Below are 57,115 nucleotides of genomic sequence, written 5' to 3'. Positions count from 1 at the left end.
CGCCAGCGCTCCACCGACCGCTCGCTCACCCGCAGCGCGGCCGCGATCTCCCGGTTCTTCGCGCCGCTCTCGAAACGACCGACTGCCTCCAGCCGGACCCGCTCCCTCGCGGCCCTCTTGGCGTCGGTCAAACCGCCGCCCTGCGCGTATCTCACACCCCACAGCTACCGACCCGACTCAGCCGCTGTCAGGCGAACGGCCCGACATCACCCAATCAAGTTCAGTAGCCACTGTCCGCACGTACCGTGGCTACTCGCTCGCCCGGTACACCAAGGCCCTCGAACGAGTGGCGGCCTTCCTGGCCACGGCGCCATCGTGTGGCGGCGCGAGAAGATCAGCTGGTGGGAAGCCGGCGCAAGGCCCGAACTGTCTCCCAGTACGTCATGGCCGCCCTGCACGAGGTCGACCGCGAGCAAGTCCTGGCGAGAGGATGGCCCGGTTGGCTCCTACTCGCCCTGGCTCGGACCCGATGTCCAGGCACCCTTCACACCGGAGGCCATGCTGTCCGCCCTCGACGACCTGGCAGCCGACCCCTCACGCGCCGACAACGCCAACATCCCCCTGCTTCCACGGGAGATCCTGCAGAACCTCCCCACCCGTTGGACCGCACATGTCCAGCAAACCATCGAGGCCGGATACAACGGCGCGTACGTCGGCGTCGGGGTCTCCTCCGCCATCAGCGCCCGCCTGACCGCCCTATGGCACCAGCGGGCCCTATGAACGAGCACGACATCCCCGGCCCCGTCTGGTTCGAGCCCGACCCGGAACTGGAGGCCACCGAGGGCGGGCTTCGCTTTCTCGCCGCTCTCCGTGAGCGGGCGGAATCCGGCGCGTGGTCCTGCGATCCCGACGACACCTTCGCGAGCTTCGCGGTCTTCGAGAACCGCACCGAACTCATGGTCACCCTGGAGCTCTACGATCCCGATTCCGATCCGGAAGCGCACATTCTCACCGTGGGCGCGTTCTTCACCGGCTCCCGTCTCGTCGGAGGCGAATTCCGTGATCAGCTGTACACGCTGGAGCGGAACCCGGAAACGGCGATCGAGAGTTCTGGAACGCCTGAGTTCCTCGCGGAGCGCGCGGCGGAGTGGTTCACCCGAATGCTCGAACTTCCCGTCCTGCGGAACGAGTTCGAGGTCGGTGGCCGGGTCGTGAACCGGCAGTGGGTGCTGGCCGGCACGGATCGGGAACTGACCTCCCAGTTCCGCGTGCAGCCGGGTGACCCGCTGGCCCGTACGGTCCCGGTCCGGGGCGGCCGCGCGGCAGGGGCATAGTGGCGGCAGCGCTGTCAGAGATACAAGCCCTGTTAGGTGAACCCGACGGGCAGTTGAAATGACCGACGCAGCCCCATCATCCCATGGTGGGGCTCCCGCCACGTCCCACAAACCCGATGAGCGCGCCGGCCAGGATGGTGTTGAGGCGCCTCGTGCGGCGCAGAGAGGCTTGTTGGCTGCGCCGACTGGCTTCGATGAACTCGGCGATATCGCTGGGTAGTCCGCGTTTCCCGGACCAGTACACTCCTTCGGCGAGGTCGGTGCACGTAGATCGCCTCAGTCACTGATGAGGATGTCGTGGATGAGTTCGGCAACCAGAACGGTAGGAGGGCCCGGGTTCGCGCGCGTGAGTGGCGATGATCCGGTGGTCAACGAGTACATCTAGTACAGCATCAGTGTCGCCTTGGTGGAGGGCAGCTGCCAGGTATCGATTGGGCCGTGCGTTCTGAACATGCGCGGCGCCTTTGCGGTCTCTCGTGCGGTCTTCGGGCTGTTGGTCCCGGCGCTACTGATCGGCATGGTGCTGATGGGGGGCGGAGCCGACGGTGTTCGGGGAGAACGACATGGTGTGTGGCTGAGGCGTTGCCGCCGGGACCTGGGGTGTGGGGCCGCAGCGGTGAATCCACAGGAGAGCTCCTGCCAGCAGGACGGTGCCTCCCAGCAGCCAGGGCAGCGGGCCTGCCGGAAGGACACCAATGATCAAGCCGGTGAGAGCTGCCACGAGTTGCAGGGCGAGAGATTGGACGGACAGCGCGGTGGCCCGGCCCGAACTTGCAACCCGGCGGTGCAAGAGGTCGTTCTCACTCGGCCCGGCTGCGCCGAGCCCGAGGTAGACCAGTCCGTAGCCGATGGCCGCGAGGACCATGGAGCCCACTCCCGTGAACGCCGCGGTGATGCCGAGGAGAAGCAGGCCGCTCGCGCTCGCGCCGAGGCTCACCATGACCGCACGCTCGCCACTGCCCGCAAGCCGGGCGGTCAGCGGTGCGAGGTGGCTGCCGATACCCGCGCAGATGAATCCGGCGCAGGCAAGCACGGCAAAGAGCACGGCACCCGACTCCGATGCGCCCGTGATGGCCGCGGCACGGCCCGGCGTGAGCAGTTCGATCGCGGCCAGGGCGCTGCCGGCGGCCCCTGCGCTGAGGAGCACTCGGCGGACCAGCGCGTCGCGGCCCCCCAGCCGCAGTCCGTCCACGACGGTGGCTGGGATGCCTCGGAGTACTTCGGGCAGGGTGGCTGCCGGCCGGGGCGGCTCCCGCAGAGCGGTCAAGACATACAGCACGAAGGCGATCTCGACCGCTGCGCCCAGCAGAATGGGGACGGAAAGGGGCAGCACCCGCTCGGACGTTGCTTCGCTCAGTCGGGCGCCGAGGTCGGGGCCGAGTCCGAGCAGCCAGGGAAGTGCACCGCCGAGCAGGGTGCCCGTGGCGAGCGCGGCGGATGTCGCGGAGGAGCCGCGGGCCAGCCCGGTGCGCAGTTCGGCGCCGGGGCCGGAGTGCGCCTGGACGGTGTCGACGTACCAGGCTTCGGCAGGGCCACTGGACAGGGCACGGGCCGCGCCCACCAAGGCCATGCCGAGGCCGAGCAGCCAGGGAGCAGTGCCCAGGCCCACGAGGATTAAGGCGGCCAGGTTCAGCAGGCCGGCGGAGGCCAGAACAGCACGGCGTCCGAGGACGTCGGACAGTCCTCCGGTGGGCAGTTCCAGCGCGGCGGCGGTGAGGGAGTGCGCGGCGAAGAAGCCTGCGATGGCCGCCATGGCCATGCCGCGCTCGGCGAACAGCAGGATCTGGGGAGCGATGCTCAGCCCCAGCGGCAGCCAGAACAGAACGCAGACCGTGATGTAGCGGCGGCGTGCGGTGCGTATGTCCAGCGGGCCGGTCATGACGCGTCCTCGGTATCTGTCCCCGCAGGGGCAGAGGTGTCCGCCGCAGTGGCGGGGGCGCGCGGTGCCAGGGGCAGTCCGGCGGTGAGGAGTACGACCTGCACTGCACGCGGATCTTCCACATCGCGGTTGGTCAGTTCCTTCAGCTTCCGGTCGAGCACCTCCCAGAGTTCCGTGAGCGACTCGGGGGTTAGCCGGGGCATCAGGTCGTTGATTCCGGACGGCTCCACCCAGTCCTGCCCCAGCCGCCCATCGGCGATGTCGGCTTCGTGCCGCGCGAGAGAAGCCTCCAGGTGCTCGATCTGGGCCCGGCGCGACAGGCTGACCCAGGCGTGGCTGCCCGGCGCGGCCTCCATGGCCTTGTTGCTCCAGGAGGTCACGGAGTGCACCGCCTGCCAGCGGCGCTCCCGCCCGTCACGGTGCTCGGCCTCGGCGACGAACGCGTACTTCGCCAGAACCCGCAGGTGATAGCTGGTGGAAGCGGATGACTCCCCGGTCCTGGCCGCGAGTTCACTCGCGGTGGCCGGGCCGTCCTGCCGCAGCATCCCGAGCAGCCGGATGCGCAGAGGGTGTGTGAGGGCCTTCAGGGCTGCTGCGTCCTGCTCGGGATCGAGTACGCGTTTCTGCTCGTCGCTGACCATGACGGGAGAGTAGAAGAGACCAGAGATTTTCCAAAAGTATTTTTGCAGAAATTCTTTTGGAAAGTTTGCTGGTTGCCCGTGTCGCCGGCCGTGGCTCCGCCGTGGGTGATGTCTTCGGTCTGGGCCAGGCAGCGGCGCACTTCCGGGCGGCTCTCGTGCGCGGGTATGTGCCGTGCGGCGACGAACAGGCCCCGACCTGGCATGAACTGGGCGTGAGCGGGGATATGGGCGCGGGATACCAACCCGGAGATCATCGGCTCGGGGTATCCGGGCACAGTACGCGGCCGGACGCTGCCTTCCAGCGGCTTGAACGAGTGGATCACGCCGGTGTGGGAAGTCACCGGCCTGGCCCACGGTGAGGACGAAGGCCAGGCCGGCAGCGGGTGCCAGCAGCGAGGTGGATCTTCGTGACGGCCAAGCTGCTCGGTCAGCAGGCGACGGTGTTCCCGAGCCACCACGGCGGCTTCCTCGGTGGCGAGTTCGGCTCCACCGGGCAGCCTGACGCCTTCGCGCGTAGGTTGCGCGAGGTCCTCAACGACGCTGGCTGACGGTCGTCCTTCTCGTCGAAAGCCTGGCTTTCACCAAGTCCAAGACGATTGTGGTGCCGCCACCGCGGGCGGCGGCAGTTCCTCCTGTGCGGTGATCCAGCATCACGCCGGCGCTTGATCCGGCTGCACGCGGCGACGTGTCATCGCTCGGTCGAGAAGGATGGCCGGCATGGTGACCACGGCCAGACCGGCACCGATCCAGATGACCGAGGTGATACCGGCACCGGAGCCGAGGGCGGTCCCGGCCAGTGCGGGGACGAGGCCGATGCCGAGCTGGAACGCGGAGGTGGAGGTGGCCCGTTCAGCACGAATCCAGCCACTCCGAGGAGCAGGACCAGGGGGACGACAGCCAGCGCGTACTGGGCGAGGAGCGCCAGCAGGACGGAGCAGACCAGGATTCCGACCGCCCCGGTCATCAGAGCCTGTGAGGGCCATCTGTCGGCGATCCTGCCTCCGATGGACAGGCCGATGAAAGCGCCGACGCCGAACAGCGCCAGTATCACCGGAACCCAGACATCGGGGATGCCGGTGACGTCGGTCAGGAATGCCGCGAGGTAGTTGAACGAAATCATGTAGGCGGCGGTGCTCAGGATGGTGACGGCGTAGACGATCCACAGCTGCGGTCGTCTGACCGTACTGAGTTCACGCCGCACACTCGGTTCCGCGCTCGTGCTCGTTGCCGGCAGCGCGAAGAGGACGGAGAGCGCGCCGAGGACCGTGAGGACGACCACTACCCAGAATCCGCCCCGCCATCCCGTGAAGTGGCTGATCAGAGCGCCGGCCGGTCCACCCGCGGTCATCGCGAGGCTGAGCCCGCTGACGACGACACCGGAGGCACGGGCGGTGCGGTCGGGTGTGACAAGGCTGATCGCGGTGACCGCCGAAACCGAAAAGAATCCGGCATAGGCGAGACCGCAGAGGAAGCGGGTGACGATCAGAACCGTGTAACTGTCGGTGAGAAGACCGACTGCCACGGATACGGCGAAGATGGCCTGGGTGGCAATGAGCGTGGTTCGTCGCGGCCAGTGCAGGGTCAGGATGGCCAGCGGAGGCCCGCCTATGACGACGCCGATAGCGAATGCCGAGATCAGGGCACCCGCGGATGACAATGTGATGTGCAGGTCGTCCGCGATTGCCGGCAGCACCCCGGCGACCAGGAACTCCGCGCTGCCCATCGCGAACAGGCAGAAGGAGAGCAGATAGACGCCGAACGGCAGCCTCCCGTGTGTGGCTTGCACCTGCGGTGCGGCCTGTTCGGTTTCGGCGCTCACCGGCCATCACCCCTGGCCCGCAGGATCGAGGTGAGCTTCTTCTCCAGGACGTGCTTGGGCGCCGCACCGACCCACGACCCTGCGGGCCGGCCGCCTGTGTAGACGACGAAGGCGGGAACAGAGGTGATGCCGAGCCGGGCGGCCAGTCCTGGCTCCTCGTCCAGGTCGACCTTGACGACGTCCAGGTGGCCGGACTGTTCGGCGGCCAACTGCTCCACGATGGGGGTGACCATCCGGCACGGGTGGCACCAGGTGGCCCAGAACTGAACCAGGACGGGTCGCTCCGCTTGGAGGACGCGCGCGGTGAACGTCTGCTCGGTGACGCTGTCCACCGGGCGCGGGGCATGTGCGGGCATGCGTGGGTTTCCTGTCTTGTACTGGTTAGGAGAGTGAGGTGTGGCGTTGCCGCGCTACGGGCTACAGGGTGGCAGCAGCCGTGAGGCGGTGCTGTTCGACGGCGCGGTCGACATCCTCGTCCAGCAGGTCGGCGTTGATGGCGAAGGCAGCGGCGGACCCCATGCCGGCCGCGGCCACGACCTGCGCGCGCGGGTCGACGACGTTACCGACGGCCCAGACGCCCGCGACGCTCGTACGACCGGTGCGGTCGGTGACGACCCAGCCGGCGTCGTCCTTGTCGCATCCCAGCTGGGTCAGCAGTTCATCGCGCGGGACGGGACGCGGGAAAAGGAAGGCGGCAGCTCGGGGGACGACGCGGCCGTCGACGAGTTCGATTCCGCGTAGCCGGTCGTCGTCGACGACGAGCTGCTTGATCTCCCCCTCGAGCAGGTGCAGACCACGTGCCTTCAGTTGTTCCCGGTCGTCCGCGGTCAGGTCCAGAGTGTGCGCGAGAAAGACGACATCGTCGCTCCACTGGCGCAGGAGCAGAGCCTGGTGGACCGCTCCCGGGTGCGTGCCGAGGACTGCGAGGGGCTGGTCGCGGACTTCATAGGCGTGGCAGTACGGGCAGTGCAGCAGGTCCCTCCCCCACCGCTCGCGCACGCCGGGGACGTCGGGCAACTCGTCGCGCAGCCCGGTCGCGATCAGGACGCGGCGGGCCTTGAGCACCACCCCGCCCGCCATGCGGACGTAGTAGCCGTGGTCGATCTCTTCCACCTGTCCATGGACGAACTGGACGCCGTAGCGGGCGATCTCGGCGCGCCCGAGGTCGAGCAGTGCTGCCGGGGGCAGACCGTCGCGGGACAGGAAACCATGCATGTGCGAGGCCGGCGCGTTGCGCGGCTCGCCCGCGTCGATCACCGCTACCTTGCGGCGGGCGCGGCCGAGGAGCAGGGCGGCATTGAGGCCGGCTGCTCCGGCGCCGACCACCACTACGTCGTGGACCTCGTCGACGTCGCCGTGCTGTTCCGTGCTGTTCTTGTCGTTCGTCGTATTGATCATGTGAACAACCTCCTGCCGCGATAGTGCGGGCCTGGCACGGGAGCGACAACTTCTGTTGCCATTTCTGGGACGCGAGAGGTGGAATGGGGGTATGGACGAGCAATCACCGATCGCCGCCACGCTGGCCCAGGTCGGCTCCCGCCTCAGGGACATCCGCGCCCAGCGCGGCGTGTCCCTGTCGGCGTTGGCCGAGGCCACTGGCATCTCCAAGAGCACACTGTCGAGGCTGGAGTCGGGGCAGCGCCGCCCGAGCCTGGAACTGTTGCTGCCCATCGCTCAGGCCCACCAGGTACCGCTGGACGAACTCGTCGGGGCGCCGGAGGTCGGCGACCCACGGATCCGCTGCAAGCCCCGCGTCCACAACGGTCGTACAGTGATTCCACTGTCGACACAGCCGGGGCGCCTGCAAGCCTGGAAGTCGATCATCCCTGCGGAACACAACCGGCCTGATCCGGTCACGCACGAGGGGCACGAGTGGTTGTACGTCCTGTCCGGACGGGTCCGGCTCATCCTGGCCGACCACGACCTGATCATGGGGCCGGGCGAGGCGGCCGAGTTCGACACCCGCCTGCCGCACTGGTTCGGCCCCACGGGCGAGTCTCCCGTGGAGGTGCTCAACCTTTTCGGCCCCCAGGGGGAACGCGTGCACGTCCGGGCCAAACCCCAGTCCCGGGCGGAGCCATCGACCTGACCGGAAAGGCCCCTTGCCGGGGCCGCCTTCCGGAAGACACGGTAGGTGGCCCGGTGGGTAGTGGACCAGGGTGCGAGCTGCTGGGCTGCTGGTTGTTGCGAGGCATGACGCCGGTGTCGCAGGCCGACAACTGTGAAACCAAGGGGCGTTGACGAGCATCGTTCGGGTAGCGTGCGGGCCATATGCAGTCCTGAATCAGCCAAGGTGGAGGCTTTCAGTCACGCCGTCAGTTCCCTGAATCACTGAGTTCGTAGTCCTGCCGTCCCGCCGTGCTTCTGCGGCCGGACCAGCGCGGCTTGGGTGCTGTGACCGCCCGAGCTGTGGGCTCTGGCGAGCCGTGGCGAAGCCGTCGCGGCGGTCATTCGCACCTTCTACAGCGATTACCAGGACCATTTCGCCGAGTTTCTCCGCGCCTGCAACCCAACTCCTCTCAGACACCGTCTGCCAGGCTCGGGCAACGGTTTTCGCCGTGCTGGTCGAAGGAGCATCCCTCTACCGGTCCGGCATCGCGGCCCACCGCACCAAAGGGCTGTCCCGTAATCCGTGGTGGATCAGCGCGCGGCGTCAGATGTGGTGCATCGCTCATCAACACGACCACACCACTCTGCTCGACCGAGAGAGTTCTCGGAAAAGCGGGGCGGTACCGGCCTCGGACGGCCCGACTGCCATCAGCCGGCTGAGGCGATCCCGGAGTTGGACTGCATGCGGTCGATGCCGCTGACGCGCGGCGAATCGGCCGACTGCTGCACCGTTCCCCGCCGGACGGACTCGCCAACAACCGGTCCGCCGCCGGAGGCATGGTGGGACGCGTCGGATGTCTTCCCGGTAGCAGAGCGGCGACGGGGACACGGCGGACGCGGGCGGATATGAAAGGGCGGCCACCACACCCTGGTGGCACCTGGCCGCCGACGGCGCCATCACCGTCTGCGGCCGCCTCGCCTCCGCGCTGCAGCCCCATCCGACCGGTACGTCTACGAAGGCGACCGGCCGCACTGCGCCTCCTGGCAAAAGGAGACGGCCCGAGTGGACACAGCGCTTGCCACAAAGCGCACGGCCCGTCGGCCGCAGGGTTGCTGATCAGCTGTGCTCACAACGATCGACAGCGTGGACCGCAGGCGGCTCGATCTTGCGCAGTTGTGTGAATGGCACAGTCGAGGCGAGCGCGAGAGTAATCGCTCCCACGAGCAGGAGGGCGAACCATGCGCCAGAACTGTCGATGACGACTCCAGCTGCCGCGGACGCCAGCGATGCGCCGAGATTTACGGAGGTGTTGATCCATGTCGATGCTTCTGTCCGGCCGGTTTCCGGAACGATGGTGTCGGCGATGAGGTACCCGGTGATGAGAGACGGAGCGAGGAACAGGCCGACGAGCGCGAGGCCCGCCGCGAAGGGACCGAGTGTGTCCAATTGCGACACGAGCACCGCGCCGAGTCCCATGCTGACGCACAGGACGAACAGTCTCTTGCCGATTCCTCCCTTGAGGTTGAGCTGCCCATAGAGAAATCCTCCGAGAGCACTTCCGCCGGCAAAGGCTGCCAGGAGCCAGCCCGAAGCTGCGACAGCATCATGTTGCGCAGCGGCTGCCGGAGCCGCGATCTCCGCGACGCCAAGTACACCACCGACGCCCAGGAGGACGATCAATACTCTTGCGAAACCTGGCTGGCGCAGCGGGCGATCGCCTCGCGCGACGCCCCTTCCTGTTCCGCGATGCACCCCCGACGACGCGCTCGACGTCATCGCTGCGGTGCCGAGGGAAACGGCTGCCGCGGTCAGAGCCCGGTGCTGGGAGAACTGGCGACAATGACCGCGCTGATGATGACGGGGCCAATTACGAAAAGCAGCTCTTCGCACACCGCGTCGATACTGAAGGCTTTTGTCCGCTGGTCACCGGCCGTGGTGAGCGACGCCCAGATCAATCGCATCGCTGCCCCCAGGGGTGGTGATGCCAGGCCGATCGCCGCACTGAGGATGAGGAACCAGATATCCACAACTCCCTCGGCTTGTGTGATGAGTGCGAGAGCGATGAACCCGGAGGCTTGGCCTGACGCCATGGTGGTGAGCGCGATTCGTTGACCGAATCGATCGACGGCCCGGGCGCGCCAGGGGGCGGCGATGACGTTGGCGATTCCGAACGCCGCTGTTGCGGAACCGGCTTTTGTGTACGAACCCGTACTGTCTTGGACGGCGAGGAGGAGGGCAAGACCGCCCATCGCGAGAGCGGACCGACCAATCAGGGCGGGGAGGAAGGCGCGAAGCGCGCCAGGAAGGAGAAGTACTGCGAGCACGAAGAAGCTCCGATGATGTGCGACCGGCGTCGTATGCACGGCCGCCAGAGTCTGACGGATATCGAGGTCCGGAGGGCGCGAAAGACCGCACCCTCAACGGATCAGAACCTGGGCGGGAGAGACCCAGGACCGTCAGATGAACATCACAATGAGCATCCGGAGATGTTAGCAGGCTGCGGACACTGTGCTGCCTGGCGTTTCCTCAGCGAAAAAATGCCAGACTGGTGGCCGGCCACCGAAGTTCGACCCAGAGGACTACAAGGCCCGGCACGCGGCCGAGTGCGGCATCAATCGCCTCAAGAGACATCGAGCCGTGGCCACCAGGTACGACAAACTCGCGGTCCGCTACGAGGCTACCGTCCTCCTTGCCGCCATCAACGAGTGGTTGTGACGTACTGGTCCGACGACAACTCGAACACCCGTACTCGCCGACCGCAGGTGGGATTGACGGTCTCACGGACCGGATGCATCCCCAGTTTGGTCATGATCCGTTCGGAGGCGTCGTTGCCCACTTGAGCGATGCTGACGATCCGCTCCAGCCCTCGCTCTTCGAACCCGAACCGTACAGCGGCCGCAGCGGCCTCGGTGGCCAAGCCCTGCCCCCAGTGGGAACGTCCCAGCCGCCAGCCGACCTCAACCGCCGGCAGTACCTCCGGCAAGAAGTTGGGCACCGAAAGGCCGGTGAACCCGGCCAGCTCGCCAGTGGACCGGATCTCCACGGCGAACAGGCCGAAGCCCTGTGACTCCCACTCGCTCTCCCATGCCTGGACCCCGCCGCGAGTCTGCTGTTCGTCACGGACGCTGCCGTCACGGATCCATCGCATGACCTCGGGGTCGGCATTGACGGCAGCCATGGGCGCAACGTCTTCCTCGCGCCAGCGACGCAGGATCAGACGGGGAGTCTCGAGCGTGACCATCGGAACATTGTGGATCACAAATGGGCTCTCCGCCATCCTCACCAGGCACTTTCGATACACGCCCAGCGGGATTTCGTGTCCTGGGCTGGGCGTGTTCGTTGTGCGGGGTATAGCGGGGCTGTTGAAGTGGGCGTGTGGGCGGCTGAGTTGGAGTCGTGGCTGGGGCGTGTTGGGGGTCTGTTCGGCCGGGTGGATCTGCGGTGGCGGATGCGGGACTACGTCCGTGGTGCTGGGTCCGGTGACGCGGAAGAACGGCTGGCAGCTCGCCGAATACGCTGGCCATCGCACTCCTGAGGGGTTCCAGCACCTTCTGAACGGGGCCTGCTGGCGTCGGTGAGAAGGTCGCCCCCGCTTTCTGCCACCGATGTCTTGCCAACGCCGACAGTGCCGTTGATCAGGAGTGCACTGGGCTCGGGAGAGCGTTCTGCATGCATGCGTGAGACTCCACGATCCACCGGGCACGAGCTCCTCCATGTGGTCTCGGCGAGCGCGGACAGGGTCACACCACGCTGCGATCCGGCGGCGCCGAGCGTCGGCCTGGGCGAGCGTGACGGCGATGGGGGACTGCTCGTCCACGATCCCCTTCCAATCCGGCCGTCCCAGAAATGGCAACAGAAGTTGCGCGTGGTGCCGCGCTGGAGCACCTTGGGGCCGGAGGTGATCGCAGTGATCAAGACGACGGTGAATACACGCGACGGCGGCGCGGTGCCGACTCGTGACGAGGTCCATGACGTGGCGGTGATCGGTGCCGGAGCAGCCGGTCTGAGTGCCGCGCTCCTGCTGGGGCGAGCCCGTCGCAGGGTGGTGGTGATCGATGCCGGCGAGCCCCGTAACGCGCCCGCCGCGCACATGCACGGTTTCCTGTCCCGTGATGGCTTGCCGCCGGCGACCCTGCTCGACCTGGGGCGGGCCGAGACCGCCCGCTACGGAGTCGATGTCATCCGGGGCCGGGTGGAGCATGTCGAGCCCGGCTACGACGTGCGACTGGAGGGCGGCCCCGTGATCAGGGCCCGCCGTCTTCTGGTCGCCACCGGGCTGCGCGACGAACTGCCCGACATCCCCGGCGTCCGGGAGCGTTGGGGCAGGGACCTGCTGCACTGTCCGTACTGCCACGCCTACGAGGTCCGTGACCAGCCCCTCGCCGTCCTCGGCACACACCCGGGGGCCGTGCACCAGGCCCTGCTTCTGCGTCAGTGGAGCGAGGACATCGTCCTCCTCACGCATACCCTCGAACTCTCCCCGCAGGAGCGGGAACAGCTGGACGCGTTCGGCGTGAGCCTCGTGGAGGGCAGGGCCGTGCGGCTCGTCGTCGACGACGACCGCCTGCGCGGCATCGAGCTCACCGACGGCCGGGTGATCCCCCGGACCGCGGCTTTCCTCTTCCCCCGGCCCGCCCCGCGCGACGACCTCCTGACGCTGCTCGGCTGCGCCAAGGACGACCAGGGCTGGGTCGTGACGGACCGCACCGGCCGTACCAGCGTGCCCGGGGTATGGGCTGCCGGAAACGTCGTCGACCCACGTGCCCAGGTCATTGCCGCCGCCGGCATGGGCTCCACCGCCGCGTTCGCCATCAACAGCGACCTGCTCCACGAGGACGTGGAGCACGCCGCCGCACGACACCGCGCCACGGCTGCCCGAGCATGACCACCCGGCAGGCCACGGGCGATGTCGTCGTGGCAGCGCGTATTGCCCCGCGAGGGACCCGGGCGACCGGGCGGCCGAGCAGGCCCGGTCCCGGGGCCGTCCGGTGACCTCTGCGGTCAGATCGTCCCTGGTGTCGGGTACTCGTTCACGAACACATCGACAAGGAGAGTCTCATCATGACGGCAAAGCGCAGCGGTCCCGTGGACAGTGTCACCGAGCAGACGTTTCCCGTCCGCGTTCTGCAAGCGAAGCGACCCGTCCTGATCCAGTTCTGGGCCCCCTGGTGCGGGCCGTGCATCAGGGTCACTCCCCTCGTCGAGGAGGTGGCCACCGAGCGTGCGGGCGTCCTGGACGTCGTCAAGATCAACGTTGATGAGGAGCCCGGACTGGCGGACCGGCACGGAGTCTCCTCGATCCCCGCTTTCGTGGTCTACGCCGACGGCTCCCCCGTGAAGGCATGGACGGGCGCCGCCCCCAAACCCCTCCTGGAACGAAACCTCGGCCCCTTCCTTCGCTGAGTTCCGGCGGGCATCACGCATTCCGCCGCGACGGAATGCGTGATGCCCGCCGTCCGCACCTCTGGCCAAGCCCCTGTACGGCGGGCCATGACGCAGGCGGAGCGTCGGCAACCGCCGACAACGCCAGATGGGCGTGCCAGACTCCGCTCACCTGCGCTGACACCCGACCTCCGGTTTCGTGCGCCTCGATCCGCCGGACAGACCCCAGCCACCTCATCCGGATCGGAGTACCTCATGCACCACCACGTTCACCGCCACACCCGTGAGCACGCCCACGACATCGACTGGGACGCTCTCTGCTCCCATCTGGAACGCGAGGCCGAACTGCACACCCCCGCGCTCACCCAGGCCACGAACTGGCTGCGCGACTTGCTGGGCGGCGCGGGCGCGGGGTGTGTACTCGACGTCGGCAGTGGGCCGGGCGTAGTCGCCGGCCTGCTCGCCGACGCCTTCCCGGACGCCGAGGTGGTCGCCGTCGACCAGTCGCCTGCCCTGCTGGAACGCGCCCGTACACGCTCGTCCGGACGTATCGCCACCCAACAGGCCGACCTCCCGGACGAGTTCGGCAGGCTCGGCACGGCCGATCTGATCTGGTCCGCCAACGCCGTCCACCATATCGGCGACCAGCAGGCCGCATTGACCAGCCTCGCCGCCTCCCTGCGCCCCGGCGGGCTGCTCGCCGTGGCCGAACGCGGCCTGCCCGTACGCTTCCTCCCCCGTGACATCGGCATGGGCCGCCCCGGACTCCAGGCCCGCCTGGACGCGGGCAACGAGGACGGTTTCACCACCATGCGCACCGAACTCTCCGGCTCCGTGGACGAGGTCGAGGACTGGCCCGCCATGCTGGCCCGGGCCGGTCTCGTCCCCACCGGCACGCGCACGTTTCTCACCGACCTGCCGGCCCCGCTCGGCCTCCCGGCTCGGGAGTACCTGCGCACCCGTCTTGCCCGGCAGCGCGACCAGTTCGGCGAGTACCTGGACGACCAGGACCGGGCGGCCCTGGATGCTCTCCTGGATGCCGACGCCCCTACCGGCATCCTCTGGCGCCCTGACGCCTTCTACCTCACTGCCACCACTGTCCACACCGCCCGCTCCTGCACCGCCTAGAAGATCACTGAAATCCTTTCAGATACTGGCCTCGCCCGCTCCGGCGCGAGGCCAGACGGCTGTGTGTCCAGAAGGAACGGGACGTGCGGTTCCGGGCTTGGTGTCCGCGGACCTGTACCTGTTGAAAATCGGGTGGCGGGCGAGCACGCCACCGCAGGTGCTGACGGCGACAGCCGTCCTGCAGCGTCTGCACGTGTGGGAGTCCGACACGGTGCAGGGGCGCGCTGCGATCTGCGGCGGAAGGTCGCTCAGCCCGCAGCCCCCGAGCGCCACAGTCTCGATGCCGTTTCCAAGGCGTAGGGCACCGGGTGAGGACGGACGCCCAGGCCGCTGCCAACGCGCAGATGCTGAGTACCAGTACTCAGGTGCGCCTGGACGAGGTGACAGAGGAGGCATTCGTCCCTGCGCCTCGTCCGAAGCCAGGCCACGCCTTCAGAGGAGCTCACAAAATGGGCGCCCGGCTCGCGACGCCTGGCACGCACGCTCGCTGCGTTGCCGAAATGCCCTAGTAGCTCCGCTACGAGGACCTTCCGGCGCCTTGCGATCGCACGCACCAGACGCCGCGAGCTGATCGGACTCCCATTTTGTGAGCTCCCCTTATGCGCGGACGGTGAAGTCATGGAATTCGGCGATTCCTCGGGTCCCGGTCCAGCCGTTGGCCGCTGTCATGAAGACGCCGATGTCCTGGCTGGCGGCGGCAGAGCCCGGGGTGGCCGTGCCGACGGTGGTCCAGGTGGTGCCATCGGGGCTGTACTCCCCGGTGAAGGTATCGTCGGCGCGCGCCAGGCGCAGGTACAGCGGGGTGGCCGGTGAGCCGCTCACGGCGATCGAGTCGAAGGTTCCGTTCCCGTCGGAGTCCCAGGACAGTACGCATCCGTTGGACGGGGTCACTGCCAGGTTGACGTACCCGGCGGCCCCGTTCGAGGAGAGGTCGTTGCGGACGATCAGCCCGGCGCGCGCCCAACCCCCGGTGATGTCCTGCGACATGACCTTCACTGTGGCGGCCGAGGCGCCCCCGTAGGCACCGGCGCGGTAGATCGTGCCGAACTCGTTGGTGCCGCCCCACAGGTCGGCGCCGGCGGCCTCGATGGCCAGGGTTTCGCCGGACTGGCCGAAGACCGCGTCGTTGAAGGAGGCCGTACGGTAGGGGTCCTGCACCCCGTTGCCGGCCATCACCCGCACCGACGACGAGGCCGTTCCGGGGGACCCGCCGACAGCGTAGGACGCGCCGGCCGGCACCCGGGTGACCAGCGTGTCACCGGCTGCGGTGAGGGTGAGTTCGAAGCGCGCCGTGAACGTCTCGCCCGGTGCGACGGAGACGTTGGTCGTCATGCCGACCGGCTGGGCGGTCATCCCGTCCGGTGCCTCGACGGACAGGGCCACGCCCGTGGCCGGCGCGAATCCGTTGCGGTTGGTGAACGACACGGTGAGCCCGACCGGTTGACCCTTCGTCACCGATGCCTTGTCGGCCGACGCGGTCAGCGCGACCTGGTGCGTGTCGGCTGCCAGGGTGGTGACCACCTGGCGGGCGAGCTTGTGGATGTCGCCGGTGGTCTTCAGCGGGTAGCTGTCGTGCCGGTGGGTCCAACCGTCCTCGACCTCGAACCAGTCGATGTCCGCGGGCTGCCTGCCTGCCGCGAGGGCGGCGGACAGCTCGCTGAAGTACGTCCTCCAGCGGGTGAGATAGAGGCCGCCGACCAGTCCGGCCCATTCCCGGTTGGCGTAGTCGTGCAGTCCTTCCTCGCTGCTCGCCCGGCCGGCCCAGGTGGTGATGAGGGACCGTGCATCGTACTCCAGTTGATCCTTCTCGGCGGTGGTCGCGCCCCAGGAGCGTGCGTCGGCCAACCACGGTCCGAGCAGGTGCTGAGGGCTGGTGGCGAGCACCTTGTCGAGCAGCTTCATCCAGCTCAGCCAGGTCCTGGTGAGTTCGGTGAAGCGCGCCTGGTCACCGGCGTCGTACGCCGCCTTGATCCGCGGCAGCAGCAGCCGGCTGCGGTTGGACAGCACCTGGCGGGTCACATCGACCAGGTCGTAGCGGTAGGCCGAGCTGTCGCGCAGCTTCGGTGAGACCTGGAGCAGTTCGGTGAGCGCCGCGTCGAATGCCGTGGTGTCGTAGCGCTCGGCCGCGGGCCCCCAGGCGGCGGCCTTGTCCGCGCCCAGGCTCGGGCGGGCCCCGAACAGCCCGTCGGGCGCCTCGCTCCACGAGTCCGCACGGGTCATGTTGTACGCGGTGTCGCGGATCACCTTCCAGGCCGCGGCGGCGTGTGGGTCCTCGGCGCCGTAACGGGAGGTCGCGTACGAGGCGAACCAGTCGTCCAGGTCGATGGTGCCGGGCGTCCATGCCAGGTCGGTGAGGAGGGCCATCGCGGCGGGGTTGTTGTCGGCGCCCTCCGGCATCATGGCGATCCCGGCGAGCGCGCTGCCGTCCTTGTCCCGCCACTTCGGGTAAAGGTCCACCCAGTCGGGGACGTTGGCGCCGATCGGGGTGTGACCGCCGAAGTTCCAGATGCTGCCGAACGCGTACGGGGTGCCTTCCCAGTCGCTCTCCCGGTCGGTGACCGTGGTGTAGCGGTCCGACAGCCCGTCGACGACGAGCATCGCGCTCTTGTCGATCGCGTCGAGGATCTCCCGGCGCGGATTGTTCTGCCAGCCCAGGATTGCCCAGACCGCCCCGGGGTGGGCCTTGCGGAGAGCCGTCTCCACGGCCTCGGCCGCCTCGCCGACCGGGACGTCACCGGCGTTGCCGCCCTCGTGCAGCAGGTCCATCTTGTACATCGTGCTGTCGCCGTAGCGCTTGCGCTGGTGCGCGTAGAACGCGGCGGCGACCTTGGTGAAGGTGGCCGTCCGCGGGTCGAGCCAGTCCGGCCGTTTGAAGGCGCCCCAGGTGCCCTGGGAGACCAGCGACGCGCCGGGGTTCCTGGCCGCGAAGCCGTCCGGGACGGTGCCGAAGTAGCCGGGCAGCACCGGGGTCATGCCGAGCTCTCGCACCCGGTTGATGATCTTCCCGGCGAGCGTGGCACGCCGGTCGATGAGCTGCCGGGACACCGGGCCTCCGAACCCCGACATGTTCTGCAGCAGCCACCAGGGCTGGTGGGACGGCGCGGGGATCCACGCCCTCATCTCCGCGTCGGAGAAGCCGAAGTCCCGGAAGGTGTCGTAGTAGACGGCGTCGGCGCCGATGCAGACGAGCACCTCGTTGATGCCGTGCAACGCGAGGACGTCGATCTCGCGTTCCCAGGCCGCCCAGTCCCGGTACGCGCCGGTGTAGCCCTCGTTGGTGTCGTTGAAGGCGAACCGGTGCGGGACGTTCGCCGCCCCCCTGATCTCCTCGGCCGGGGCGGGTAGCAGCCGGGGCAGGTTCAACTGCTCGCCGTTCCAGGAGACATCGGCCTTCGCGGTCTGCGCGAGATAGGTGTGGAAGCCGGTGAGCAGTACGGCGGGGCTGGTGCCCTCGACCGTGATGTTCCCGGCCCGGCCGGTGACCCGGAAGCGGTCGCCGCCGTTGCCCGTGACCGCGCGCAGCGTGATCTGCCGGTGGTGGGCGGGCACGATCCGCTGAAGCGCTGCGGCGGCCGGTGAGGTGTCGCACGGTTTGGTGGTGGCCGCCCCCGCTTCCTGCGGCGGAGCCAGCAGCACCGCGCCGCCGAGCGCGGCCACGCCGGACAGCAGGCGTCTGCGGGTGATGCCTTCGTTGTCTTTCATGTACGTCCTTTCACAGGGATCAGGCGACCGTCATCGCGAAGATGTGCAGGGCTGGAACCCCTGACTGGAGCCCCTCGTTGACATTCGGCAGTACGACCGAACGCAGTTCCTTGCTTCCGGTCACGCAGAGCGATCTGGGCGGTGATGGTGAGGAGGGCCGTCAGCGTCACCGCCGAGCCTGCCGCGGGGGCGGCCGGCGACACGGTGAGCGAGGCGGGCGGGCTGAGGAAATCCTCCTCGAGCCGGTAGCGCCGATTGGTCCGGCTGGACTGACTGGTGGGGCTGACCCTGGTGTCACTCACGGCGCCTCCGCCGTGAAGTGGTCGAAGACCGCCTGGACGGTTGTCCCCGGGTAGTTGAGGGTGACCGCTGCGGCGACGCCGGCGTCTCCGGTGCCACTCGCAGACGACATGGTCGCGGTGCCGACTCCGTCCGCAGCAGGGCCGTCAGCAGGGCTCTCCACCGCTCCCTCATGACATCAGCGCCTTCACCACGGCCGCTCGCGCGGTTTCGATGTCGGTGACGTTCTTGGTGCGGCCGTCGAGGTCGCGGGTCGCGGTGGTGAGGGCTTCGGTGAGGGCGTCGCTATCGCTGCCGCGGTCCTTCTTCCGCAGCTGGGCGACGAGTTCGTAGTCCTCGATGCCCTCCTTGAGCTGCTCCCAGCGGATGCTGGACATCGGGCCGTCCTTGCCGGGGTAGATCAGGTATTCGTCGCCCTGCGTGAAGATGTGGACCGGCTGGTTGAAGGGGTCGCTGGTCCAGCTGTTGTAGGACCAGCGCAGGAACCCCTCCAGGTGCCGCTGTGCGGAGATCCACGGCAGCATCCGCGACTCGATGGCGGGGGAGTAGGACAGGGTGTTGGGGTGGGCCGGTGAGCCGTACACGTAGAAGGTGGTGATCTTTCCGGCCTTGTGCCGCTCCTCGGCCAGCGCGGGGGTCATCGCGTCGATGCCGCCCCAGTCGACGGAAAGGTTGGACGCGACACCCTCGGTCCTGATCGACCCGGCGACGGAGATGCGGTGGTCGAAGGCCGGGGCGACCTCGTGCACGAAGTCCTTGGCGACCGTCATGGTGCTGATCGGCCGTTCGTCGAACGACAGCCAGGTGTGGTCCAGCCAGCCCTTGGCCCTGACGTGTTTCTCGAAGGCGGGAAGGAACGATCCCCACGCCTCCCGCCAGCGGTCCGAGCCCAGGTCGACGTTCTCGTAGACGGTCTTGCCGGTGCGGCTGTCGGTGTAGGTGAGGTGCTCGCCGTCCTGGAACGCCAGCATCGAGAAGGCGCCGATCTCGGGCCCGAGTCCGGCGCGGCGGGCGGTCTCGACGTACTTGTCCCAGCGGGCGAAGTCGAAGGCGAAGTTCTTCCCGTTCCAGTCCCAGCCGACCATGCTGGAGTACGGCGTGGCCGTCTGTGACCGGCGAGTGCCCAGCGACCACTCGTGGTGCCAGGGGTTGTCGACGATGGTGGTGTTGATGACCTTCTGGCCGCGACTGGCAAGGTCACGGTCGTACGCCTCGATGAACTTCCAGTGCTTGTCGGACCAGAGTTTGACGCCGGAGGCCTGGGCGATCGTCTCCGGCTGCGCCCATACGTCCAGGAAGAAGCTGTAGTCCTTGGGGTCGGGCACGCCGGCGTCCGCGACTTCGATGGTCAGCGGGTAGCTGGTCTGAGTGCGGCCGTCGGCCTTGACCTGCACCGTGCCGGTGTAGATGCCGGGCGCGGCCTTCTTGGGGATGTGGAAGGTGAACCACAGGGGCTGCGCCGCATACGCCGGTACATCGACGGAGGACCGTTCTTCGAGCGCGTCGCCGACCACGTCGGGGTTGCGGTCGCCGGAGACCTCCGTGCCGGAGCTGACCTGGTCGATGGTGGCGGACCAGTCGACCTCGCTCTTGGAGCGCTGCACGGGCACGTACTTGACGAACCGGACCTGGGTGTCGTCGCCGGACAGCTTCGCTCCGCCGGGGCCCTTGAGGTCGCCGACCACGGCCTTGACGTCGTGGAGGTTCTGCCCGGAGGCGATGGCCACCTGCGCCGAGACCTGCTCGTTGCGTACCGCCGAGAGGGACAGTTCCTTGGTGTCCTTGCCCTTGATCGCGGTCATCGGGTAGCGCGGTACCCGCTCCTCCGCCGAGCTGGCGAAGGAACCGGTGGGTATCCAGGTGACGGTGTCCCTGGTGCCCATGGCGTCGGCCACCTTGACGGTCAACCAGGTGCTGGTGGCCTTGGAGTTGAGGTCGGTGCTGCCCGTACTGCCGGTGACGGCGATCGCGGTGGTGCTCGCGGCCACGACGACACCCGCGACGAAGGCAGCGCTGAGCAAGGACATACGTGCCATTGGTGGGTTCCCTCTCTCACGGACTTGGGTTCGTCTCCCGGCAGGCGGCTCGAAGCCAACCTGCCGGGAGGCCCTCAGGAGGTGACGTGGCGTCAGGAAGCGGCGGTGAAGCCGCTGAAGACGGCCTCGATGCTCTTGCCCGGGTAGGAGACATTGACCGCACTGGCGACCATCCCGGCGTCGCCGCTGCCGACGGCCGCCGGTCCGGAGAGCAGGTAGACCGTGCGGGAGGCGTCGGAGCCGAGCTTGGGGGCTGCCGGCACGGCCAGGCCGAGCATCCACTCGTGGGTGACGGTGTAACTCGCCTTGTCCCGAGGAAAGTCGAAGAACAGCGGCCGCGTGATCGGGGCACCGGTCTTGAGGGGCGCCTGGACCTGGTCCCAGATGTAGGAGGCCAGCCGCTCGTGCGCCTGGACCGCCTCCCCGTAGAGGTCGATCGCCTCCCGGTCGTAGACGACCTTCTTTCCCGTTGTCACGTCATACGTGTTCACCGGCGACGTCGAGGAGTACATCAGCGGCATCAGTGAGCCGAGCTTCTGGTAGTCGGTGGCCTGGTAGCCGTCGCGCGGTGCGCACTTCTCGTCGAAGAAGCGGGTGTCGAACTTCAGCCCGTCGATGCCGTAGGTCTTCATCAGAGTCTTCGGATTGCCCTCGTACCAGGCCTCGGCGTCCGGGTTCGCGAGGTCGAAGATTCCGGCGGTGCCGTTCCGCCAGGTGACCTCGCACGGCTTGGCGCTGTTCCCGGCGTCCATCAGCAGGGCTGTGTCGGCCTGGGCGGGTGACGTAGTGACTTCGGTGACGGGTGATAAGAGCGTCAGAGTCAGTGATGGGGCCAGTAGCACGCCGCGTCTGTGTGGTTGTAAGCGCACTCGTGTCCTCCTGCGCACAGGACCGACAGGGGCGATGCTCTTGAACATCGGTGCAATATTCTGCTTGATTGCGCTCATATTCCAGCGACAAACAACACCTGTCAACACTCTCATTCGTTCACTCTCGGCTCAGGATCACCGGACGGTTGAGCCGACGAAGGGTGTCCGGAGCAAGGCAGTGAGCCGCGCGGGCTGTGGCCAGCCGCTCCGCCGTGATCGGATCGGTCAGGGGGTGGCCCTATGTGTTTGGTCAAGGTCGGAGGCCAGTAGGTTCGGCGGTCGAGAGTGGAGGCCAGGCCGTAGGGGTGTGCATGAGCGATAGCCAGGTAACGATCAAGCTCACGAGCGACGAGGCCCTGGTCGATCTCGGCGGGCGCGACGTTGTCGACCGAGCTTTTGCACGGTAACGGCCTGACCCAGGATCGGCAGCGGCGTCCCAGCGCCTGGGACCCTCGCCTCCGGCGTTGTCGTCAGTCGCGATGTTCCCCGAGCTCTCGGCTTCGCTCGAGCAGGGGAGGCCCCACCCGCCATCGCTCCCTCCTCCGCCTTGGATTCGAAGGCCCCGGACACCGCTCCTTCTCCCACTGCCAATCGTGGGTCAGGCCGTAGGGCTCGCTGCTGACGCGAACACAGAACCTCTCGCTGAGTTCACCGCTGGCTCCCGACCTGAGACGACCGATCAGGGTCGGTGCGTACGTGCGCACGCACCCCTTGCAGGCCAAAAAGGATGAGAAGCTCGACCACGCCGCCATCGGCGCTGCCCAGCCAGTGCGGCAAGGACGTGTCGAACTCGGCTGCCTCACCGGGCGGCAACGTCAGGTCGCGCTCGCCGAGCACGAGCCGCAAGCGGCCGTTGAGCACGTACAGCCATTCGAAGCCGTCGTGGGTCTGCAGGGTCGGTTCGATTGATTCCGGCTGGGCGGGGTGATCATCTTGAACGCGTGCACCCCGCCCGGCCGCCGGGACAGGGGCACGAAGGTCATTCCGAACCGCCTGATCGGCTTGAGGTGGATCCGGGGGTCGCCGGTGCGCGGGGCGCCGACGAGGTCGTCCAGCGGAACGTCGTAGATACGGGCCAGCGGCAGCAGCAATTCCAGGGTCGCCCGGCGCTGCCCGCTCTCCAGCCGGGACAGGGTGCTCTCCGACACGCCGGTCGTCGCGGCGAGGTCGGCGAGGGTGATGCCGCGGTCACGACGCAGCGCACGAAGCCGCGGCCCCACCGCGTCAAGCACGTCGTCGTCCGTCTTGCGATCCATGAGGCCAACTTGCCATATCCGCAAGGTTCCGTGCCAGATCGTGGTGCGCCTAGCAAGACTGAGCGCCTACCGACACAAGGAGTCTTGATGAGCACCACCGATGCGGTCGCGTTCTGGGACGGCGTCTACGCGGCCCGACCGGCAGCCAACAGCCCACAGCCGAATGCTCGCCTCACCGAGACGGCGACGGACCTGCCGCCCGGTGACGCGTTGGACCTCGGATGCGGCGACGGCGGCGACGCGCTGTGGCTCGCCAGCCAGGGGTGGCACGTCACCGCCACCGACATCTCGGCCGTGGCGGTCGAGCGGCTCGCCGCCCTCGCCCGCTCACACGGCCTGGCCGACCGCGTCATCACCGTGCGGCACGACTTGCACAAGTCTTTCCCGTCCGGCGGATTCGACCTGATCTGCGCCCACTACCTCCACACCCCCTTTGACCTGGACCGGGCAACCGTCCTGCGCTCGGCCGCGCACGCACTGCGCCCGGGCGGGCGGCTGTTGGTCGTCGACCACGGCTCGGCCGCGCCCTGGTCGTGGAACCAGGATCCCGACATCCGGTACCCGAGCCCACGGGAGGTCGCCGCTGGTATCGATCTGGACCCGGCGACATGGACGGTCGAACGGGCCGACGCACCCCGCCGGATCGCGACTGGACCGGGCAGGCACACCGCCGAGGTCACCGACCACGTCCTACTCATCCGCCGCACCGCCTGACACGGCGGCCGGCGACGCCCCCCACGAAGGAAGGAAACCACTGCCGCGGGCCCAGTCCTGCGGCGAGTCCCCACACGACGCCCATCGCAATGCCGAGAAGGATCCGACTGGAAGCCAGGACCAGGAAATTGGGTGCGATCGCGGTCAGTGCATTCGCCAGTGACAGCAGAACCATGAAGGCGGCGAGCACCCCCTTGCGATCGCGGAGCCCGATGAGTGCCGGAACGAAGGGGGAGACGGCCGCGGCGATGATCCCGGTGATCGTCAGGGAGAGGCCGGTGACACCGGCGGAGACGGAAAGGGCCTCCGACATGGGCGTCAGCAGACCCACCGGCATCATTTCGGAGGACACCACGGTGAAAGTGCTGAGTGCCACGGCGATGACCGGTGACCAGCGAGGTGCGCCGCTGTCCGCTGTGGGGGGTGTGAGAGCTTCCGCATTTTTCATATGGCCAGCTCACCACCCCCTTGTATGGCCGAACAAGATCGATGATCTCATCCATCCATTACCCCGACTCATCGATCAGGGGACCGGGACTGTCCGGCGATTTCGCCTACGGCACTACGACAGTCAGTGATGTGCCGGTCAGTTGGAAACCGAGCTTCTCGTAAACGCGGCGGGCTGGATTCGCATCGCTCACGACGAGCGAGACATCGGCCAGCCCGTCGGCCGCAGCACCGCTGAGCACCCGACGCAGCAGATCGGTACCAAGGCCCGCGTAGCGGGCTTCGGGCCGGCGGAATACGTCCGCGATCCACGGCAGGCCGTCACGGTCGGTGAGGATGGCCCCAGCGACCACGCGGTCCGTCTCGTCCACCACCAAGGCGCTGCACGGAAGCACCGGCCCGAGAACGGAGCCCGCCAGCATCGGTGCCAGGCGCTCGTTGAGCGCTTCCTCGTCGCTGCCGCGGTGGTGGTCGGGATGGTCGGCAGGAAAGGCAGCTCGCCATGCCGGGAACACCGCATCGGCATCGAGGCCGCAAGGAACTGCCCGAAGTCCGTTGTCCAGGGCGTGCGACGACCAGTCGGTCGGTGGCGGACACGCGACCAAGTCTCTCCGCATCTCGTGGGCATGCCGCATCACCCGGGCACCACGGCCCAGCAACTGCTCACCGAGCTCCACGGATCCCGAAACAGCCCATCCGGACATGCCGGCGACGATGGATTCCACGGGGTCGGGGCCGACCACTTCGGCCAGATCCGCCCATGGGTGCCCCTCCCGAACTCCTTGCAGATAGGTCAGGACCGGCACGCCTTGCCCGTTGGTCAGGGTCTGGCGCTGCTCGTTCTCAGTCACTTTTCATCCTTGATAGATCACGTGTGCCTCAGCGCGGGCGTGATCGACACCGCCCGCCCCTGGCGGAGCCGTAATACTAGGTTTTCAAGGTGGAGTCGGTGCTGTGAGTGTCAGTCCGCGCATCTCAGCCGATTGCCGGTGCCGCCTGCCGTGGTGACACGGCCGAGCCCTCCTGGCGCCGCTCCGATGGCGGGCGCGTCGCCGCACGAGCAAGGCGCCCTTCGGCCCGGCGGTGGAACCGGGCCCGGCAGCTTCGTCCTGGAGACAACGGCCGTGCGGGGCCGTCGGCACACCGTGGCACCGGTATGCGCCGCCGCCGGCTCGGCGCACCGGCGGACGTCGGCAGTCGGGGCCCGCGCCCCGTGCCAGACGATGCCCGATGCGGCCGTCGACCCTACGGTGGTGGCATGGCGGTGATCAGCGGTTGGAGGCGGGGCGCGCGGGCCCGGATCGGTGCAATGGAGGCACTGGGCGTGGCTCTGCTGTTCGTGCTGTCGGTCGTGGCTGCCTCGGTCGTACGGCAAGAGCGCCACTTCATAGTGCGGTGGCCCGTCGTGCTGCTCGCGGCTGTCGGATGCTCTGCGTTGGTGTGGCGGCGCCGTCACCCTTGCGGCGTACTGGCCGTCGCGGTTGGCTGTGGGGTGGCCTTTCAGATTGTCGGGATTCGGGAGAGTCCGCTGGTCATCAGCCCGGTTCTGGTGTCGGTCTACACGGTGGCCGCGCTGACCGACCGGCGTGCCACCTGGTTGGCGGGATCGTTCTCGGCTGTTGTTCTGGTGGGTGCCGCCGTGTTGCGCGACCCGAGCTCATGGCTGGCGCCCGACAACGCGGCGATGCTGGCGTGGACGGCTCTGCCTGCTGCTGTCGGGGACGGGGTGCGCTCACGTCGCGCCTATGTGGCGGCGGTTGAGGAGCGGGCGGAGCATGCGGAGCGGACGCGTGAGCAGGAGGCGCAACAGCGGGTGGCGGCCGAGCGAGTGCGGATCGCGCGCGAGCTGCACGACATCGTCGCGCACCACATCGCCTTGATCAACGCTCAGGCGGGTGTGGCCGTGCATCTGGTGGAACGGCGGCCGGAACAGATCCTGGCGGCTCTGGAGGACATCCGGGACACCAGCCGGTCCGCGCTGGACGAGCTACGGGTGACCGTGGGGCTGCTTCGGCAGTCCGGTGATCCGGTGGCGCCGCGTGATCCGATGCCGGGCCTTGCGCGCGTACCGGCGCTTCTGGCGTCGTTCGAACGCGCCGGCCTGACCGTGAGCCATACCCGACGGGGCATCGCCGAACCGCTGACGCCGGCGGTCGACCTGGCTGCGTACCGCATCGTGCAGGAGGCCCTGACCAACGTGCACAAGCACGCCGGGGCCGACCACGCCCGGTTGTTCCTGCACTACTGTCCCGAGCGGCTGACGATCACCGTCGAGGACGACGGACGAGCCGGAGGGGACCAAGCCCACCCCGGAACGGGGCACGGGCTGATCGGGATGCGTGAGCGCGCTTCCACGGTCGGGGGCCAGCTGTACGCGGGGGTGCGCCCGGAGGGTGGCTTCACCGTGACGGCCGAACTGCCACTGCGTCCCGGCCCGGTATTGGGCACATCACCGAAGAGAGACGGGCATGACGATTCGCGTACTGCTTGCTGATGACCAGGCCCTGCTGCGCGGCACCTTCAGGATGCTGTTCGACTCCACGGAAGACATGGAGACGGTGGGCGAGGCGTCCAACGGGCAGGAGGCACTGGAGCTGGCGCGTGCACAGCACCCGGATGTGGTCCTGATGGACATCCGCATGCCGGAGATGGACGGCCTCGACGCCACCCGGCTCATCAGTGAATCCGAGGACCTCGCAGAGGTGAAGGTGCTCATCCTGACCACCTTCGAGGACGACGAGCATGTTGCGGAGGCGCTGCGCGCCGGTGCGAGCGGCTTCCTCGGCAAGGGGGCCCGGCCCGAGGAGCTACTGGACGCCGTCCGCACGATCGCCGATGGCGAGGCACTGCTGTCCCCGTCAGCGACCCGTGCGCTGATCAGCCGATTTCTTGCGCAGCCGGACCCGTGCCCGGCGGGCGTGCACGAGCGGCTGGAGTGCCTGACGCGGCGGGAACGCGACGTCGTGGGGCTGGTGGCACTGGGGCTGTCGAACGACGCGATCGCAGAACATTTGTTCGTCAGTCCGCTGACCGCCAAGACACACGTAAACCGGGCCATGACCAAGCTGTCGGCGCGTGACCGGGCCCAGCTCGTCGTCATCGCCTATCAGTGCGGCCTGGTCAGTCCGGCGCCGGAATCAGGGCCTTCACAGGCGTCCGTATGAGCGTCGGCCGGATAGGCGCGTGCGGGTCCCGGTCGTAGCCATCCGCGCCGGATACCGCAGCCGTGGTAGCAGGGAATCGCTGCGGGGGGACGATGTGCGAGGGGTCGGTCCTGGGCGAAGGTGAGAGGGCGAACGGAGGTTTCGCCATGATCGAAGCCCACTGCACGACCATCGAAGCCCACTGCACGACCAAGCGATACGACGCCGCACCGATCGGACCGCACACCGTGCGCCGCGTGCCGGTTGCTCTGCTCGCCGCCACGGCGGCCATGGGCAACGGCTCCACGGGCCATCGTTCGGGCCACACGCACCGCGTTTCCCCGGTGACTGCTTGCGCCGACGGCCGAGGCCGCGGTCGCCACGGTCGTCGTACCCGCATCGATGGCCGCGGTCCGCGTCGCCTCCCTCTTCTCCCTCTTCGGCGGTCGAGCGGTCCCGTCCTCCCGTTGTGGACGGTCCGGCCACTCCTCGCGGGTACGCGACCGTCCTCCTCGGCATCGGCGTCCGACTTCTCGTGCGACGCGACGCCTGAACCCTGAGGGGACACAAGCGGCAGTCGCCACACTCACGACCGAACCCGTGGCCGCGACGCCCGCGCGACCGGCACCCCCGGCACCTGGCGCCCCCCGAACTCTCGGCACAGGAAGGACCCCTCCCATGCACACCGCAACCAGGAATCGCCGTACGACCAGTGAACGACCGGCCGACGAACACGACATCCCGGCCCCCGCGGCCGACGAGGCGATCGCGGGGGGAGCTCACCCGGCGACCTGCTCCACGTGCCGGGCCGGGTACGACTGCAGCGCAGACCTGCCTGCGCACCTGGTCCTTCTCCGGGAGGCCCTCGCCGACAGCACCGGCCGACAGGAGGGCACGTGCGGGGACGGCCACGCCGAACGCGGTCGCGTGGCACCCTGCCGACGCGGTCCGGTCCGCACGGCCGGGGCCACCCAGCTCACCCTCTCCCAATGGGTCAGCAGGACCGCGAGGATCGGCAACCGAAGCTGACGAGGAAGGCAACGACGAGCGCGAGGGCGGCCGTGCACCGCCTCCGGAGCGGTCCCACCGCTCCGGAGGCGGTGCCAGGCCGCCCTCGCGGGCGGCCTGGCACTCCTCAACACCATCGGCATCACCGGCGGCTTCGTCGGTCCCTACATCATGGGCTTCGCCGAGGACGCCACCGGCAACCAGCGGGGCGGCGAGGGGGGAGTGTGCGGGATGCCTCCGTCGAGGCCCGTGAGCCATCCCGGGCACCCACTATCCCCAGGTGAGCGGGTCGAGATGGAGGTAGAACCGCAGGCGGCCGTGGTCGAGGGCGATGCCGTACCTCTCGGCGAACGCCGCTTCCGCGGCACGCGCCTGTTCCTCGTCCGTCCATGTCTCGCGCGCGTTGGCGAGCAGCAGCGCCAGGTCCGCGTAGCGGTCGGCCAGCCCGAGACGGCCCAGGTCGATGAAGCCCGACACATCGAGGGTCCGCGGGTCGAGGACGATGTTGGGCAGACACAGGTCTCCATGAGAGACCACCGTGTCGGCGGCCTCCTGGGCCCGTCGCCGCGCGACCTGCGGGACGAGGCGGGCCAGCAACTCCGCGGCCGGCGTGTGCTGCTGCTGGACGGGGAGGAACTCGGGGTTCACCGCGCCGCGGGCCACGACGTCGCGTGCCAGGGCGACCATCCCGTCCAGGTCCCGGCGGAACGGGCACTGCCGCACGGGCACCTCGTGCAGTTGGCGGACCGCGTCCGCGATGCGTTCCCAGGAATCTCGCAGGTCCGCGGCGGCGGGCACCCGGTCGGCGGGCACGCCGGAGACGGCACCGGACACCAGGCAGGCGCCCGCGTCGCGGGAGTGCCAGTCGAGCACCGGTGGCCCGGGGACGCCCTGGCCGATCAGCCAGGCGATCCGGTCGCGCTCGGCCTTCAGGTCGGCCGCGTCCGCGGCGGGTACGCACTTGGCGTACCGGGTGCCGTCCGCGCTGCGGAAGACGACGGCCCCCGACTCGCCCGCCGTGACGGGCAGCCAGTCGCCGTCACCACCACCCGCGCCCAGCAGCACCGGTGAAACGGTCCGGGATCCCGGGTGATCGCCCATGGCGGCCACTCTAGTGCCGTGACCGGAGGGGACACCGGCTCGCGATTCCCGGTGCGACACCTCGTCGCGTTGTCGCATTGTTCCGAGTGTGTCCGGCACCCGGGCCCCCTTCGCCCCGTTCGCCGCAATGGGCGGTGCGGCCCGGCGCATCCGCTTCCCCGCCGATGCGGCGCGCGGCGTCCAGGACCGCCTCCGGGCGGACCCGACGGCCCTCACCCGACCGGGCCAGCGAGGTCCCTTGTCCCCATTGGGCCGTCCGCACATCGGAGTTGCCCGGCCACGGGAGCCATGAATCTGTGGAAGTTGCGATCCGTCGGATCCCGCCTTCCAGGAGGAGACATGCGCCCTGAGCAGAACGGCCGCTCGGCCGACCAACTGTCCGTCGTCTACACGGTCCACGTCATCGAGGGCGGTGAGCAAGGGTTCCTCGACGCGTACGAGAGAATTCGGAAGTCCGTCGCCAGCGTTCCCGGGCACATCATCGACCGGCTGGGAGAACCCCTCGACGACTCCCGGCAGTGGGTGATCACCAGCGAGTGGGAGACGCCCGAGCACTTCTTCGCCTGGCAACAGGGCGAGGATCACCGCGCACTGCTGGCTCCGCTGCGGGCCTGGGTCGATCAGACCCAGTCGCTGCGGTACCGGGTCATTCAGGAGACCGTGGGGGTGAAGTCATGACGCAGCCCGTCACCGGCCCCGTCGCCGTCCTCGGCCTCGGCACGATGGGCACCGGCCTGGCCACCCGGCTTCTCGACCAGGGTGTCGAGGTCCGGGTCTGGAACCGCACTGCGGAGCGGACGGAACCGCTCGCCCGTGCCGGCGCCGTCGCCGCGATACATCCGGCTGATGCCGTCGCGGGCACGAGTACGGCCATCTGCACCGTGACCGACGGCGAAGCCCTCGCGGCCGTGCTGCACGGACCGGACGGGATTCTGACCGCGAGCCCGTACACCGGCACCCTGGTCTGTGCCAGCACGGTCGCACCGGAGGAGGTCGTCCGGCTCACCAGCAAGATCGACTCCGTTCTGGACGTCGGCATGCTGGGCAACCGGGAGCACGCCCGCAGCGGTGATCTGCGGCTGTTCGTTGGGGGTGAGGAGCGGGTCTTCACCGCAGGGCGGCCGTTGCTCGAAATGCTGGGCAAGGAGGTCGTGCACCTCGGCGAACTCGGTTCCGGCATGCGGATGAAGCTGCTCCTCAACCTGCTGATGGGGATCGAGGTGCAGGCCCTGGCCGAGGCGGTCGAGCTGGCATCCGTCACCGGGCTCGACCGGAAGCTCGTCCTCAGCACGATCGCGGGCAGCGGATTCGCCTCGCCCGTCATGGCGTTCAAGTCCAAGCGGCTGGCAGCCGGGCGCTTCGACGAGCCCGACTTCCGGCTGAGCCTGATGGCCAAGGACCTGCTGCTCGCCGCGGACCAGGCCGCCGCGGCCGGATTGCGGCTTCCGCTCGTCGCCGCAGCTGCGCAGACCCACGTCCGCGCCGCCGACCAGGGACATGGCGACGAGGACTGTGTCGCCGTCGTCCACGCACTCGCATCGAACCAGGGAACACACACATGATCATCGACATCCATGGACACCTGTCCCCGCCGGATGCCGCACGACGCTTCCCCATGCCCCCCAGCCTGACCGACGTCGACGGAATGCTCGCCGCCCGCGCCCGGGCCGGAATCGACCTCACCATCATCGGCAGTCCGGTCGGTGCCGGTGCCATGGCGCGCGTCCCGGGCGTCGACAACTACGCACAACCACGAGACCGGCTCCGCGGCTTCCACAGCTGGATGTCGGGCCTGATCGCCTCGTTCCCGGACCAACTGCGCGGGTACGTGTACGCCAACCCGTTCGGCGACGACGACCACCTGGAAGGAGTCAGGGAGACGCTGGCGGACCCCGCGTTCGTCGGCCTGATCACCACCTCCAGTGTCCACGGCGAACTGCTCGGCTCTCCGCGCGCCGACTCCTTCTTCGCGCTGGCCGCCGAGGCGGGAGTACCGGTCCTGGTGCACGCTCCGGCCGAACCGATCGGCACGGACCGGGTCGACGACTTCGGCTTCGTCGAACAGATCGGCCGGTTCGGGGACGTCACCATGGGCATGGCCATGATCGCCTTCGCCGGCTGGCTGGACAAATATCCCGGCCTGCGCCTGATCGGTGCCACAGGAGGCGGCGCGATGGCGCTGCTGCCGGAACGCTTGCAGACGGCTGCGCGTCCCAGGCACTGGGGTGCCGGCGCACCATCGAAGCAGCCCGCCGCCCCGGCGGCGGACCCGGGCGGAGCGCTGCAGCGCATGTACGTCGACACCAGCACGTTCAGCCCGGCGCATCTGGGCCTCAACGCGGAGGTGCTGGGGCCGGAGCGGATGCTGTTCGGCACTGACTCACCGCCGATGTCCGTACCCCTGGAGGAGCTTCTGCGCATGATCGAGAAGCTGCCCGTCGACCAGGCGTCCCGGCAGCTCATCCTCGGTGGCAACGCAGAGGCCCTCTTCGACCTCAGGAGCCGACCGTGACCACTGTGGGCGATCCGGTCGCCGCGGCCGAGCGGTGCACCCCCGAGTTCCGACGGGACCCGCACTCGGTCTACGCGAACCTCAGGGACACGGCGCCCGTCTGTCCCATGCGCCCGCCGCACGGCATCGACACGTACCTGATCACGCGGTACGAGGACGCGCGGGCGGCCCTGGCAGATCCGCGGCTGAGCAAGGACATGCACGGGGCCATCGACGCCTACCGAAGGATCTTCGGTGACTCGTCCGTGGCGCTGGACGACCACATGCTCAACTCCGACCCGCCCAAGCACACCCGGCTGCGCAAGTTCGTCGGCTCCACCTTCACACCCCGCCGTGTGGAGTCGCTGCGCCCTCGGATCCAGGACGTCGTCGAGACACTGCTGGACGGCTGCGCGACCCGCGAACCGGTCGACCTGCTGCCCGCGTTCGCGTTCCCGCTGCCGATCATCGTGATCTGCGAACTGCTCGGTGTGCCGCCGGAGGAACGGCCGGAGCTGCAACGCCTGTCCACCACGGTGGCGCAGACAGGGTTCGGCAAGGAAGCCAAGCAGGCCCAGCAGATGGCGGAGGAGAGCCTGCACGCGTACTTCGCGGATCTCCTCGCGCGCAAGCGCAGCCGCCGGGGGGAGGACCTGCTCAGCGCGCTCGTCGCGGCCCGGGACGAGGACGGCGGGCTCACCGAGCAGGAGCTGATCTCGACAGCGTTCCTGCTGATGTTCGCGGGGCACAAGACGGCCGCCTACCTCATCGGGAACGGCATCCACCATCTCCTCACCCACCCCGAGCAGCTCCGTGCCGTGCAGCAGAACCCGGAGCTGCTCGGACCGGCGGTGGAGGAACTGCTGCGCTACGACGGTTCGGTGGAGAGCGCGACGTTCCGTTTCGCCACCGAGGATGTAAGGATCGCCGGGACGCGGATTCCGAAGGGCTCCCTGGTGCAGATCGCGCTCAGCTCGGCCAACCGCGACCCGCGGAAGTTCGACGCACCGGACGCTTTCGATGTGACGCGCCCCGCGAACGCGCAAAGCGCCCATCTGGGGTTCGGCCACGGCATCCACTACTGCCTGGGAGCGCCGCTGGCCAGACTGGAGACGCAACTCGCTCTCACGGGCCTGTTCAGCCGGTTCCCGAGAGCCGCTCCGGCAGACCCCGCGCGTGAAGCGCCGTGGATGGAGGTTCCGTTCCCGGCCTTCCGAGGCCTCACGGAGCTGCCTGTCGTGCTTGAGCCCGCCGTGCCGTGACCGACAGCCGCAGGAGACCGGCATCCGTCCATCCGCCACGCGTTCGCTCACGGCGCGGTCGCCTTACCCAACTCGGCCTGAAATAAGGCTGGGCATGATCCGTCGGAGGGGCCGCCCCGCCGCATGCGGCGGACCGGCCCCTCCAGGTGGTCAGCGCACTGCTCGGGTGACGTTCAGCTCGGCGGCCGTAGTGTACGGTCCGGCGTGAGAGGACGTGGCGACGAGCTTGAGGTAGCGGGCCGGCGTGCCGTTCAGAGCGACGGTCTGCTCGGCCGCGGTGTTCGCGAAGGTCCCGGTGGCGGCCTTGGTCCACGAGGTGCGGTCCGTGCTCACCCAGACCTCGTATCCGGCTATCCGGCCGTTGGCGCTGTTCTGGCGGGGCAGGTAGCGCAGGCCGGTGGCCTCGACCTCTTCACCGAGGTCGAGCACGATGTGGTGCGGCAGCGGGTCGGTTCCTCCGTACCAGCGGGTGTGCCAGATGGTGGCCGGGTTACCGTCCAGGACGTTCGCTGCGTGGCCGTCCTCCCCGACGGTCTCCTCGCTGTCGACCTCGGCCACTCGCATCTGCCCTTGGGGGACTATCGCCGGGTGGAACGTGGTGCCGGTGCCCTTGTCGGTGCTCTTGGCGTTCTTGTAGGTGGCCTGTGCGGACAGGTTGTAGGCATCGGGCTTTGCGTCGGCGGGGGCGGTGACCGCCCAGGTGGTCTTCACCGACTGGTCGGGCTTGACCGTGGTGAACGTGGCGGGTGAGGTGGCCTTGGCCGTCCAGCCGCTGGGCACGGTGAGGCTGACGGAGGCGTCCGAAAGCGCTGCCGGGCTGCTGTCGTTGGTGTAGGTGGTCGTCATGGTGACGGCGGAGCCGGGCTTGAAGGTCGAGGGCGTGTCGAGCGTGAGCGAGTGGTGCACTCCCGTGAAGCCGGGCACCTCCCACCTTTGGTGGAGCTTGCCGTCGCAGTTCCGGAGTTCTGCCGGGGTTCCGTTGGCGATGTCGGAGCCGGGGACGGTCAGGCAGTGGTCGGATGCCGGGTTGCGCAGGGAACCGTCGGCTTTGGGCTGCCAGTTCTGCGCGGGGGTGCCGTCGCAGTCGGCGAGCTCGGTCTTCCCGTTCGCGGTGGCGGTCAGGCACTTGCCGGAGTGGCGGATCGTGCCGTCCGCGTGCCTGATCCACTGCTGGTTGGCAGCGGCTTCACAGGGCCACAGGCCGAGCGAGCCCGGCTTCGCCGGATCGGTCTGGTGGTTTTCCAGGCAGCGTCCGGCCATGCCGCGCAGGCGTTCGGTCTTCGACGTGTCCCACACGTCGTTGATCGTGGAGACGTCCGCGTCGGCCGTGTGGTTGATGTGGTCCAGGCCGTACATGTCCAGCAGCGTGCGCAGCACGTTGTAGTGGTTGATCTTCTGGTCGTACTCGCCGGCCCTGGCCATCGGCCCGACCATGATCGTCGGGATGTGGTTGGCGGGGGTGAAGTCGTCCTCGTCCCAGGTCAGGATGAAGAGGCTGTTGTGGGTCTTGGCCCACTGGATGTACGAGTCGAAGGTGTTCTTGACGAAGGCGTCGCCCTGGGCGAGGGTCCCGTCATGCATGCTCTGCTGGCCGTTGCCCACGTAGAGCGAGACGGTGGGCAGCTTGTCGAACCCGTCCGGCGTGGTCGGGAACTCCTCCTGCCGCTTGTCCATCGGGTTCAGATTGCCCGGTGTGCCCGGGATGTTCTTGTAGCGGAGCCACTGCGTGGGCAGGCCCTGGTTGGCGTAGTTCGCGAAGCTGTACCCGTGGTTCACCAGTTGGTTGGGGAGGTTGTCGGTGTCGACGGACTGCGGCTCCGGCCAGTCGCTGCTCTTCACGATGTCCGAGGCGGACAGCAGCGCGTAGTAGTTGGGCAGGCTCGGGTGCGTGACACCGTACGAGTTGGTGAACGACGCACCCTGGGCCTCCAGGGACTTGATGTACGGCACCTGGTCCTGGGGCTTCGTGGACGGGTTGTTGAGGATGTCGTCGTAGCCCTTGTTCTCCATCATCACCATGACCACGTGGTCAGGCTTGGGTACCGACGGGGATCCCACGACAACCGAAGACTTGGCGTCCGAAGACCCGGCATCCGGGGTCGACGCGGCCGCGGAGACGGTACCGGGAAGGGCGATGCATGCCAGCAGGGCCGAGGCCATCAGACCACGGATGCTTGGGCGCGGTATGCGCATGCTGGTGCTTCCTTGTTAGTGCGACAGCACGTGGGCCGACATCGCGGCCAAGACCACCGAAAACGTGAACAGTGGTGCATGCGTTGTGCTTTCGCGTCCATTCATGGCAGCCAGGAGCGTAGTTGTACGCCACATCTGCCCCGGAAACGACCAGTGAACTTCTCTCCAACACCAGAGCAGTTTCAAAGTCCCGACGTTCCGCGGTCCGCGCTGGTCACAGCAGTGTGACGATGCTCTGACGGGCAGCCCTCCACGCAACAAAGCTCCGGTTGACGCCGGTGACCTACCAAGTAGCCTGCATTTCCCGGAGCTTCGACATGCCGTCAGTCTGCCACAGTGTGTTTGATCAAGTGGCCCTCGCGTCAGCATCGCGCGATCGCCGACCTGCCGTCCCGGCTGGCTACCTTGCCCGCTGACGGGCCGGACGTCACACACTGCGTCGACGAACAGCATCCTGTTCCGTGATCAGCCGAACCAGACCACGAGTCGCACGTGCTCTCGCCCATGCAGCTCGGCCGGCGTCCGCATCACGTCCCAGACCGGTGCCCAGTGGGTCCCTGACCCGGCAACGGTGCTTCGGCTGAGTGTGCCGGACCGATCGGTCTCGTCCCAGTTGGCTTTCCGGTGTTTGTCGGGGACGAGCGCCTGGACCCGGTGCAGTCGGCCCGCCCGGTGGCTGACGAGACTGATCAGCTTCTGCGCCGGGGCCGTCCTGGTTCTGTACGCGCGGAGGCTCACTGAGGCAGGCGGTCCCAGAACGAGCAGTGGTGTGCGGAATACGCATCGACGGGGTGGATTCCGCCTGGTCCGGGAGCCAACGACTGCACCGACTGCGCGAGAGGTGACGAGGGGCGGAGGACAGGCCAGAGCGGGGCGTCGGGGGTGTTCGGGTTGCCGGTGTGCGCGAAGTTCGTCCAGTAGTGGACCATCCGGTCCGACAGGGCGCGCTGGGCATCGGTCAGTGGTCGCTCGGTGGGGAAGGAGGAGAACAGGAACGGCATCTCGAAGCCGTGCGCCGCCCCGTAGGGGAAGCCCGGGTTCGCCGGCAGACCGGTGAGGACAGGAGCATCCGGATCGCTGAACTCGTAGCCGTAGAGGGGGAGGCCGGGGGCATGAGTGGCGATAGCCCGGCCAACTGCCAGTGTGGTGCACGTGAGGGATCGATCGGTCAGCACCGCGGCCCAGGCCAGTGCGGGCGTGGGGTAGTGTCCTGCCGGATACTGCGCCTCGACGGCTGGGGCTGCAAGCCCGAAGGCGTCCACCACACGGGCGCGATAGTCGTTCTCGGTGCGGATCGGGAACGCGGCGAGCGACAGACCGACGAACATCCGCATCTCATCGTGGTTGGTGCCCTGAATGATCGGCACGCGGTGGAAGCGTCCCGACGCCAATGCCTGGTCCGGCGCCACGGGCAGCAGCGTATTGCCGAAGGAGGGCCGGTTGAAGGACTGCATCAGCTGCGCGGTGGCGAGGCGGTCCGTGCTCTGCCCGCGCAGGCACGCCAGCACCTCGTCTCCACCCCCCGCTGTGCAGCCCAGTTGCCGGGCGGCTTCTGCACCGGCCGTCTGAACCTCGCGCTGCGAGGCGAACGGCTCGTATGCCGGAATTCCGGGCCCGAGAGCGCCGCGTGGGAAGGACATGAGGCAGGAACCGCTCTGGAGCACGGCCCGCTGGAAGAGTCCGACGGCCGTCGGCGAGGTGAGGTGTGCACAGATGCTGAGCGCGCCTGCGGACTCGCCGAACAGCGTGACACTGCCCGGATCACCGCCGAAGCGCTCCGCGTTCGCCCGCACCCAGCGCAGGGCGGCCTGCTGGTCCGCCAGGCCGAACGGTGGGGCGGAGCCCAACTCGGGGTGGCCGAAGTAACCGAAAATACCCAACCGGTAGTTGACTGTGACGACAACCGTGTCACCCCGGACCGCCAGTTGTTCGGTGCTGTAGTCACTGCCGGAACCGCCCAGGAACGCACCGCCGTGCATCCACACCAGCACGGGGCGCTTCTGCCCGGCCGGCTTTGGCGTCGGCATCGTGACATTGAGGTAGAGGCAGTCCTCCGACCCGAGGACCGCGCCCGCACCTGGTGTCGGCATCTCCACACAGCGTTGAGCCGCCGTCGTCGCATCCCGGACACCATGCCACGTGGCGGCGGGCACCGGTGCGCGCCAGCGCAGCGGTCCGGTCGGCGGCGCAGCATAGGGAATGCCACCGAAGGTCATGTACGAGCCGTGTGACACGCCGCGTATCAGGCCGTGGTCGGTCCGTACGACGGTACCGCTTTGTCTTGCGGAGTTCGGGGAACCGGGGTGTGCGCCGGTCGCCGGTACGGCGGTGGCTGCGAGTAGTGCCACCGCGCAGAGCAAGGAGAAGAGCACCGAACGGAGCGTGTCTCTTCGGCATGGACGCGGTGCTGTCATGGTCGGGGACATACGTACCCACCGTTCTTGGTCGGATGGGATCGGACGAGGCCGGTCAGGCCGGTACTGAGCCCAAGCGGTGGGGACCGGTACGGACTGACGCGGTCAGTGCTCAGTACGCTAGGACCTCCCGCGCGCTGGAGGTTCAAGAGCCTGTGACGCAAGACACGTGGAGCATCGGTGAACTCGCGGCCGGAACGGGGGTCCCGGTGAAGACCCTCCGCTACTACTCCGACAGCGGTCTGCTGCCTGTGGCCGGCCGTAGCGCCGGTGGTCATCGACGCTACGGTCCTGAGGCGTGGGAGCGGATCCGTCTCATCAGGCGCTTACGGGCGCTGGACACCCCGATCGCGACCATCAGTTCTGACGGCCGCCGCTTTGGCCCAGGGGCTGCCGCCCAGCGCCGGGGATGCGGTGAACGCTTTCGTATCCGCCCACGCACGAGCCCGGCGGGAGTCGGACACCCCCGCCTTCCGCGAATACCTGCATGGGCTGGTGTCGAGGTCATCCGGCTTCGACCCCCGCCTGGAACGCTATTGGGCCCTGGTCGGCACCGTCACCGGCGGGCGCGTGCTGAATATGACGGTGGCTCATAAATGGCTGACCGACGGGCTGTCGATCTCGATAGCCGACAGTGCACCTTCGACTTCGAGGGGCCCGACCTCTAACCTCGAGCTTTCGCGTGGTGGGGCGTCCGGTACGTGATCGGAAACGCGAAGAGTGCTCCTGACCTGCAACGATGGGACTTGTCTAGGGTTCAGGTCGTCGCATGAAAGAAGCACTCCTCCAGCAGTGCCGCGGCCTTCGGCCGGTCGCCGGGTGCGTGTGCGGAGCGGAAGCGCCACTCGTCGGTCACCGTGTCGGACAGCGGCCAGGTGCTGTCGCACGGCGGCGGGCCGCCGTCACGGTGCGCGGAGACCAAGGCCAAGGAGTACCGCACGACCCGCCCGGCTGCTGTTCCGTCGCGTCAGACGCTTGAACGACGCCCGTGTCCCGGACGGGCAGTTCACCCTGGCCGCACTCGCGCACAACCTCACCCGCCCTGGGCACTTTGGCCGCCGCCCTCGGACGCGAACAGATCGCTACCGTGCCCGATGACATCACCTGGCGTGCGGCCACGGGCGGATCAATCGGTGGCCTACCGCCATCGACGACGGCATTGCCCCCACGACACCGTCTGGCGTGAAGACGACCACGATTCGACATTCGTTGGGCTCGCGCTGGGATCTTCCCGACATTCAACCGATGACGGAGCTGTGCTGCCGACCGTAGTGTCCGCGCAAACCCGTATCCGGCAGAAGGGACGAACAAACTCTCGTGCCCGGTATCCGGTTTCCGGCCGGTAGCGGCCGTTCTGGAAAGCCCGACGTGATCGCGGCAGACATGATCCGGCTGAAAGAGACCCAGTAGGACCTCAAGCTCCCCGTGTTCATGGACGCCAGTCCGTATTGCAGCACGGCTGGGCCGCGGAAACGAGTCGCGAAGTACGACTGACCCGGGACCTGCCCGATCAGGCATTCACGATTTGGGTTTGCATGAATCCCCGTAGGAGAGCTGTATGTCTTATCCCCGCTTCATGCGGCCATCCCGCCGCAGATCGCGTCCGGTCGCGTTAACCACGACGGTCGGACGCCTGTGCGCGCTGATCGTGGCGCTCGCCGTCACCGCACTCACGGTGATCGCTGTGCCGGCCGCAGCCTCCACCTCCGCCCCCTCCGCGGCCTCCGCCGAGAATCCTGTCCCGACCACGAAGGCCGCCGGCCCCACCTCGCCTGGCCAACACCCCACCAAGCAGGTGTGCGCCAAGCCGTCGAAAGCCGGCGAGATGTCCTGCCTGTCAATGGTCCGCACCGATGTCACCGCGGCGAAGGGTCTGCAGCTCGATGCCGCTCCCGTCGGTTTCGGTCCGGCCGACCTGCGGAGCGCGTACAACCTGCCCGCCGCCGGATCCACTGAGACGATCGCCATCGTCGACGCCTACGACAACCCGAACGCCGAGGCGGACCTGGCGGTCTACCGTCAGCAGTACGGGCTTGAGCCGTGTACCACGGCCAATGGCTGCTTCAAGAAGATTGACCAGCGTGGCGGCACGAGCTATCCGTCACCGGACTCCGGCTGGGCCGCGGAGATCGCCCTCGACATCGACATGGTCAGCGCGACCTGCCCGACCTGCAAGATCCTGCTGGTCGAGGCCGACGACAGCAACGTGGAGAACCTGGGTACGGCCGTGAACCAGGCGGTGGCCCAGGGCGCCAAGTTCGTCTCCAACAGCTATGGCGGCAGAGAAGGTTCCGATCAAACCCAGGCTGACGACGCCTACTTCAACCACCCCGGTGTGGCGATCACCGTCAGCACCGGCGACTACGGCTATGGCGTCTCATATCCGTCCTCCTCGCCGCATGTGACGGCGGTCGGTGGCACCTCGCTGGCCAAGAACACCTCCACCACCCGCGGCTGGACCGAGGCAGCGTGGAGCCTTGCGGGCAGCGGCTGCTCGGCGTTCGGGCCCAAGCCGTCATTCCAGAAGGACACCGGCTGCGCCCGCCGTAGTGTCGCGGATGTGTCCGCGGTCGCCGACCCGAAGACCGGTGTCGCCGTCTACCACGGCGGCTGGCAGGTCTTCGGCGGCACCAGCGCCTCCGCCCCGATCATCGCCTCCGTCTACGCGCTGGCCGGGACACCCGCGGCGAGTTCGGCGCCCAACTCCTACCCTTACGACCAGCCGTCCGCCCTCAACGATGTGACCTCCGGCAGCAACGGCAGCTGCTCGCCTGCCGCCTACCTGTGCAAGGCGGGGCCGGGTTATGACGGGCCGACCGGTCTCGGCACCCCGAACGGCGTCGCAGCGTTCCGCTCCGGGCCGCACGGCACTGTCACGGGCACCGTCACCAACGGCACCGCTCCGCTGGCGGCGGCCAAGATCACCGTTGGCGATGTCACGGCGATGACGGACGGGCAGGGGCACTACACCCTGAGCGTGCCGCCCGGAACCTATGACATCAGTGCGAGCAAGTTCGGGTACGCCGGCAAGACCGTGTCGGCTGTCGCGATCGCTGATGAGCAGACGGTGACCGAGGACTTCGCGCTGACCGCGAAGCCGAGCGTCAACGTCACCGGCACGGTCCATGACGGTTCCGGTCATGACTGGCCGCTGTATGCGACCGTGCAGGTAAAGGGTGAGCCGACGGCGGTCGCCCATACCGACCCCAAGACGGGGAAGTATACCCTGAGCGTGCCCGCCGGGAACACGTACACCCTGCAGGTCGACCCGTTGTATCCGGGTTACAAGCGGGACTCTCAGGACGTGCAGGTGGGTTCGGCGGATGTGACGCATGACGTCAACGCGTCGGTCGATCCGATGACCTGCAGTGCAGCCGGGTACGGCTACCGCTACGCCGGCACCTCCGAGTCGTTCAACGGTGGCACCACGCCGGCTGGCTGGACTGTCGACGACAAGATCGGCAACGGTCAGACCTGGCGGTTCAACGATTCCGGCAGGCGCGGCAACAGGACCGGCGGGTCCGGCGGCTTCGCCATCGTCGACAGCAGCTACTACGGTCACGGAAAGACACAGGACACCTCGCTGATCAGCCCGGTCATGGACTTCAGTGAGCGAACCCACCCATCCCTGATCTTCCGCACCGACTACTTCGGCTTCTCGTTCGGCCAGACCGGGGATGTCGATTTCAGCGTCGACGGGGGCCAGACGTGGACCAACGTCTGGCACCACACCAAGGACGACGCTCGGGGGCCGCGGGCCGAGGTCGTGGACCTGTCCCAGGCTGCCGGCAAGGCCAACGTCCAGGTACGGTTCCACCTCACTGCCACGTGGGGGTGGTGGTGGCAGATCGACGACGTCTTCCTCGGCGACCGCACGTGTGAGCCGGTACCGGGTGGCCTGGTTGTCGGCCGAGTGACCGACAAGAACACCGGGACTGGGCTCAACGGCGCCACGGTGACGTCGGTCGACAAGCCCGCGGAGAAGACGACCTCGGCGGCGACGCCGAACGACCCGAAGCTGGGCGACGGCTTCTACTGGATGTTCTCCTCACTCACCGGGGAGCACAAGTTCACCGCCAAGACGGGGAACTTCTACAGCGACCAGGACATCACCCTCGACGTCGCCCCCGACCAGGCAACCGACGGCACGGTCGCCCTGCCCGCGCCACGGATCGCGGTCAGCCCGGCCCAGCTCGGCAAGACCGTCGACTGGAAGGGCCGGGGCAGCTCCACCCTGACCGTGAAGAACACCGGAACCGCCCCGGTGACCGCCAAGCTCGATGAGCTGCCCGGCGTCTACAAGCCCGCCGCGGCAGGCAAGGGTGCTCCGCTGCAGGAGCTGAAGGGGGATTACAGTCCCCTGCGGTTCCGGCCCGGCACGAGCACGCAGAAGGCAGATGCCAAGCCCTCGGCGATGCCGTACGCGGCGCCGTGGACGACGGTGCCCGACTACCCCATGCCGATCATGGACAACGGTGTGGCGACCATCAACGGCAAGGTCTACTCGGTCGCGGGAGTCGACGGCACCCACATGCTCAACAAGGCCTACGTCTACACCCCAGGCGCCCAGGCGTGGAGTGCCCTCCCGAACCTGAGCGTCGCCCGTGAGGCGCCGCAGGCGGCTGCCTACGGTGGCAAGCTCTACGTCTTCGGGGGTTGGGGCGCGGATGGGAATCCGGTGGCCAAGACCGAGATCTACGACCCGCTGACCGACACCTGGTCCACGGGCGCCGACAACCCGAAACCGTACGCCGGCGCCGCCGTGACCGTGGTGGGCGGCAAGATCTACATCGTCGGCGGCTGCGCGACCGTCTGCGGCACGACGGATGTGCAGGTGTACGATCCGGCGTCAAACTCCTGGAGTTCGAGCAAGGCCTACCCGGAGTCGATTGCCTGGCTCGGCTGCGGCGCCATCGCGAACAAGCTGTACTGCGCAGGCGGGATGTCGGGCAGTACCGCCACCAAGGATGCCTACAGCTACGACCCGTCGTCCGAAAGCTGGACTCCCGTCGCCGACCTGCCGATCGACCTGTGGGCGATGGGCTACTCAGCGACAGACGGCAAGCTCCTCGTGTCCGGCGGCGTGACCTACAAATCCAGCACGATCACCAACCGGGGCTTCACCTACGACCCGGGTTCCAACACCTGGACCGCGCTGCCCAACTCCAACCAAACTCGCTACCGCAGTGGCTCCGCCTGCGGCTTCTACAAGATCGGAGGCACTACCGGAAGCTTCGTCGCCTTCACGAACTCCGAGCTGCTGCCCGGCTTCGACCAGTGCGCTGACACAACGGACGTCCCCTGGCTGTCAGCGGACAAGACCGACGTGACGCTTCAGCCGGGTGAGAGCGTCGACGTCACCGTGAGCTTCGACGCGAACATCGCCGAGATCACCCAACCTGGCACGTTCAACGCGCAGCTCGTGATCGCCGCGAAGACCCCGTACGAGATTCCTTCGACTCCGGTGACGCTCACGGTGAAACCGCCCAGGACCTGGGGCAAGATCACCGGGACGGTCACCGGAGTCGACTGCACCGGCAAGCCGACGCCACTGGCCGGAGCAACAGTGCAGATCACCTCGAAGGAGACAGCGACCTACACCCTGAAGACCGACCAGAACGGTCATTACACGCTCTGGCTCGACGTCAGGAACAACCCGCTCAAGGTGACCGCGTCCCAGGACGGCTGGGTGTCGCAGACCCAATCGGTCGACATCAATCCGCACAAGGCGACCACGGTCGACCTTTCTCTCAAACCCGACCGCACTTGCACCTGATCTGACGCTCCGTGCGGGCTGGGCCGGGGCCCGGTCCGCAGGGACAGGTGAAGGCTCCGCGACCGATCCGATGGCGGGGCCGTCACCCTTCTCGGCCGCCTCCCGGCCTCGAATGCTCACCGGGCTGACAGGCGGCTTTGGCACGGGCGGCGCCGGGGGCACTGGGGCACAAGGGAGGAACTGGAGAAATACTGGCTGTCGCCGCTGGTTCGCCGGCGTCACCCCGGGAGAGTCAGGGGGACGTCACGTTGTCGGTGTAGTCCACGTTCGCCTTGCGGTAGGCGACGATCTGGGCATGCACCTGCTGAGGGTTGACGGCGACCCAGGGGGACACCTGGTAGGTGTGCCAGGAGGTCGTCCACATGGTGTTTCCCGGGGAGCCCCAGCCGCCGTTGGGCAGGTACTCGTAGTCCAGTTCGCTGTACTTCGGGCTTGATGCTCCAGCCACGCTCGGCCAGGCGGGGGTCGGTCGAACCGCGAACCCGATTCGACATTCGTCGGGCTCGCGCCGAGATCATCCCGACGTTCAACTGATGACGGGACTGTGGCGTCGGCCGTAAATTCCGCGTAAACCCGCCATCCGGCAGAGGGGACGGACAAAGTCTCGTGCACCGTGCCCTGTTGAGTCTCTCGTCTTCCCGAGCACCGCCTCGTTGCCGGCAGGTGCCGCCCCCAGTCCGTTGATCCACTTTCTGGAAGCACGTGAGTGCGTTTTTTTGACGCTTCGTCATCGTGTCCGGAGCGGCAAGGCCGTGGTATCCGGCTTCCTGCCGGTGACGGTTGCTCAGACACAGGACACCTGCCGATTCCGTTGTCGAAAGCGGCCTCATGCAGCCCGTGTTCTGGCGTCAGGAAACGATGCGTGAGCACGTGCTCGTGGAATCTGCCTTGGACAGTGAGGGCGATGAAAGCCTGGTGTGGTCGCGGTCGGCGTTTTCCGGCCTGAAGAGACCGAGTTGGGGCTTCAAGCTCCCCGTGATCCCGGGCTCCAGTCCGACTGAGCCGAGATCTGCCTGATCAGGAATTCATGTTTTGGGGTTGCATACACCCCTTAGGAGAGCTGCACATGTCTCATCCTCCCTCCGCTCAACCAACCCGTCTCAGATCGCGTCCGCGCGCGTTGAAAACGACGGTCGGATGCGTCAGCGCGCTGATCGTGGTGCTCACCGTCGCCGCGCAGGAGGACCTGTGATGCCAGTGATGTCACGTACCCGGCGCACTCTCAAGGGCGTGGCCGCAGTTGTTGTCGCGGCCTTGGCGCTTGGCGTCGGTCCGGCGGCGCTGCCCGCGGCGGCGGCGAGTCAGGCCGAAGGTACGATCGCGAACGCGGGCGCACCCGGTGCCATCAAGGATCGGTACATCGTGGTTCTCGGCAAGGGAGCCGACTCCAAGTCGCGCAAGGGCAAGGCGCTGGCTGCCAAGTACGGTGCGAAGGTCAAGAGGACTTACAACGCGGCGCTCAACGGGTACGCCGTCGAGCTGACGGAGAAGCAGGCCAAGCGTTTCGCCGCCGATCCGGCCGTGGAGTCCGTCGTGCAGGACCAGACCGTCAAGGCGACCGACACTCAGCCCAATCCGCCCTCGTGGGGGCTGGACCGGATCGACCAGCCAGCCCTGCCGCTCGACAACAGTTACACCTACCCGGGTACGGCGGGCGGCGGAGTCACGGCCTACATCATCGACACCGGTGTGCGCATCAGTCACCAGGACTTCGGCGGCCGCGCCAGTTACGGGTACGACGCCGTGGACGACGACAACATCGCCGAGGACGGCAACGGCCACGGCACGCACGTTGCCGGAACGGTCGCGGGCTCGTCGTACGGTGTGGCCAAGCAGGCCAAGATCGTCGCGGTACGCGTGCTGAACAACCAAGGCACCGGCTCCACCTCCGGCGTCATCGCGGGCGTGGACTGGGTGACCGCCAACGCCGTCAAGCCCGCGGTGGCCAACATGAGCCTCGGCGGCGGTGTCGACCCGGCGCTGGACACCGCTGTCCGCAACTCCATAGCCTCCGGGGTCACCTACGCCGTGGCGGCGGGCAACGAGACCAGGGATGCCTCCACCTCGTCCCCGGCCCGCGTGAGCGAGGCCATCACCGTCGGCTCCACCACCAGCGGCGACGCCCGCTCCAGCTTCTCCAACTTCGGCAGCGTGGTGGACATCTTCGCGCCCGGGTCAGCCATCACGTCCACGTGGTACACCGGCGACACCGCCACCAACACCATCTCCGGCACCTCGATGGCGTCCCCGCACGTGGCCGGAGCCGCCGCGCTCTACCTGGCGCAGGACCCCACCGCCCCCCCGTCGCTGGTCGCAGAGGCGGTGACCTCCTCAGCCATCACCGGAGTGGTGACCGACCCCGGCCCCGGTTCCCCCAACCGGCTGTTGAACGTCACGGGCTTGCGTGCCGGGCCGCACGGCACCGTCACGGGTACCGTCACCGACGGCACCGCTCCGCTGGCGGCAGCCAAGGTCACCGTGGGCGATGCCACGGTGATGACGGACGGGCAAGGGCGTTACACCCTGACCGTGCGCCCACCGGGAACGTATGACGTCAGCGTGAGCAAGTTCGGGTACGCCGGCAAGACCGTTTCGGGTGTGGCGATCGCCGACGGCCAGACGGTGACCGAGAACTTCGCGCTGACCGCGAAGCCGAGTGTCAACGTCACCGGTTCCGTCCACGACGCTTCCGGTCACGGCTGGCCGCTGTATGCGACGGTGCGGGTCAAGGGCGAGCCGACGTCAGTCGCCTACACCGACCCCAAGACGGGGAAGTACACGCTGAGTGTGCCCGTCTCCGACACCTACACCCTGCAGGTCGACCCGCTGTATCCGGGTTACGAGCGGGACTCGCGGGATGTGCAGGTGGGTTCGGCGGATGTGACGCATGACGTCGACGCCTCGGTCGACTGGACGACCTGCAGTGCGGCCGGATACGGGCTCCACCACGACGGCACCACCGAGTCGTTCGACGGCACCACCACGCCGGCCGGCTGGACCGTCGACGACAAGGTCGGCAAGGGCCAGACCTGGGTGTTCAACGACCCCGGCAAGCGCGGCAACCTGACCGGCGGGTCTGATGGCTTCGCCATCATCGACAGCGCGAAATACGGCCCCGGACAGCGGCAGGACAGCTCGCTGATCAGCCCAGTTATGGACTTCAGCCAGCGAACCCACCCGATCGTGTCCTTCCGCTCCGACTACTTCGGCTACTCGGGCCAGACCGGGGACGTCGATTTCAGCGTCGACGGCGGCCAGACGTGGACCAACGTCTGGCACCACACCAGCGACAGCGCCCGGGGGCCGCGGTCCGAGATGGTGGAGCTGCCCCAGGCCGCCGGCAAGGCCAATGTCCGGGTACGGTTCCACTTCACCGCCGGCTTGGGCTGGTTCTGGCAGCTCGACGACGTCTTCCTCGGCGACCGCACGTGCGACCCGGCACCGGGCGGCCTGGTCCTCGGCCAGGTGACCGACAAGAACACCGGGGCCGGGATCAACGGCGCCACGGTGACGTCGGCCGACAAGCCCGCGGAGAAGGCGATCGCGCTGCCGACGCCGAACGACCCGAACCTGGGCGACGGCTTCTACTGGATGTTCTCCTCGCTCACCGGGGAGCACAAGTTCACCGCCACGGCGGGGGGCAACTACGCCGCACAGGACATCACCGTCAACGTGGCCCCGCACCAGGCAACGGCGAGCACGTTCGTCCTGCCCGCACCACGGCTCGAGGTCAGCCCGGCCCAGCCCAGCAAGACCGTCGACTGGAAGGGCCAGGGCAGCTCCACCCTGACCTTGAAGAACACCGGAACCGCCCCGGTGACCGCCAATATCGGTGAGTGGCCGGGCAGCCACCAGCCTGCCGCGAAGCAGCAGGGTGCTCCGCTCCAGGAGGTGAAGGGACACTTCAGCCCCGAGCCGTTCCGGCCCGGCAAGACCACGCAGCCGGCGGCCGCCAAGTCCTCGGTGACGCCGTACCAGGCACCATGGACGACGGTGGCCGACTACCCCACGACGATCTCGGACAACGCCGTGGTGACCCTCGACGGCAAGGTCTACTCGATCGGCGGAAGCGACGGATACACTCCCGCCTGGAACAAGGCAAACGTCTACGACCCGGTCGCCCAGACGTGGAGTGCTCTGCCGAACCTGAAGGTCGGCCGTCAGGCGGCGGAGGCCGCCGCCTATGGTGGGAAGATCTACGTCTTTGGCGGCTTGGACGCGTACAACAAGATAGCCAAGACCGAGATCTACGACCCGGCGAGCCGTACCTGGTCCGCGGGTGCCGACATGCCGAAACCGTACTACGGCGCCGCCGTGACCGTGCTGGGCGGCAAAATCTACATCGTCGGCGGCTGCTCGGGCGGCTGCTACAGGAACGACGTGCAGGTGTACGACCCGGCGTCGGACTCCTGGAGTTCGGCCACGCCCTACCCCGAAACGTGGGGCTTTCTCGGCTGCGGCACCATCGCGAACAAGCTTTACTGCGCGGGCGGGGTGGCGGGCAATGCCACCACCAAGCACGCCTACAGCTACGACCCGAAGACCGCCAAATGGACTCCCATCGCAGACCTGCCGATCGACCTGTGGGCGATGGGCTACTCGGTGGGAGACGGCAAGCTTCTCCTGTCCGGCGGCGTGACCAACGGCACCACCACGATCACCAACCGGGGCTTCGCCTACGACCCGGGTTCCGACACCTGGACCCCGCTGCCCAACTCCAACAACACCGTCTACCGCGGCGGCTCCGCCTGCGGCCTCTACAAGATCGGAGGTATCACCGGCCCGGGCCAGTGGGACTCGACCAAGAAATCCGAGCTGCTGCCCGGCTATTGCGCGACCGATGTCCCCTGGCTCTCGGTGGACAAGACCGAGGTGACGATCCAGCCGGGCGAGAGCGTCGACGTCAACGTGAGTTTCGACGCGAACGTCGCCGAGATCACCCAGCCGGGCACGTTCAGCGCGCTGCTCACGATCAGGGCGCGGACCCCGTACCAGATCGCGTCGGTGCCGGTGGCGCTCACGGTGAACCCGCCCAAGACCTGGGGGAAGATCACCGGGACGGTCACCGGACTCGGCTGCACCGGCAAGTCGGCGCCACTGGTCGGAGCGACCGTGCAGATCACCTCGAAGACGGCGAGCCACACGCTGAAGACCGACCAGAACGGTCAGTACGTGCTCTGGCTGGACGTCAGCGACAGCCCGCTCACGGTGACGGCGTCCAGGGACGGCTGGGAGCCGCAGACCCAATCGGTCAAGATCAAGGGCGGTAAGGCGGCCACGGCCGACTTCTCTCTCATGAACACCTGCACCTGATCTGACACTCCGTGCGGGGCCGGGCCCGGCCCCGGGCTCGCACGGACAGGTCGCGGCCCCGCCATCGGTCCGATGGCGGGGCCGCGACCCTTCTCGGCCGTCTTCAGGCCTATGCCGAGGCCGCAGGGTTCAGCCGGCAGGCAGGTAGCGGCCGGTGAACCGCGCGAGTTTCAGTCCGAGATGCAGGCAGAGACGTTCGTTGCCGTCCTTGAGGTTGGCGCCTGCCAAGCGCTCAAAGCGCTGAATGCGGTAGTACAACGACGTACGATGCAGATTCAGGCGTTCGGATGTCGCGAGTACGTTCCCGGCGAGATCAAGGTAGGTCTCCAGCGTCTGAAGCAGAGGCAGCGCCTCCGGATCGGTGAAGAGCCGCTCGAGCCCGGGATGAAGCACAAGCTCGCCGGGGTCTTGACTGAACAGCTGCGCGAGTACCCGGTAGATGCCGAGCTGGGACCATTGGGTAATCCGGCTGACGTCGGGCATGCAAGCAGCGATACGAGCGGCTTGGTCGGCTTCGAGATAGGAGCCGCGTGCCTGCGCCAACTCCGACCGTGGCTGTCCGACGCCGATCACGGATGACGACACCTGCTCGAGTCCGGACAACGCGGTCTGCAGGGCGTGGTCGAGGTGGGACACATAGCGGTCCGTTAACTCGTCGGCCTCCCTCTCCGTACCGAAGAGAAGCAACCCGTCGCTGTAGGAGGCAAGGTGGAGGGCGTGCCTTGCAGGCAGCCGGCGGCGGGTGTTGACGAGCGCATGTTCGAGGGCGAGTCGCACCTGGTCATCCGGCTCGGTGCCGGGGGTGAGCACCGGCCGGGCCACCAGCACGACGACGCCGAGGGAGGGTTCGAAGTGCCCGCCGTCGATGAGGGTGCGCACCGCGTAGGACTGGACGTCGCTGCCACAAAGCAGCAGGTTCCTGATCGCTTCTGTCTCCCGGTTCGAGGCGAGTTCACCGGCCAGCACCTCACGGTATAGCGCGAGAGCGAAGCCTTGGGCAGCGGTTTCGGCCAGCGCGATCTGCTCCGAGCTCATCGACTCGTCGGCATCGATGAGCCACAGATACCCCAGGAGAAGGTCCTGGTGGCGGATCGGTATGCATACCCGCGGCAGCATGCCGAGCGTGACGTTGTGGGGAATACGGACCGGGCGTCGCGCCTTGGCCAGCTCGAACCGTCGCAGCCATGCCAGTACCTCGGCAGGTACGCAACGCTGCAGAATCGAAGCGTGGCGCACCGCGTCGGACAGCTCGGTGTGCCAGCTATAGACCACCAGCCGCTGTCGGCGATCCTCGAGGGTCACCGAGCGGCACAGCTTGGTCGCCAACGAGTCAACGAGGTGCTGGAGCTCCGGGTACATTGAAAACCTCCGGGGTTGTGCAGTCCGCGCTGGTCGTCGAGCACTGTGGCGCTCGATGCCACGGGCGTGGCAAAGCCACGAAGCCGCGCATCCGCCCGGTGAGTCGTCGAGGACGACTGCTCGTCCACGCCGGCTGCAGACCGGAGGCGGCCGAGAAGGTGACGGCCCCGCCACCGACCCGGTGGCGGGGCCGTCACCGGCGGCCTTCGTGGTGGACGCGGCTGCGGCCGGATGCGCCGCCCGGCCTGCTGGAACCTTCTCTACCGGGACACATTGATGGTGCACCGAGCCGACGTCAGCTCCTCGCCGTCGGTGGCAAAAGCGACGCTGACGGCGTAGTTCCCGGGTGCGGCGTCGGTCCCGGCGCTGAGGCGGACCGTTTCCGAAGCCTCGAGCGGGCCCGTGGCTCGCAGACGGCCCTGGGTGCGCTCGGCGGTGAGTCCCTGGGGCGTGATGAGTGTCCACTCCACGTCGTGCCCCCGGAAGTCGACGTCCTGGGCCGTGATTGTCACATCGACGGAACCACCCTGCCGCACGGTGAACTGGATCTGCGGCAGGTGACCCCACGCGGGGGAGCGGTACTGCTTGGCGATCTGCGCCCGGGTGACCTGTTCGCCATAGCGTGGGGTGGTGTAGAGCGATTCGATCTGGATGCCGTTGAAGCGGTGCCGCTGGGTCAGCTCGCGGTAGCGGGCCATCGCCTGCTGTTTGGCGACCTGGTCGCCCGCCTGGGTGTACCGGGTGATGTCGATGTCGGCCAGGGCGAGTTCGCAGCCCCAGGCCAGCCGGTCGAGGACGAGCGCGGCGGCGCTGGTCCCGGCGGTCTTCGCACGCGCCGCGGCGACGTCGGCCGCGGCGGCCTGGTACTTGGTCCGCAACGCCACGCCTTGGCCCGGCGTGTTGAGGATGTCCGGATCGTCCGCGGTGCGCAGCAGGTAGTCGGCCATCTCCTGCGCTGCGGGCCCGAACCGCGCGGGCAGGTAGCCGCTCGTGAAGTCGTCGTAGGTCAGCGTCGGATCCCATGCGCTGCGGGCGCCGAACAGATGGATCGCCTCGAACTGCAGCCAGTTCGCCGGTTCCGCGTACATGCCGATGCCGTTGACGCCGACGCTGCGGTAGACCGCCGCGTCCTGGGCGAGGACACCGATCGGATTGCCGAGTCCGCGCCAACGGTAGCGGCGCGCGTAGTCGTAGATCGCCAGCGTGCCCGGGTGGGCCGCGCGCCAGCGGCGCAGCACCTCCAGATGGTGGGCGTTGACGGACGAGGACGGATCGCCGAACGGAACGGTGTACGTACGTCCGTAGGCGGCGAAGTCGATGAGCACGTTCGGGTCGAACGTGTACCCGGCCGTGGGCGTGTCCAGGCCAGGGCCGTACGCGATGCGTTCGACCTGGACGTGGAGTCCGGCGTCGGCGAGAGCGGCAACGAGGGTGTTCACCACGTGGACTTCGGCGTTGGTGGCGGTGCCGAACTTGGTGAGGGTCGCCTTCGGCCACGACGCCCCGTCCGGCGGCCAGCAGTCGAAGACGGCGATCTCGGGGTGGGCCCGCAGATAGGCGACGACGTTGGCGACGTACTGGGTCACTGCCGCCTCGTCGTGCACGTTGAAGACGTTGACGCCGGGGGTGTAGTACTGCGGGTAGTCGGCCCGGCGGAGAAATGCGTCGTACCCGTGACCGCCGACTTCCACGGTGATGCCGCGCTTCGCGAGTTCCGGTGCCATCCCTGAGGCGAAGTCCTCGTAGCGGCTGACTCCGGCCCCGTAGTAGTCGTACGGAAAGACCAGGATGTTGAGCCGCTGCTTGCCCATCCAGTCGATCAGCGCGGTGAGGCCGGCCTGGCTGATGCTCCAGCCCTCCTCGATCGCCTTGCGCCGCACCTGCCAGGGTGGAGTGGCCAGGCTGGTCTGGGGGCGGACCGTGATGTCGCCGGTCTGCGGTACGGTCTCGGCGGCACCCTGGTAGTAGCTGAACTGCGGCGCGAAGAAGCCGACTCCGAGCTGCTCCAGCAGCGCGTACGTCGCGTACACCACGCCGCGGTCGCCCACCCCGCTCAGCAGCACGCCGTGCGGGGTGGCCCTGATCAGGTAGCTGTCCGTCACTTGATCGTGCAGCTGCGTGTCGGCCTTGGCCAGCCACACCGGCGGGATGGTGGTCGCCTGGCGTCGGCTTCCGGGCAGCACGAGCACTCCGGAGGTGGCCGTCTGCGGCTGTTCGGGCTGTGCGTGCAGGATCTGTAGGCGGGTACCGCTCATCCGCTGTACGTAGTCGGCGAGTTCAGCGGCCGCGAACTGTGCGGTGGCGCCGCCCCACCACAGCACCGTCGCCTTGCCGAGGCCATTGTGGGTGACCGCGAACGCGGGTTCGGACGCGCTGCCTTCCGCCGCCTGGGCCGGCGCCCCGATGGTTGTCGCGGCGACGGCTCCGGCCACGCCGGCAAGGAACGATCGACGCTTGAGGTGGTGCATGGCGCCTCCTGGCATGTGCATCGGGTGTCATGGATGTGGGCGTACACCGCTGGCCGACGCCTTCTGCAGGCGCCGTGCGATGTTCACCGGCCGCAACGGAGGCTCGTACGAGCGCCAGGCGGTGGGGGGTCCGGCGGAGTGGGCGGCGAGGCGGTGACCGGAACAGGATCAGAAGTTATTCCGAGAGCGGATCGTATTGAGGGCGAGGCAAGGCCGCAAGAGGTCTACGTCAGAACTCGTTCCGGACGGTTGCAGCGGGTCCGCTTCGTCCGGTCGCGGTCGCTGTGCCCGGCCGTCGCCCTGCCCCTCCGGATGCATGGTGACCCCTGTATCAGCGGTCACCGCCCGGGTGTTGGTCGGCACGGACGGAGTGTGATCACCTGATCCCGTCCGCCGCCTCGGAAGCACAACTCGCTGAGCTGGGAGACCCGGCCACGATCGAGGCGACTTCTTCCGGACTTTGCCCAAATAACGAACAAGGGCGCATCATGCTGCGGTGACTGCTACTCCTGCCCGCCGCAACAGGGCGGCCTACGACGATCTGGTTCTCGCCGAACTGCGCCGATCGGGGGCGCTCAGCCGCGCCGAGCTGAGCCGGCGCACCGGCCTGCCCAAGACCACGCTGTTCAGCATCGTCGCCGGACTGCTCGAAAGTGGTGTCCTGGTCGAGCAGAGCGCCGACGACACCGCCGGCCGCGGCCGCGGCCGGCCGGCGACCCGGGTCCTGCTCAATCCTTCCGCCGGCCTGTATGCGGGGTTCGACATCGGCCGCAGCCGGATGCGCCTGGTCATCGTCAACACCTCCCACGAGGTGGTGGCCAGCGGCATGCACGACCTGCCTTCTGCGGTGCGCGCCGACATAGTGGCCCCGGCGGCGGCGGAGCTGCTGCGGCGGGCGGCCGGTGAGGCGGCGGTCGATCCGTCGACGCTGACGGCGATCGGCGCGGGCCTCGTCGGAATCGTCGGTGTCGAGTGGAAGCCCAAGGAGATCGAAGCACTGCGGACGCGCATCGCCGAGGAGTTCGGTGTGCCGGTGGTGCTGGGCAACAACTCCCGCGCCGCGGCCCTGGCGGAAGCGACCTGGGGTGCGGGACGCTCGGTGGAGGATCTTGTGTATGTGCGCTGGTCCACGGGAATCGGCAGCGGTTTGGTGGTCGGCGGTCGAGCCGTGACCGGGGCGCACGGGCGTGCCAGTGAGATCGGTCATCTGAGCGTTGATCCGGGCGGGAAGCCCTGTCACTGCGGCGGCCGGGGCTGCCTCGAAGGTGTCGCCGGGGGCGCGGCGCTGCTGGAGCAGTGCGCCCGAGGGGGGCTTGTCCTTGCCGACCTGGACGCCCTGGTCGCCGCGGTGCGGAACCTTTCCCCGACGGCGATCCGGGTGGTCTCCGCCGCTGCCGACCGGCTGGGCTGGGTATTGGCCGGGACTGCGGCGCAGCTGGACCCCTCACGGATCGTGGTGGGAGGGGAGTTGGCTCAGCTGGGGTCGCTGGTCCTGGACCCGATCCGCCAGGCGATCGACCGGCTGGCCCTGCCGCGTGCCGCGGGACGGGTGGATGTCGTGCAGGCGGATCTGGGAGTCAACGCGGCGGCTCTCGGGGCGGTGGCGCTACTGCTTCGGGAGGAGCCGACGCGGGTGTGAGGGGGCGGTCGGCGATTACAGGCCGCAGCCCCCTTGTGGGCCAGACCTCCCATAAATATGATCCGATCCAGGAAAAAAAGCGCTGTCGACAGCTGGCCGCCACCTCCTCCTGTGGCCCGGCCTCACGCTGTCCCCACCCGCTCCTCCCTCAGGGTCCGATCGGAAGGTCGTCTGCCTGTGTCACCCCGAAATCTCCTGTTCCTGATGACTGATCAGCACCGGGTCGACACCTTGGGCTGCTATGGCAACACCACCATCAGCACCCCCGCGCTCGACTCCCTTGCAGCCGAGGGCACCCGGTTCGACAGCTTCTACACCCCGACCGCCATCTGCACCCCCGCCCGCGCCTCGCTCTTCACCGGGCAGCACCCCTTCCGCCACGGCCTGCTGGTGAATCCGGAGCGCAACGGCGGCGCACGCGACGAAGTCGAGGACGGCTCGCCGGTGCTCTCCGAGCCGCTGCTGGCGGCCGGCTACAACATGGGCCACGTGGGCAAGTGGCACATCGGCCGCGCCCGCGGTCCCGAGTACTACGCCATGGACGGCGAACACCTTCCCGGGGCGCTGAACCCCTTCCGTCATCCCTCCTACGAGGCATGGCTGGACGCCAAGGGCCACCCCCGCTTCGAAGTCAAGGACGCGGTGTTCGGCTCGGCGACGAACGGCACCGGCCGCGGTCATCTGATCGCCGGCCGCCTCCAGCAGCCGCCCGAGGCCACCGTCGAGGCATACCTCACCGACCGGACCCTCGAGCAACTGGACCGCTACGCCGACGCCTGGCACACCGGTGGCAAGCCGTTCATGCTGTCCTGCCACTGGTTCGGTCCGCACCTGCCCTACCTCATTCCGGACGAGTACTACGACATGTACGACCCGGCATCGGTGCCGCTGCCGGCCTCGATGGCCGAAACCTTCGCCGGTAAGCCCGATGTGCAGCGCCACTATTCCGCGTACTGGTCGGCGGACGACTTCGACGACGACGCCTGGCGCAAGCTGATCGCCGTCTACTGGGGTTATGTGACCCTCATCGACCACCAGGTCGGCCGCCTCCTGGACGCGCTGAAGGCCCGTGGCCTGTGGGAGGAAACCACCGTCGTCTTCACGGCCGACCACGGTGAGTTCACCGGCTCCCACCGGCTCAACGACAAGGGCCCCGCGATGTACGAGGACATCTACCGCATCCCGGGAATCGTGCGCGTCCCCGGCTGTCCACCGCAGGTCCGCGACGACTTCGCCACTCTTATCGACCTCAACCCCACCCTCCTGGGACTGGCCGGTCTGCCCGCAATGGAACCATGCGACGGGGCGAGCCTGCTGCCGGTACTGGCCGGAGAGCCGGCCGACGGCACCCGCGAGGAGGTGGTCACCGAGTTCCACGGCCACCACTTCCCCTACTCGCAGCGGATGATCCGCGACCGCCGCCACAAGCTGGTGTACAACCCTGACAGCGTCAATGAGCTCTACGACCTCGAAGTGGACCCGCACGAACTGCACAACGTCCACGAAGCACCCGCGTACGCCGCCGTCCGGCGAGAACTGACGGCCCGTCTGTACCAGGAACTGCTGCGCCGGGGCGACCCCGCCTATACGTGGATGAGCTACATGTCCGACATCGGCGGCGGCCGCGCGCCGGACGTCGACGGAGTGGCGGACGAGGTGGCATGAAACAGCACGCCACGTCCGCCGGGCCAACCCGGCGTACAGCCCCCTCGGAGAACGCCCCCGTGACGACCGGCGGGGCCCTCGACACCGCCCCGTCCACGGGTGGCCGCGCACGCAATCCGGCCAGACGGCTGTCCCAAGGCCTCAACCTCCGTGGTTTCCTGCTCTCCCTGTGCTCCGCGGCGCTCGGGCTGCTGATATGGATTGTCCTCGCCCACAGCGGCATCCAGGGCTTCCCCGGCCCGCTGTCGGTGCTGAGCCGCGGCTGGGAGCTGATCCGCGACGGCATCCTCCTCGACGACCTCGGCGCCAGTCTCAGGCGCGTCCTCACCGGCTACGTCATCGGCGTGGCCCTGGCCGTGCCAGTCGGCTTCGCCATGGGCTGGTACCCGGTCGTCCGCCGACTGATCGAGCCCTGGCTGCAGTTCTTCCGGATGGTCCCACCCCTTGCGGTCATCCCGCTGGCCATCGTGCTCATGGGCATCGGCGAGACTCCGAAGATCTTCGTCATCTTCCTGGCCGCCTTTCTCTCCTCGGTGGTGTCGACCTTCCAGGGCGTGGTGTCGGTGGACCCCACACTGGTGAACGCCGCCCGAGTGCTCGGCGCCAAGGACAGCCGGGTGTTCCTCGGCGTGGTGGTTCCCGCCTCCACCCCGTTCATCCTGGTCGGCATGCGGATCGGTCTGGGCGCTGCCTGGGCCACCGTCGTCGCCGCCGAACTGATCGCCGCCCAGAGCGGGCTCGGCTTCCGGATGCAGCAGGCCCAGCTGTACTACGACCTGCCCACGATGTTCGTCCAGCTGATCGTCATAGGAGCCGTCGGTCTGGTCATGGACCGACTGCTCCTCCTTGCCGAACGCCGGCTGACCGGATGGCAGGAAAGGAGATAGCACCATGCCCTCCATCGAGTTCCGCGAGGTCTGCCGCGACTTCGGCACCAAGGGTGGCGGCTTCCTCGCCCTGGACAACGTGAGCCTCACCATCGGGGACGGCGAGTTCGTCACCGTCGTCGGTCCCTCGGGCTGCGGCAAGAGCACCATGCTCAACATCGCGGCCGGCCTGCTGGATGCCACTGGCGGCTCGGTAGCGGTCGATGACGAAGAGGTACGCGGACCCGGCCCGGAGCGGGGCGTCATCTTCCAGCAATACGCGCTCTTCCCATGGATGACCGTCACGGAGAACGTCGAGTTCGGGCTGAAGGTCGCCGGCGTCGGCCGGGCCGAACGGCGGGCCACGGCCCGGCGGGTGATCGACATGGTCGGCCTGGGCGACTTCGCCGACGCCCTGCCCAAGACCCTGTCCGGCGGCATGAAGCAGCGGTGCGCCATCGCCCGGGCGTACGCCGTGGATCCCAAGGTCCTCCTCATGGATGAGCCTTTCGGCGCACTGGACGCCCTCACCCGGGTCCGCATGCAGGATTCGCTGCTGGAGACCTGGAGCCGGGACCGTCGCACGGTCATGTTCATCACCCACGACGTCGACGAGGCGGTCTACCTCGCCGGCCGAGTCGTGGTCATGGCCGCCCGCCCTGGACGCATCCACCGGATCATCCCCGTCGACCTGCCGTATCCCCGCACCGAGGAGATGCGCCTGTCCGCCGAGTTCGCCAGCCTGCGGCGGCAGGTATGGAACGCCGTCTACCACCAGCCGACCATGCTCGAAGGAACCCTCTCATGAAGCGCAGGACCGCCGGCCTGTGGGCCGCCGCCACCGCTGTCGTCCTCGTCGCATCCGCAACCGGCTGCAGCTCCACGTCCTCCTCGTCCTCCGGCCGGACCACCTCGGTCAC

42 protein-coding genes and 6 pseudogenes (1 of these 48 cut by a window edge) are annotated in these 57,115 nt (G+C 68.1%); 26 read left to right on the top strand and 22 right to left on the bottom strand.

Going from position 1 to position 57,115, the window contains the following annotated elements; all coding sequences use genetic code 11:
* Window positions 1–155 (bottom strand): helix-turn-helix domain-containing protein (locus tag ACZ7L9_RS13930; RefSeq protein ID WP_471415209.1); only part of this gene is annotated, 155 nt, incomplete at its 3' end.
* Window positions 156–498: 343 nt separating this feature from the next.
* Here ACZ7L9_RS13930 and ACZ7L9_RS13925 point away from each other — a divergent pair.
* Window positions 499–720: a hypothetical protein gene (locus ACZ7L9_RS13925; RefSeq protein WP_471415183.1), complete on the top strand. Its 222-nt coding sequence runs from the start codon at window positions 499–501 to the stop codon at window positions 718–720.
* Window positions 717–1,274, top strand: a complete 558-nt coding sequence (locus ACZ7L9_RS13920; protein ID WP_471415182.1) for a hypothetical protein — start codon at window positions 717–719, stop codon at window positions 1,272–1,274. Before ACZ7L9_RS13925 ends, ACZ7L9_RS13920 begins: the two co-directional genes overlap by 4 nt.
* Window positions 1,275–1,779: 505 nt before the next feature.
* Here the strand turns inward: ACZ7L9_RS13920 and ACZ7L9_RS13915 are convergent.
* On the bottom strand, window positions 1,780–3,153 hold the full coding sequence (locus ACZ7L9_RS13915; protein WP_471415181.1) for an MFS transporter: 1,374 nt from the start codon (window positions 3,151–3,153) through the stop codon (window positions 1,780–1,782).
* Window positions 3,150–3,794: an ArsR/SmtB family transcription factor gene (locus tag ACZ7L9_RS13910; protein WP_471415179.1), complete on the bottom strand. Its 645-nt coding sequence runs from the start codon at window positions 3,792–3,794 to the stop codon at window positions 3,150–3,152. The genes ACZ7L9_RS13915 and ACZ7L9_RS13910 overlap by 4 nt, the downstream gene beginning before the upstream one ends.
* A 410-nt stretch (window positions 3,795–4,204) precedes the next feature.
* On the opposite strand from ACZ7L9_RS13910, the pseudogene ACZ7L9_RS13905 reads away from it, so the two are divergent.
* Window positions 4,205–4,342 (top strand): annotated as a pseudogene (locus ACZ7L9_RS13905) (alpha/beta fold hydrolase); the annotation flags it as partial.
* A 140-nt stretch (window positions 4,343–4,482) separates the two neighbouring features.
* Here ACZ7L9_RS13905 and ACZ7L9_RS13900 read toward each other — a convergent pair.
* The 3 genes from ACZ7L9_RS13900 to ACZ7L9_RS13890 all read right to left on the bottom strand — a co-directional run bounded on the left by ACZ7L9_RS13900 (window position 4,483) and on the right by ACZ7L9_RS13890 (window position 7,011).
* A complete protein-coding gene (locus ACZ7L9_RS13900; protein WP_471415178.1) occupies window positions 4,483–5,613 on the bottom strand; it encodes an MFS transporter in 1,131 nt (376 codons plus the stop codon).
* Entirely contained in the window at window positions 5,610–5,969 is a 360-nt protein-coding gene (gene trxA / locus ACZ7L9_RS13895; protein WP_471415176.1) for a thioredoxin, read from the bottom strand. Before trxA ends, ACZ7L9_RS13900 begins: the two co-directional genes overlap by 4 nt.
* 61 nt (window positions 5,970–6,030) lie before the next feature.
* Window positions 6,031–7,011 carry an NAD(P)/FAD-dependent oxidoreductase gene (locus ACZ7L9_RS13890; RefSeq protein ID WP_471415175.1) on the bottom strand — a complete coding sequence of 327 codons (981 nt, stop codon included), beginning with the start codon at window positions 7,009–7,011 and terminating at the stop codon, window positions 6,031–6,033.
* Between the two features lie 91 nt (window positions 7,012–7,102).
* On the opposite strand from ACZ7L9_RS13890, the gene ACZ7L9_RS13885 reads away from it, so the two are divergent.
* Window positions 7,103–7,702, top strand: coding sequence for a helix-turn-helix domain-containing protein (locus ACZ7L9_RS13885; RefSeq protein WP_471415174.1), 600 nt, complete (start codon window positions 7,103–7,105; stop codon window positions 7,700–7,702).
* A gap of 1,077 nt (window positions 7,703–8,779) precedes the next feature.
* Here ACZ7L9_RS13885 and ACZ7L9_RS13880 read toward each other — a convergent pair.
* Both ACZ7L9_RS13880 and ACZ7L9_RS13875 read right to left on the bottom strand, forming a co-directional pair.
* The gene (locus ACZ7L9_RS13880) at window positions 8,780–9,343 is read right to left on the bottom strand and encodes an MFS transporter (protein ID WP_471415173.1); all 564 of its coding nucleotides are present in this window, start codon (window positions 9,341–9,343) and stop codon (window positions 8,780–8,782) included.
* A gap of 128 nt (window positions 9,344–9,471) precedes the next feature.
* A complete protein-coding gene (locus tag ACZ7L9_RS13875; RefSeq protein ID WP_471415172.1) occupies window positions 9,472–10,026 on the bottom strand; it encodes an MFS transporter in 555 nt (184 codons plus the stop codon).
* Window positions 10,027–10,207: 181 nt separating this feature from the next.
* Here ACZ7L9_RS13875 and ACZ7L9_RS13870 point away from each other — a divergent pair.
* Window positions 10,208–10,378, top strand: a pseudogene (locus tag ACZ7L9_RS13870) (IS5 family transposase); the annotation flags it as partial.
* Here ACZ7L9_RS13870 and ACZ7L9_RS13865 read toward each other — a convergent pair.
* The gene (locus ACZ7L9_RS13865; protein ID WP_471415169.1) at window positions 10,362–10,904 is read right to left on the bottom strand and encodes a GNAT family N-acetyltransferase; all 543 of its coding nucleotides are present in this window, start codon (window positions 10,902–10,904) and stop codon (window positions 10,362–10,364) included. The pseudogene ACZ7L9_RS13870 and the gene ACZ7L9_RS13865 overlap by 17 nt on opposite strands.
* A gap of 132 nt (window positions 10,905–11,036) precedes the next feature.
* Between ACZ7L9_RS13865 and ACZ7L9_RS13860 the strand changes: the two are divergent.
* The 4 genes and pseudogenes from ACZ7L9_RS13860 to ACZ7L9_RS13845 form a co-directional block, all read left to right on the top strand.
* Window positions 11,037–11,232, top strand: a pseudogene (locus tag ACZ7L9_RS13860) (IS701 family transposase); the annotation flags it as partial.
* 104 nt (window positions 11,233–11,336) lie between these two features.
* Entirely contained in the window at window positions 11,337–12,548 is a 1,212-nt protein-coding gene (locus ACZ7L9_RS13855) for an NAD(P)/FAD-dependent oxidoreductase (RefSeq protein ID WP_471415168.1), read from the top strand.
* A 176-nt stretch (window positions 12,549–12,724) separates the two neighbouring features.
* Entirely contained in the window at window positions 12,725–13,066 is a 342-nt protein-coding gene (locus tag ACZ7L9_RS13850) for a thioredoxin family protein (protein WP_471415166.1), read from the top strand.
* Window positions 13,067–13,300: 234 nt separating this feature from the next.
* Complete coding sequence (locus tag ACZ7L9_RS13845) at window positions 13,301–14,173, top strand: class I SAM-dependent methyltransferase (RefSeq protein ID WP_471415165.1); 873 nt, start codon at window positions 13,301–13,303, stop codon at window positions 14,171–14,173.
* A gap of 597 nt (window positions 14,174–14,770) precedes the next feature.
* Here ACZ7L9_RS13845 and ACZ7L9_RS13840 read toward each other — a convergent pair.
* From ACZ7L9_RS13840 to ACZ7L9_RS13825, 4 genes and pseudogenes are all read right to left on the bottom strand, one after another.
* The gene (locus ACZ7L9_RS13840; RefSeq protein WP_471415163.1) at window positions 14,771–17,875 is read right to left on the bottom strand and encodes an alpha-N-acetylglucosaminidase TIM-barrel domain-containing protein; all 3,105 of its coding nucleotides are present in this window, start codon (window positions 17,873–17,875) and stop codon (window positions 14,771–14,773) included.
* Window positions 17,876–18,345: 470 nt separating this feature from the next.
* Window positions 18,346–20,211 carry a DUF4091 domain-containing protein gene (locus ACZ7L9_RS13835; protein ID WP_471415161.1) on the bottom strand — a complete coding sequence of 622 codons (1,866 nt, stop codon included), beginning with the start codon at window positions 20,209–20,211 and terminating at the stop codon, window positions 18,346–18,348.
* A gap of 92 nt (window positions 20,212–20,303) precedes the next feature.
* Window positions 20,304–20,963 carry an alpha-amylase family protein gene (locus ACZ7L9_RS13830; RefSeq protein WP_471415160.1) on the bottom strand — a complete coding sequence of 220 codons (660 nt, stop codon included), beginning with the start codon at window positions 20,961–20,963 and terminating at the stop codon, window positions 20,304–20,306.
* A gap of 765 nt (window positions 20,964–21,728) precedes the next feature.
* Window positions 21,729–22,336, bottom strand: a pseudogene (locus ACZ7L9_RS13825) (helix-turn-helix domain-containing protein).
* A gap of 87 nt (window positions 22,337–22,423) precedes the next feature.
* Between ACZ7L9_RS13825 and ACZ7L9_RS13820 the strand changes: the two are divergent.
* On the top strand, window positions 22,424–23,050 hold the full coding sequence (locus ACZ7L9_RS13820) for an SAM-dependent methyltransferase (protein WP_471415158.1): 627 nt from the start codon (window positions 22,424–22,426) through the stop codon (window positions 23,048–23,050).
* On the opposite strand, the gene ACZ7L9_RS13815 is transcribed toward ACZ7L9_RS13820, so the two are convergent.
* Window positions 23,031–23,426 carry a hypothetical protein gene (locus ACZ7L9_RS13815; protein WP_471415156.1) on the bottom strand — a complete coding sequence of 132 codons (396 nt, stop codon included), beginning with the start codon at window positions 23,424–23,426 and terminating at the stop codon, window positions 23,031–23,033. The two genes, ACZ7L9_RS13820 and ACZ7L9_RS13815, sit on opposite strands and share 20 nt — an antisense overlap.
* A gap of 178 nt (window positions 23,427–23,604) precedes the next feature.
* Window positions 23,605–24,348 (bottom strand): GNAT family N-acetyltransferase, encoded by a 744-nt coding sequence (locus ACZ7L9_RS13810; protein WP_471415155.1) that lies wholly within the window; start codon window positions 24,346–24,348, stop codon window positions 23,605–23,607.
* Between the two features lie 407 nt (window positions 24,349–24,755).
* Between ACZ7L9_RS13810 and ACZ7L9_RS13805 the strand changes: the two genes are divergently transcribed.
* The 3 genes from ACZ7L9_RS13805 to ACZ7L9_RS13795 all read left to right on the top strand — a co-directional run bounded on the left by ACZ7L9_RS13805 (window position 24,756) and on the right by ACZ7L9_RS13795 (window position 27,669).
* On the top strand, window positions 24,756–25,991 hold the full coding sequence (locus tag ACZ7L9_RS13805; protein WP_471415153.1) for a sensor histidine kinase: 1,236 nt from the start codon (window positions 24,756–24,758) through the stop codon (window positions 25,989–25,991).
* Complete coding sequence (locus tag ACZ7L9_RS13800) at window positions 25,966–26,661, top strand: response regulator transcription factor (protein WP_471415152.1); 696 nt, start codon at window positions 25,966–25,968, stop codon at window positions 26,659–26,661. Before ACZ7L9_RS13805 ends, ACZ7L9_RS13800 begins: the two co-directional genes overlap by 26 nt.
* A gap of 657 nt (window positions 26,662–27,318) precedes the next feature.
* Entirely contained in the window at window positions 27,319–27,669 is a 351-nt protein-coding gene (locus ACZ7L9_RS13795; protein ID WP_471415150.1) for a zf-HC2 domain-containing protein, read from the top strand.
* Window positions 27,670–27,918: 249 nt separating this feature from the next.
* Here ACZ7L9_RS13795 and ACZ7L9_RS13790 read toward each other — a convergent pair whose 3' ends face one another.
* Window positions 27,919–28,749 (bottom strand): APH(3'') family aminoglycoside O-phosphotransferase, encoded by an 831-nt coding sequence (locus ACZ7L9_RS13790; protein ID WP_471415149.1) that lies wholly within the window; start codon window positions 28,747–28,749, stop codon window positions 27,919–27,921.
* A gap of 339 nt (window positions 28,750–29,088) precedes the next feature.
* On the opposite strand from ACZ7L9_RS13790, the gene ACZ7L9_RS13785 reads away from it, so the two are divergent.
* Genes ACZ7L9_RS13785 through ACZ7L9_RS13770 form a run of 4 tightly spaced genes read left to right on the top strand, consistent with a single transcriptional unit; the run spans window position 29,089 to window position 32,502 of the window.
* Window positions 29,089–29,427 (top strand): antibiotic biosynthesis monooxygenase family protein, encoded by a 339-nt coding sequence (locus ACZ7L9_RS13785; protein ID WP_376222165.1) that lies wholly within the window; start codon window positions 29,089–29,091, stop codon window positions 29,425–29,427.
* Window positions 29,424–30,311 carry an NAD(P)-dependent oxidoreductase gene (locus tag ACZ7L9_RS13780; protein ID WP_471415147.1) on the top strand — a complete coding sequence of 296 codons (888 nt, stop codon included), beginning with the start codon at window positions 29,424–29,426 and terminating at the stop codon, window positions 30,309–30,311. Before ACZ7L9_RS13785 ends, ACZ7L9_RS13780 begins: the two co-directional genes overlap by 4 nt.
* Entirely contained in the window at window positions 30,308–31,261 is a 954-nt protein-coding gene (locus ACZ7L9_RS13775) for an amidohydrolase family protein (RefSeq protein ID WP_471415145.1), read from the top strand. The genes ACZ7L9_RS13780 and ACZ7L9_RS13775 overlap by 4 nt, the downstream gene beginning before the upstream one ends.
* Window positions 31,258–32,502 carry a cytochrome P450 family protein gene (locus tag ACZ7L9_RS13770; RefSeq protein ID WP_471415143.1) on the top strand — a complete coding sequence of 415 codons (1,245 nt, stop codon included), beginning with the start codon at window positions 31,258–31,260 and terminating at the stop codon, window positions 32,500–32,502. Before ACZ7L9_RS13775 ends, ACZ7L9_RS13770 begins: the two co-directional genes overlap by 4 nt.
* 150 nt (window positions 32,503–32,652) lie before the next feature.
* Here the strand turns inward: ACZ7L9_RS13770 and ACZ7L9_RS13765 are convergent, their stop codons facing one another.
* Window positions 32,653–34,695, bottom strand: a complete 2,043-nt coding sequence (locus ACZ7L9_RS13765; RefSeq protein ID WP_471415141.1) for an alkaline phosphatase family protein — start codon at window positions 34,693–34,695, stop codon at window positions 32,653–32,655.
* Window positions 34,696–35,429: 734 nt separating this feature from the next.
* The gene (locus ACZ7L9_RS13760; RefSeq protein ID WP_471415140.1) at window positions 35,430–37,067 is read right to left on the bottom strand and encodes a carboxylesterase/lipase family protein; all 1,638 of its coding nucleotides are present in this window, start codon (window positions 37,065–37,067) and stop codon (window positions 35,430–35,432) included.
* A gap of 197 nt (window positions 37,068–37,264) precedes the next feature.
* On the opposite strand from ACZ7L9_RS13760, the pseudogene ACZ7L9_RS13755 reads away from it, so the two are divergent.
* Window positions 37,265–37,468 (top strand): annotated as a pseudogene (locus ACZ7L9_RS13755) (MerR family transcriptional regulator); the annotation flags it as partial.
* A gap of 398 nt (window positions 37,469–37,866) precedes the next feature.
* Here the strand turns inward: ACZ7L9_RS13755 and ACZ7L9_RS13750 are convergent.
* Window positions 37,867–38,031 (bottom strand): hypothetical protein, encoded by a 165-nt coding sequence (locus ACZ7L9_RS13750; protein WP_471415138.1) that lies wholly within the window; start codon window positions 38,029–38,031, stop codon window positions 37,867–37,869.
* A 636-nt stretch (window positions 38,032–38,667) separates the two neighbouring features.
* Between ACZ7L9_RS13750 and ACZ7L9_RS13745 the strand changes: the two genes are divergently transcribed.
* A complete protein-coding gene (locus ACZ7L9_RS13745; protein WP_471415137.1) occupies window positions 38,668–42,885 on the top strand; it encodes a carboxypeptidase regulatory-like domain-containing protein in 4,218 nt (1,405 codons plus the stop codon).
* Between the two features lie 232 nt (window positions 42,886–43,117).
* Here the strand turns inward: ACZ7L9_RS13745 and ACZ7L9_RS13740 are convergent, their stop codons facing one another.
* Window positions 43,118–43,333 (bottom strand): hypothetical protein, encoded by a 216-nt coding sequence (locus tag ACZ7L9_RS13740; RefSeq protein WP_471415216.1) that lies wholly within the window; start codon window positions 43,331–43,333, stop codon window positions 43,118–43,120.
* Window positions 43,334–44,076: 743 nt separating this feature from the next.
* Here ACZ7L9_RS13740 and ACZ7L9_RS13735 point away from each other — a divergent pair.
* A pseudogene (locus ACZ7L9_RS13735) lies at window positions 44,077–45,576 on the top strand (S8 family serine peptidase); the annotation flags it as partial.
* A gap of 27 nt (window positions 45,577–45,603) precedes the next feature.
* Window positions 45,604–48,198 (top strand): Kelch repeat-containing protein, encoded by a 2,595-nt coding sequence (locus tag ACZ7L9_RS13730; RefSeq protein WP_471415206.1) that lies wholly within the window; start codon window positions 45,604–45,606, stop codon window positions 48,196–48,198.
* Between the two features lie 129 nt (window positions 48,199–48,327).
* Here the strand turns inward: ACZ7L9_RS13730 and ACZ7L9_RS13725 are convergent, their stop codons facing one another.
* Both ACZ7L9_RS13725 and ACZ7L9_RS13720 read right to left on the bottom strand, forming a co-directional pair.
* Window positions 48,328–49,524 (bottom strand): PucR family transcriptional regulator, encoded by a 1,197-nt coding sequence (locus ACZ7L9_RS13725; protein WP_471415135.1) that lies wholly within the window; start codon window positions 49,522–49,524, stop codon window positions 48,328–48,330.
* A 293-nt stretch (window positions 49,525–49,817) separates the two neighbouring features.
* On the bottom strand, window positions 49,818–52,025 hold the full coding sequence (locus tag ACZ7L9_RS13720; RefSeq protein WP_471415134.1) for a DUF4838 domain-containing protein: 2,208 nt from the start codon (window positions 52,023–52,025) through the stop codon (window positions 49,818–49,820).
* A gap of 496 nt (window positions 52,026–52,521) precedes the next feature.
* Here ACZ7L9_RS13720 and ACZ7L9_RS13715 point away from each other — a divergent pair, with 496 nt between their 5' ends.
* The 5 genes from ACZ7L9_RS13715 to ACZ7L9_RS13695 all read left to right on the top strand — a co-directional run.
* The gene (locus ACZ7L9_RS13715; protein ID WP_471415132.1) at window positions 52,522–53,664 is read left to right on the top strand and encodes an ROK family transcriptional regulator; all 1,143 of its coding nucleotides are present in this window, start codon (window positions 52,522–52,524) and stop codon (window positions 53,662–53,664) included.
* 177 nt (window positions 53,665–53,841) lie between these two features.
* The gene (locus tag ACZ7L9_RS13710) at window positions 53,842–55,329 is read left to right on the top strand and encodes a sulfatase-like hydrolase/transferase (RefSeq protein ID WP_471415130.1); all 1,488 of its coding nucleotides are present in this window, start codon (window positions 53,842–53,844) and stop codon (window positions 55,327–55,329) included.
* Window positions 55,330–55,388: 59 nt separating this feature from the next.
* Window positions 55,389–56,216 (top strand): ABC transporter permease, encoded by an 828-nt coding sequence (locus ACZ7L9_RS13705; RefSeq protein WP_471415129.1) that lies wholly within the window; start codon window positions 55,389–55,391, stop codon window positions 56,214–56,216.
* A gap of 4 nt (window positions 56,217–56,220) precedes the next feature.
* Window positions 56,221–57,003: an ABC transporter ATP-binding protein gene (locus ACZ7L9_RS13700; protein WP_471415127.1), complete on the top strand. Its 783-nt coding sequence runs from the start codon at window positions 56,221–56,223 to the stop codon at window positions 57,001–57,003.
* Window positions 57,000–57,115 carry the beginning of an aliphatic sulfonate ABC transporter substrate-binding protein gene (locus tag ACZ7L9_RS13695; RefSeq protein WP_471415126.1) on the top strand. The gene runs 895 nt beyond the window's last position, so only the first 116 of its 1,011 coding nucleotides appear in the window; the start codon lies at window positions 57,000–57,002; the stop codon falls past the right edge of the window. Before ACZ7L9_RS13700 ends, ACZ7L9_RS13695 begins: the two co-directional genes overlap by 4 nt.

The sequence above is a fragment of the Streptomyces sp. NPDC111516 genome, from assembly GCF_055635345.1.
This window is presented reverse-complemented; position numbering and strand designations above follow the sequence as displayed.

What these genes read in the sequence shown, in the direction of transcription:
- ACZ7L9_RS13925 (WP_471415183.1), top strand. Translation starts at nt 499, where the DNA reads ATGCTGTCCGCCCTCGACGACCTGGCAGCCGACCCCTCACGCGCCGAC.
- ACZ7L9_RS13920 (WP_471415182.1), top strand. Translation starts at nt 717, where the DNA reads ATGAACGAGCACGACATCCCCGGCCCCGTCTGGTTCGAGCCCGACCCG.
- ACZ7L9_RS13915 (WP_471415181.1), bottom strand. Translation starts at nt 3,153, where the DNA reads ATGACCGGCCCGCTGGACATACGCACCGCACGCCGCCGCTACATCACG.
- ACZ7L9_RS13910 (WP_471415179.1), bottom strand. Translation starts at nt 3,794, where the DNA reads ATGGTCAGCGACGAGCAGAAACGCGTACTCGATCCCGAGCAGGACGCA.
- trxA (WP_471415176.1), bottom strand. Translation starts at nt 5,969, where the DNA reads ATGCCCGCACATGCCCCGCGCCCGGTGGACAGCGTCACCGAGCAGACG.
- ACZ7L9_RS13890 (WP_471415175.1), bottom strand. Translation starts at nt 7,011, where the DNA reads ATGATCAATACGACGAACGACAAGAACAGCACGGAACAGCACGGCGAC.
- ACZ7L9_RS13885 (WP_471415174.1), top strand. Translation starts at nt 7,103, where the DNA reads ATGGACGAGCAATCACCGATCGCCGCCACGCTGGCCCAGGTCGGCTCC.
- ACZ7L9_RS13865 (WP_471415169.1), bottom strand. Translation starts at nt 10,904, where the DNA reads ATGGTCACGCTCGAGACTCCCCGTCTGATCCTGCGTCGCTGGCGCGAG.
- ACZ7L9_RS13855 (WP_471415168.1), top strand. Translation starts at nt 11,337, where the DNA reads ATGCGTGAGACTCCACGATCCACCGGGCACGAGCTCCTCCATGTGGTC.
- ACZ7L9_RS13850 (WP_471415166.1), top strand. Translation starts at nt 12,725, where the DNA reads ATGACGGCAAAGCGCAGCGGTCCCGTGGACAGTGTCACCGAGCAGACG.
- ACZ7L9_RS13845 (WP_471415165.1), top strand. Translation starts at nt 13,301, where the DNA reads ATGCACCACCACGTTCACCGCCACACCCGTGAGCACGCCCACGACATC.
- ACZ7L9_RS13840 (WP_471415163.1), bottom strand. Translation starts at nt 17,875, where the DNA reads ATGAAAGACAACGAAGGCATCACCCGCAGACGCCTGCTGTCCGGCGTG.
- ACZ7L9_RS13835 (WP_471415161.1), bottom strand. Translation starts at nt 20,211, where the DNA reads ATGGCACGTATGTCCTTGCTCAGCGCTGCCTTCGTCGCGGGTGTCGTC.
- ACZ7L9_RS13830 (WP_471415160.1), bottom strand. Translation starts at nt 20,963, where the DNA reads ATGGACGCCGGGAACAGCGCCAAGCCGTGCGAGGTCACCTGGCGGAAC.
- ACZ7L9_RS13820 (WP_471415158.1), top strand. Translation starts at nt 22,424, where the DNA reads ATGAGCACCACCGATGCGGTCGCGTTCTGGGACGGCGTCTACGCGGCC.
- ACZ7L9_RS13805 (WP_471415153.1), top strand. Translation starts at nt 24,756, where the DNA reads ATGGCGGTGATCAGCGGTTGGAGGCGGGGCGCGCGGGCCCGGATCGGT.
- ACZ7L9_RS13800 (WP_471415152.1), top strand. Translation starts at nt 25,966, where the DNA reads ATGACGATTCGCGTACTGCTTGCTGATGACCAGGCCCTGCTGCGCGGC.
- ACZ7L9_RS13795 (WP_471415150.1), top strand. Translation starts at nt 27,319, where the DNA reads ATGCACACCGCAACCAGGAATCGCCGTACGACCAGTGAACGACCGGCC.
- ACZ7L9_RS13790 (WP_471415149.1), bottom strand. Translation starts at nt 28,749, where the DNA reads ATGGGCGATCACCCGGGATCCCGGACCGTTTCACCGGTGCTGCTGGGC.
- ACZ7L9_RS13785 (WP_376222165.1), top strand. Translation starts at nt 29,089, where the DNA reads ATGCGCCCTGAGCAGAACGGCCGCTCGGCCGACCAACTGTCCGTCGTC.
- ACZ7L9_RS13780 (WP_471415147.1), top strand. Translation starts at nt 29,424, where the DNA reads ATGACGCAGCCCGTCACCGGCCCCGTCGCCGTCCTCGGCCTCGGCACG.
- ACZ7L9_RS13775 (WP_471415145.1), top strand. Translation starts at nt 30,308, where the DNA reads ATGATCATCGACATCCATGGACACCTGTCCCCGCCGGATGCCGCACGA.
- ACZ7L9_RS13765 (WP_471415141.1), bottom strand. Translation starts at nt 34,695, where the DNA reads ATGCGCATACCGCGCCCAAGCATCCGTGGTCTGATGGCCTCGGCCCTG.
- ACZ7L9_RS13745 (WP_471415137.1), top strand. Translation starts at nt 38,668, where the DNA reads ATGTCTTATCCCCGCTTCATGCGGCCATCCCGCCGCAGATCGCGTCCG.
- ACZ7L9_RS13720 (WP_471415134.1), bottom strand. Translation starts at nt 52,025, where the DNA reads ATGCACCACCTCAAGCGTCGATCGTTCCTTGCCGGCGTGGCCGGAGCC.
- ACZ7L9_RS13700 (WP_471415127.1), top strand. Translation starts at nt 56,221, where the DNA reads ATGCCCTCCATCGAGTTCCGCGAGGTCTGCCGCGACTTCGGCACCAAG.